The sequence below is a fragment of the Nocardia arizonensis genome, from assembly GCF_001310275.1.
Lineage (GTDB): Bacteria > Actinomycetota > Actinomycetes > Mycobacteriales > Mycobacteriaceae > Nocardia > Nocardia arizonensis.
Map to the genome: position 1 here is coordinate 1 of NZ_LGYZ01000084.1, position 56618 is coordinate 56618.

General features: G+C 68.7%; 55 protein-coding genes and 1 pseudogene (1 of these 56 running past the window's edge). 34 read left to right on the forward strand and 22 right to left on the reverse strand.

The window, feature by feature from the left end:
• Positions 1 to 1133: 1133 nt before the first annotated feature.
• The 6 genes and pseudogenes from APZ21_RS18870 to recN form a co-directional block, all read left to right on the forward strand.
• Positions 1134 to 2084 (forward strand): annotated as a pseudogene (locus tag APZ21_RS18870) (tetratricopeptide repeat protein); the annotation flags it as partial.
• Between the two features lie 183 nt (positions 2085 to 2267).
• The gene (locus APZ21_RS18875; RefSeq protein WP_054814666.1) at positions 2268 to 3167 is read left to right on the forward strand and encodes an HAD-IIA family hydrolase; all 900 of its coding nucleotides are present in this window, start codon (positions 2268 to 2270) and stop codon (positions 3165 to 3167) included.
• A 13-nt stretch (positions 3168 to 3180) separates the two neighbouring features.
• Positions 3181 to 3441 (forward strand): hypothetical protein, encoded by a 261-nt coding sequence (locus APZ21_RS18880; protein ID WP_054814667.1) that lies wholly within the window; start codon positions 3181 to 3183, stop codon positions 3439 to 3441.
• 1 nt (position 3442) lies between these two features.
• The gene (locus tag APZ21_RS18885; protein WP_054814668.1) at positions 3443 to 4264 is read left to right on the forward strand and encodes a TlyA family RNA methyltransferase; all 822 of its coding nucleotides are present in this window, start codon (positions 3443 to 3445) and stop codon (positions 4262 to 4264) included.
• Positions 4261 to 5253 carry an NAD kinase gene (locus APZ21_RS18890; protein WP_054814792.1) on the forward strand — a complete coding sequence of 331 codons (993 nt, stop codon included), beginning with the start codon at positions 4261 to 4263 and terminating at the stop codon, positions 5251 to 5253. The genes APZ21_RS18885 and APZ21_RS18890 overlap by 4 nt, the downstream gene beginning before the upstream one ends.
• Positions 5231 to 7000, forward strand: coding sequence for a DNA repair protein RecN (gene recN / locus APZ21_RS18895; protein WP_054814669.1), 1770 nt, complete (start codon positions 5231 to 5233; stop codon positions 6998 to 7000). The genes APZ21_RS18890 and recN overlap by 23 nt, the downstream gene beginning before the upstream one ends.
• Positions 7001 to 7061: 61 nt before the next feature.
• Here recN and APZ21_RS18900 read toward each other — a convergent pair whose 3' ends face one another.
• Positions 7062 to 7481: an SRPBCC family protein gene (locus APZ21_RS18900; RefSeq protein ID WP_054814670.1), complete on the reverse strand. Its 420-nt coding sequence runs from the start codon at positions 7479 to 7481 to the stop codon at positions 7062 to 7064.
• A 456-nt stretch (positions 7482 to 7937) separates the two neighbouring features.
• The gene (locus APZ21_RS18905) at positions 7938 to 8312 is read right to left on the reverse strand and encodes an SHOCT domain-containing protein (RefSeq protein WP_054814671.1); all 375 of its coding nucleotides are present in this window, start codon (positions 8310 to 8312) and stop codon (positions 7938 to 7940) included.
• A gap of 330 nt (positions 8313 to 8642) precedes the next feature.
• Between APZ21_RS18905 and steA the strand changes: the two genes are divergently transcribed.
• From steA to der, 11 genes are all read left to right on the forward strand, one after another.
• Complete coding sequence (gene steA / locus APZ21_RS18910) at positions 8643 to 9857, forward strand: putative cytokinetic ring protein SteA (protein ID WP_054814672.1); 1215 nt, start codon at positions 8643 to 8645, stop codon at positions 9855 to 9857.
• Positions 9858 to 9887: 30 nt separating this feature from the next.
• A complete protein-coding gene (locus tag APZ21_RS18915; protein WP_054814673.1) occupies positions 9888 to 10832 on the forward strand; it encodes a copper transporter in 945 nt (314 codons plus the stop codon).
• A gap of 91 nt (positions 10833 to 10923) precedes the next feature.
• Complete coding sequence (locus APZ21_RS18920) at positions 10924 to 12645, forward strand: CTP synthase (protein ID WP_054814674.1); 1722 nt, start codon at positions 10924 to 10926, stop codon at positions 12643 to 12645.
• A 189-nt stretch (positions 12646 to 12834) separates the two neighbouring features.
• Positions 12835 to 13488: an NUDIX domain-containing protein gene (locus tag APZ21_RS18925; protein ID WP_054814793.1), complete on the forward strand. Its 654-nt coding sequence runs from the start codon at positions 12835 to 12837 to the stop codon at positions 13486 to 13488.
• Positions 13489 to 13501: 13 nt separating this feature from the next.
• Positions 13502 to 14464, forward strand: coding sequence for a site-specific tyrosine recombinase XerD (gene xerD / locus APZ21_RS18930; RefSeq protein WP_054814675.1), 963 nt, complete (start codon positions 13502 to 13504; stop codon positions 14462 to 14464).
• 441 nt (positions 14465 to 14905) lie between these two features.
• A complete protein-coding gene (locus APZ21_RS18940) occupies positions 14906 to 15784 on the forward strand; it encodes a ParA family protein (RefSeq protein ID WP_054814794.1) in 879 nt (292 codons plus the stop codon).
• Positions 15781 to 16695, forward strand: a complete 915-nt coding sequence (locus APZ21_RS18945) for a segregation and condensation protein A (RefSeq protein ID WP_082393258.1) — start codon at positions 15781 to 15783, stop codon at positions 16693 to 16695. The genes APZ21_RS18940 and APZ21_RS18945 overlap by 4 nt, the downstream gene beginning before the upstream one ends.
• Before the next feature lie 77 nt (positions 16696 to 16772).
• Positions 16773 to 17438 (forward strand): SMC-Scp complex subunit ScpB, encoded by a 666-nt coding sequence (gene scpB / locus APZ21_RS18950; RefSeq protein ID WP_054814796.1) that lies wholly within the window; start codon positions 16773 to 16775, stop codon positions 17436 to 17438.
• A gap of 8 nt (positions 17439 to 17446) precedes the next feature.
• Positions 17447 to 18490, forward strand: a complete 1044-nt coding sequence (locus tag APZ21_RS18955; protein WP_082393259.1) for a pseudouridine synthase — start codon at positions 17447 to 17449, stop codon at positions 18488 to 18490.
• A 71-nt stretch (positions 18491 to 18561) separates the two neighbouring features.
• Positions 18562 to 19239, forward strand: coding sequence for a (d)CMP kinase (cmk, locus tag APZ21_RS18960; protein ID WP_054814677.1), 678 nt, complete (start codon positions 18562 to 18564; stop codon positions 19237 to 19239).
• Positions 19236 to 20654, forward strand: a complete 1419-nt coding sequence (gene der, locus APZ21_RS18965) for a ribosome biogenesis GTPase Der (protein ID WP_054814678.1) — start codon at positions 19236 to 19238, stop codon at positions 20652 to 20654. The genes cmk and der overlap by 4 nt, the downstream gene beginning before the upstream one ends.
• Positions 20655 to 20681: 27 nt before the next feature.
• Here der and APZ21_RS18970 read toward each other — a convergent pair whose 3' ends face one another.
• Entirely contained in the window at positions 20682 to 21410 is a 729-nt protein-coding gene (locus APZ21_RS18970) for an AfsR/SARP family transcriptional regulator (protein ID WP_063125164.1), read from the reverse strand.
• 149 nt (positions 21411 to 21559) lie between these two features.
• Here APZ21_RS18970 and APZ21_RS18975 point away from each other — a divergent pair, with 149 nt between their 5' ends.
• Positions 21560 to 21781, forward strand: coding sequence for a DUF397 domain-containing protein (locus tag APZ21_RS18975; protein WP_054814680.1), 222 nt, complete (start codon positions 21560 to 21562; stop codon positions 21779 to 21781).
• Positions 21782 to 21851: 70 nt separating this feature from the next.
• On the opposite strand, the gene APZ21_RS18980 is transcribed toward APZ21_RS18975, so the two are convergent.
• Entirely contained in the window at positions 21852 to 22748 is an 897-nt protein-coding gene (locus APZ21_RS18980; protein WP_054814798.1) for a helix-turn-helix domain-containing protein, read from the reverse strand.
• A 695-nt stretch (positions 22749 to 23443) separates the two neighbouring features.
• On the opposite strand from APZ21_RS18980, the gene APZ21_RS18985 reads away from it, so the two are divergent.
• From APZ21_RS18985 to APZ21_RS18995, 3 genes are read left to right on the forward strand one after another with little or no spacing between them, the layout of a single operon-like run.
• The gene (locus APZ21_RS18985) at positions 23444 to 24205 is read left to right on the forward strand and encodes an MmyB family transcriptional regulator (protein WP_054814681.1); all 762 of its coding nucleotides are present in this window, start codon (positions 23444 to 23446) and stop codon (positions 24203 to 24205) included.
• 47 nt (positions 24206 to 24252) lie between these two features.
• Positions 24253 to 25485 (forward strand): cytochrome P450, encoded by a 1233-nt coding sequence (locus APZ21_RS18990; RefSeq protein WP_054814682.1) that lies wholly within the window; start codon positions 24253 to 24255, stop codon positions 25483 to 25485.
• A complete protein-coding gene (locus tag APZ21_RS18995) occupies positions 25482 to 26063 on the forward strand; it encodes a TetR/AcrR family transcriptional regulator (protein ID WP_054814799.1) in 582 nt (193 codons plus the stop codon). Before APZ21_RS18990 ends, APZ21_RS18995 begins: the two co-directional genes overlap by 4 nt.
• Positions 26064 to 26171: 108 nt before the next feature.
• Here APZ21_RS18995 and APZ21_RS19000 read toward each other — a convergent pair whose 3' ends face one another.
• Complete coding sequence (locus APZ21_RS19000; protein ID WP_054814683.1) at positions 26172 to 26864, reverse strand: TetR/AcrR family transcriptional regulator; 693 nt, start codon at positions 26862 to 26864, stop codon at positions 26172 to 26174.
• Positions 26861 to 27769, reverse strand: coding sequence for a fumarylacetoacetate hydrolase family protein (locus APZ21_RS19005; RefSeq protein WP_054814684.1), 909 nt, complete (start codon positions 27767 to 27769; stop codon positions 26861 to 26863). The genes APZ21_RS19000 and APZ21_RS19005 overlap by 4 nt, the downstream gene beginning before the upstream one ends.
• Positions 27770 to 27816: 47 nt before the next feature.
• Between APZ21_RS19005 and APZ21_RS19010 the strand changes: the two genes are divergently transcribed.
• On the forward strand, positions 27817 to 28605 hold the full coding sequence (locus tag APZ21_RS19010; protein WP_239476708.1) for an MBL fold metallo-hydrolase: 789 nt from the start codon (positions 27817 to 27819) through the stop codon (positions 28603 to 28605).
• A 139-nt stretch (positions 28606 to 28744) separates the two neighbouring features.
• On the opposite strand, the gene APZ21_RS19015 is transcribed toward APZ21_RS19010, so the two are convergent.
• A complete protein-coding gene (locus tag APZ21_RS19015) occupies positions 28745 to 29392 on the reverse strand; it encodes a CPBP family intramembrane glutamic endopeptidase (RefSeq protein WP_239476709.1) in 648 nt (215 codons plus the stop codon).
• 44 nt (positions 29393 to 29436) lie between these two features.
• Positions 29437 to 30333, reverse strand: a complete 897-nt coding sequence (locus tag APZ21_RS19020) for an NAD(P)H-binding protein (protein ID WP_054814685.1) — start codon at positions 30331 to 30333, stop codon at positions 29437 to 29439.
• Positions 30334 to 30631: 298 nt separating this feature from the next.
• Between APZ21_RS19020 and APZ21_RS19025 the strand changes: the two genes are divergently transcribed.
• The 3 genes from APZ21_RS19025 to APZ21_RS19035 all read left to right on the forward strand — a co-directional run bounded on the left by APZ21_RS19025 (position 30632) and on the right by APZ21_RS19035 (position 32721).
• The gene (locus APZ21_RS19025; protein ID WP_054814686.1) at positions 30632 to 31288 is read left to right on the forward strand and encodes an SRPBCC family protein; all 657 of its coding nucleotides are present in this window, start codon (positions 30632 to 30634) and stop codon (positions 31286 to 31288) included.
• Positions 31288 to 31707 (forward strand): ArsR/SmtB family transcription factor, encoded by a 420-nt coding sequence (locus APZ21_RS19030; protein WP_054814687.1) that lies wholly within the window; start codon positions 31288 to 31290, stop codon positions 31705 to 31707. Before APZ21_RS19025 ends, APZ21_RS19030 begins: the two co-directional genes overlap by 1 nt.
• Positions 31708 to 31782: 75 nt before the next feature.
• A complete protein-coding gene (locus APZ21_RS19035; RefSeq protein ID WP_054814688.1) occupies positions 31783 to 32721 on the forward strand; it encodes a homocysteine S-methyltransferase family protein in 939 nt (312 codons plus the stop codon).
• Positions 32722 to 32777: 56 nt separating this feature from the next.
• Here APZ21_RS19035 and mftC read toward each other — a convergent pair whose 3' ends face one another.
• From mftC to mftA, 3 genes are read right to left on the reverse strand one after another with little or no spacing between them, the layout of a single operon-like run.
• Positions 32778 to 33968, reverse strand: coding sequence for a mycofactocin radical SAM maturase (gene mftC / locus APZ21_RS19040; protein ID WP_054814689.1), 1191 nt, complete (start codon positions 33966 to 33968; stop codon positions 32778 to 32780).
• A 17-nt stretch (positions 33969 to 33985) separates the two neighbouring features.
• Complete coding sequence (gene mftB, locus APZ21_RS19045) at positions 33986 to 34276, reverse strand: mycofactocin biosynthesis chaperone MftB (RefSeq protein ID WP_054814690.1); 291 nt, start codon at positions 34274 to 34276, stop codon at positions 33986 to 33988.
• Complete coding sequence (gene mftA, locus APZ21_RS19050) at positions 34266 to 34361, reverse strand: mycofactocin precursor MftA (protein WP_054814691.1); 96 nt, start codon at positions 34359 to 34361, stop codon at positions 34266 to 34268. The genes mftB and mftA overlap by 11 nt, the downstream gene beginning before the upstream one ends.
• A 228-nt stretch (positions 34362 to 34589) precedes the next feature.
• Between mftA and APZ21_RS19055 the strand changes: the two genes are divergently transcribed.
• Positions 34590 to 35261 carry a hemerythrin domain-containing protein gene (locus APZ21_RS19055; RefSeq protein WP_054814692.1) on the forward strand — a complete coding sequence of 224 codons (672 nt, stop codon included), beginning with the start codon at positions 34590 to 34592 and terminating at the stop codon, positions 35259 to 35261.
• A 15-nt stretch (positions 35262 to 35276) separates the two neighbouring features.
• Here APZ21_RS19055 and APZ21_RS19060 read toward each other — a convergent pair whose 3' ends face one another.
• The 6 genes from APZ21_RS19060 to APZ21_RS19085 all read right to left on the reverse strand — a co-directional run bounded on the left by APZ21_RS19060 (position 35277) and on the right by APZ21_RS19085 (position 42146).
• Positions 35277 to 37379, reverse strand: coding sequence for an acyltransferase family protein (locus APZ21_RS19060; RefSeq protein WP_239476710.1), 2103 nt, complete (start codon positions 37377 to 37379; stop codon positions 35277 to 35279).
• 324 nt (positions 37380 to 37703) lie between these two features.
• Complete coding sequence (locus APZ21_RS19065) at positions 37704 to 38666, reverse strand: alpha/beta hydrolase (RefSeq protein WP_054814693.1); 963 nt, start codon at positions 38664 to 38666, stop codon at positions 37704 to 37706.
• A gap of 125 nt (positions 38667 to 38791) precedes the next feature.
• Positions 38792 to 39850, reverse strand: coding sequence for an alpha/beta hydrolase (locus tag APZ21_RS19070; RefSeq protein ID WP_054814694.1), 1059 nt, complete (start codon positions 39848 to 39850; stop codon positions 38792 to 38794).
• A gap of 92 nt (positions 39851 to 39942) precedes the next feature.
• Positions 39943 to 40335, reverse strand: a complete 393-nt coding sequence (locus APZ21_RS19075; RefSeq protein ID WP_054814695.1) for a DUF397 domain-containing protein — start codon at positions 40333 to 40335, stop codon at positions 39943 to 39945.
• Between the two features lie 39 nt (positions 40336 to 40374).
• Complete coding sequence (locus APZ21_RS19080; protein ID WP_054814696.1) at positions 40375 to 41223, reverse strand: SAM-dependent methyltransferase; 849 nt, start codon at positions 41221 to 41223, stop codon at positions 40375 to 40377.
• 38 nt (positions 41224 to 41261) lie between these two features.
• On the reverse strand, positions 41262 to 42146 hold the full coding sequence (locus tag APZ21_RS19085) for a Scr1 family TA system antitoxin-like transcriptional regulator (protein WP_054814697.1): 885 nt from the start codon (positions 42144 to 42146) through the stop codon (positions 41262 to 41264).
• 210 nt (positions 42147 to 42356) lie between these two features.
• Here APZ21_RS19085 and APZ21_RS19090 point away from each other — a divergent pair, with 210 nt between their 5' ends.
• The 3 genes from APZ21_RS19090 to APZ21_RS19100 all read left to right on the forward strand — a co-directional run bounded on the left by APZ21_RS19090 (position 42357) and on the right by APZ21_RS19100 (position 44297).
• Positions 42357 to 42830 carry a hypothetical protein gene (locus APZ21_RS19090; RefSeq protein ID WP_063125165.1) on the forward strand — a complete coding sequence of 158 codons (474 nt, stop codon included), beginning with the start codon at positions 42357 to 42359 and terminating at the stop codon, positions 42828 to 42830.
• Entirely contained in the window at positions 42827 to 43366 is a 540-nt protein-coding gene (locus tag APZ21_RS19095; RefSeq protein WP_054814699.1) for a hypothetical protein, read from the forward strand. Before APZ21_RS19090 ends, APZ21_RS19095 begins: the two co-directional genes overlap by 4 nt.
• 139 nt (positions 43367 to 43505) lie before the next feature.
• On the forward strand, positions 43506 to 44297 hold the full coding sequence (locus APZ21_RS19100) for an FkbM family methyltransferase (protein ID WP_054814700.1): 792 nt from the start codon (positions 43506 to 43508) through the stop codon (positions 44295 to 44297).
• 53 nt (positions 44298 to 44350) lie between these two features.
• Here APZ21_RS19100 and APZ21_RS19105 read toward each other — a convergent pair whose 3' ends face one another.
• The 3 genes from APZ21_RS19105 to APZ21_RS19115 all read right to left on the reverse strand — a co-directional run bounded on the left by APZ21_RS19105 (position 44351) and on the right by APZ21_RS19115 (position 47291).
• Positions 44351 to 45130: a peptidoglycan recognition protein family protein gene (locus tag APZ21_RS19105; RefSeq protein WP_082393262.1), complete on the reverse strand. Its 780-nt coding sequence runs from the start codon at positions 45128 to 45130 to the stop codon at positions 44351 to 44353.
• 420 nt (positions 45131 to 45550) lie between these two features.
• Positions 45551 to 45748, reverse strand: a complete 198-nt coding sequence (locus APZ21_RS19110; protein ID WP_054814701.1) for a hypothetical protein — start codon at positions 45746 to 45748, stop codon at positions 45551 to 45553.
• A gap of 322 nt (positions 45749 to 46070) precedes the next feature.
• Positions 46071 to 47291: an oxygenase MpaB family protein gene (locus APZ21_RS19115; protein WP_054814702.1), complete on the reverse strand. Its 1221-nt coding sequence runs from the start codon at positions 47289 to 47291 to the stop codon at positions 46071 to 46073.
• A 330-nt stretch (positions 47292 to 47621) separates the two neighbouring features.
• Between APZ21_RS19115 and APZ21_RS19120 the strand changes: the two genes are divergently transcribed.
• Positions 47622 to 48029 (forward strand): plasmid stabilization protein, encoded by a 408-nt coding sequence (locus tag APZ21_RS19120; RefSeq protein ID WP_443093698.1) that lies wholly within the window; start codon positions 47622 to 47624, stop codon positions 48027 to 48029.
• 136 nt (positions 48030 to 48165) lie between these two features.
• On the opposite strand, the gene proS is transcribed toward APZ21_RS19120, so the two are convergent.
• A complete protein-coding gene (proS, locus tag APZ21_RS19125; protein WP_054814703.1) occupies positions 48166 to 49590 on the reverse strand; it encodes a proline--tRNA ligase in 1425 nt (474 codons plus the stop codon).
• 202 nt (positions 49591 to 49792) lie between these two features.
• Here proS and APZ21_RS34170 point away from each other — a divergent pair, with 202 nt between their 5' ends.
• The 4 genes from APZ21_RS34170 (at position 49793) to APZ21_RS19150 (ending at position 54563) form a co-directional block, all read left to right on the forward strand.
• Positions 49793 to 50311 carry a hypothetical protein gene (locus tag APZ21_RS34170; protein WP_156371186.1) on the forward strand — a complete coding sequence of 173 codons (519 nt, stop codon included), beginning with the start codon at positions 49793 to 49795 and terminating at the stop codon, positions 50309 to 50311.
• Positions 50312 to 50826: 515 nt separating this feature from the next.
• The gene (locus APZ21_RS19140) at positions 50827 to 51384 is read left to right on the forward strand and encodes a hypothetical protein (protein ID WP_156371187.1); all 558 of its coding nucleotides are present in this window, start codon (positions 50827 to 50829) and stop codon (positions 51382 to 51384) included.
• A 905-nt stretch (positions 51385 to 52289) separates the two neighbouring features.
• The gene (locus APZ21_RS19145) at positions 52290 to 53756 is read left to right on the forward strand and encodes an MDR family MFS transporter (RefSeq protein WP_054814707.1); all 1467 of its coding nucleotides are present in this window, start codon (positions 52290 to 52292) and stop codon (positions 53754 to 53756) included.
• A gap of 180 nt (positions 53757 to 53936) precedes the next feature.
• The gene (locus APZ21_RS19150) at positions 53937 to 54563 is read left to right on the forward strand and encodes a VOC family protein (protein WP_054814708.1); all 627 of its coding nucleotides are present in this window, start codon (positions 53937 to 53939) and stop codon (positions 54561 to 54563) included.
• Between the two features lie 6 nt (positions 54564 to 54569).
• Here APZ21_RS19150 and APZ21_RS19155 read toward each other — a convergent pair whose 3' ends face one another.
• Positions 54570 to 56618, reverse strand: partial view of an ATP-binding protein gene (locus APZ21_RS19155; RefSeq protein ID WP_054814709.1) — the 3' portion only. The gene runs 1176 nt beyond the window's last position; the window shows 2049 of its 3225 coding nt (coding positions 1177-3225); its start codon lies off the right edge, out of view; it ends in the stop codon at positions 54570 to 54572.

A 56618-nucleotide genomic window follows, 5' to 3' on the forward strand; every position in this document is an offset into this window, starting at 1 on the left:
CTACCGGCGTTTGGGGCGTATTTCCGCCCGCACCACGCAGCCGCGTCCATCCCCCGTCGTCCGCGCGTGCTTCAATTTGGGGGTTTACATATGCTGGGCCGGCTCGGCCTTTGGAGAACGAGAAAGGGATCACCGTGTCGGAACACAACGACGGTCGGAAGTCCTTCCGACGCGGCGAGGGCTCCGATGGCCCCTCGCGCGGCGAAGGAGCCGACGAGGGACGCGGTCGCGACCGCGGGCCCGGTCGTTCCGGTTCGTACGGCGACCGCGGCTCCGATGACCGCCGCGGTTCCAGCGAGCGCGGTGACTCCGGGCGCGGTGGTTCCGGGCGCGAGGGCGGCTCGGGCACGCGCGGCGGCTTCCGGCGCGGCGACGATTCCGGTGAGCGTCACGATGATTTGCGCGGTTCCGGTTCCGGCTCGCGCGGTGGGTTCAAACGCGGCGGCTCAGGGGATCGCCCCGGCTTCGATCGCGCCACCGGTCAGGGCGGCGGCTTCCGCCGTGGTGACTCGGGTGAGCGCGGCGGATACGGCGAGTCGGGCCAGGGCGGTTTCCGCCGCGGCGGCGACGACCGCGGCGAACAGCGTGGCTTCAAGCGCGCCGACAGCGAGCGCGGCGGGTCGAGATCCTTCGATCGCGGTTCCGACCGTGGCACTTCGGATCGGGGCGGCTATGGTCGTGGCGATCGGGATTCGGGTTCGCGCGGTGGCTCCGACCGGAGCGGTTTCGGACAGGGGAGTCGGGATTCCGGTTCGGGAGGCGGCTTCGATCGCGGTGGCTACGGCCGTGGCGATCGCGATTCCGGTTCACGGAGTGATTTTGATCGCGGTGGTTCGGATCGGGGTGGCTACGGTCGCGGTGATCGCGATTCCGGTTCACGTGGCGGCTCAGATCGCGGTGGTTCGGGTGGCTACGGCCCTCGTGATCGCGATTCCGGTACGCGCGGTGGTTCGGATCGGGGTGGCTACGGCCGGGGTGATCGCGATTCCGGTTCACGGGGCGGTTCGGATCGGGGTGGTTCGGATCGGGGTGGCTACGGTCGCGGTGATCGCGATTCCGGTTCACGGGGCGGTTCGGATCGCGGTGGTTCCGATCGTGGCGGCTACGGTCGCGGTGATCAGGATTCCGGTTCGCGCGGCGGTTTCGACCGGGGTTCGGACCGCGGCGGATTCAAGCGCGGCGATTCCGGTGAACGCGGCGGATTCAAGCGCGGCGGTTCCGGCGAACGCGGGGGCTTCGATCGCGACTCGGGTCAGGGCGGCTTCCAACGTGAGGGCGGCTTCCAACGTGGCGGTTCGGACGACCGTCGTTCCGATCGTCGCGGCGGTGATCAGCACGGCGGGGACCGCCGCCGGGGCGGTGAGGGCGCGAAGACGGGCCGTTCGCTGGATCGGCGTCCGCCGCGTCCCGAGGAGCCGGATCTGCCCGACGATATCCAGGCATCCGATCTGGATTCGGCGATCCGGCGCGATCTGCTGAGTCTGGACAAGGGCAATGCCGAGACGGTCGCCCGCCATCTGGTCATGGCCGTGCGGCTCATCGAGGACGATCCCGAACTGGCCTTGGCGCACGCCCGAGCAGCGCGGCAGCGGGCAGGACGTATCGCCGTGGTCCGCGAGACCGCCGGAGTGACGGCCTATCACGCGGGCGAATGGGCCGAGGCGCTGTCGGAACTGCGTACCGCGCGTCGGATGTCGGGCGGCCACGGACTGCTGGCCGTCATGGCGGACTGCGAACGCGGGCTCGGGCGGCCCGAGCGGGCCATCGAACTCGGTCGCAGCGACGAAGCTCGCGAGTTGAGTGGTGACGAGGCTGCCGAGCTGCGGATCGTCGTCGCGGGCGCGCGCATGGACCTCGGGCAGTTCGATCAGGCGGTCGTCACCTTGCAGACACCGGATCTTGACCCCGAGCGCACCGGTCAGGCCGCGGCGCGGCTGTTCTACGCCTACGCGGACGCGCTGGTGGCGGCGGGTCGCACGGCCGAGGGCCTGGAATGGTTCCTCAATTCCGCCTCCGCGGACCTCGACGGCGAGACCGATGCAGAGGAGCGCGCCGCCGAACTCACCGGAGGCACCCCTGAGTAGCGGGTCTTCGTATTCGGGCGGAGGCCCGCGATCGCATGTCGGAGCGTTGGCGTAGGGTGCGGGGAATCCCACGGCGGACGTCGGGGTGTCGGATCGGTGGCGGGGGCGGATTCGGGCTCGTCGTACCAACCGGCGCGGATGCGGACGGCCCGGGGCCGATCGGCGACACGGAGTGAGAGCGGTGTGACACGACTACGGGATCGCTACGCGGCCCTGCTGCTGGACCTGGACGGAACCCTGTACCGGGGGCCCGACGTGATCGAGGGCGCGCCCGTCGCGCTCGTCGACGACCGGGCGCGGCAGCGGCTGGTGTATGTCACCAACAATGCGAGCCGGGGGCCGGACAAGGTCGCCGGACATCTGAGCGAACTCGGATTCCGTGCGGGCGTCGAGGATGTGGTCACCAGTGCGCAGGCCGCCGCGCGCCTGCTCGCCGAGCGTCTGTCGCCGGGCGCGTCGGTGCTGGTGGTCGGCACCGACGATCTGGTCGCCGAAGTGGACGCGGTGGGTTTGAAGCCGCTGCGCCGCTTCGACGGCACGGTGCCTGCCGCTGTCGTGCAGGGGCATTCACCGCTGACCGGATGGCCGGATCTCGCCGAGGCCGCCTACGCGCTGCGCGCGGGCGCGCTGTGGGTGGCGGCCAATACCGATCGCACACTGCCCAACGAGCGTGGATTCGCGCCCGGCAACGGCGCGATGGTCGCGGCGCTGCGGGCGGCCACCGATCTCGAACCTGTTGTGGCCGGTAAGCCGTTCGCGCCGCTGCTCGAGGACGCGCTCGTGCGCGCGGGGACCCGCGCCGCCCTGGTGGTGGGCGACCGGCTCGACACCGATATCGAAGGCGCGCACGGGGTGGGACTCGATTCGCTGCTGGTCCTCACCGGGGTCAGCACCGTCGAGGATCTGCGCGCGGCGCCCGCCGAGCGGATCCCGACCTTCGTCGCGGATTCGCTCGACGCGCTCAACCACCCGCCGATCGACGCGGCCGCCGACGGTGACGTGGGTGCGGCGCTGGTCGAGCTGCTCGGCCGCAATCCGGGGCGGGCGGTGACGGTACGCGCGTCCCGTTCGGAAATCCGATAGCGTTGTCGACACGATGAGTACTCCGACACCCCGCCCGAACGGCACCGGGATCCCGCTGCCCGGTCGGCATCTGCCCGGGGCGCAGGACCGCCCGGAGCCAGCCGACCCGGTCGCCGTCCGCGCCGAGATCGATGCGCTGCTCGCCGAACTCGGCGCGCGTGCGGTCGACCCGGACGCGGCCGAGGCGGGCACCGACATCACGCGGCGTGCGCACATCCTGGAGCAGGCGCACGATGTCCTGGTCCAGGCCCTGGCCACGGTGGACAAGATCTGAGGTGGCCAGGCGTGCGCGCGTGGACGCCGAACTGGTTCGCCGAGGATTGGCGCGATCGCGGGAGCACGCGGTCGAGTTGATCGACGCCGGGCGGGTACTGATCGCCGGGACGGTGGCCGTGAAACCGGCGACCGCGGTGGAGACGAGTACCCCGCTGGTGGTGCGCGCCGAACCCGACGAGGTCTCCTGGGCCTCGCGCGGCGCGCACAAACTGCTGGGTGCGCTCGAGGCGTTCGAACCGCTCGGGGTTCGGGTGTCGGGGCGGCGGTGTCTGGACGCGGGCGCTTCGACGGGCGGATTCACCGATGTCCTGCTGTCGAAGGGCGCCGCCGAGGTGGTCGCGGTCGACGTCGGTTACGGGCAGTTGGTCTGGCGGCTGCGCAACGACGAACGGGTCCGGGTGTTCGATCGCACCAATGTGCGCGGTCTGACACCCGAAACCATCGGCGGGCCTGTCGAACTCGTCGTCGGTGATCTGTCGTTCATCTCACTGGGACTGGTGTTGCCCGCGCTGGCCGCCTGCTGCGCGCCGGGCGCGGATCTGCTGCCGATGGTGAAGCCGCAGTTCGAGGTCGGCAAGGAGCGCGTGGGATCCGGTGGGGTGGTGCGGGATCCGGGGCTGCGCGCCGAGGCGGTGCGCGAGGTCGCGCGCGCGGCCGCCGAACACGGATTGCGTACGCTCGGTGCGGTGGCGAGTCCGTTGCCCGGACCGTCCGGCAACGTCGAATACTTTCTGTGGTTGCGCAACGACGGGCCGTTCGACTACGACGGCGATCAGGTCGCGGCCCTGGTCGAACGCGCGGTTGAGGAGGGTCCACGGTGAACGCGCCCATACGCGGGAGTGGCCGGGAAATCCTGCTGGTGTCGCATCCGGGGCGGGCCGAGATCATCGAGACCGCCCATCGGGTCGCGAAGATCTTCGCCGACGCGGGCATCGGATTGCGCGTGCTGGCCGACGAAGCCGACAGCACCCGGTTCGAATTCGAGGATCCCACCGCGAGCCTGCTCGCGGTCGCCGAACCCGGCGGCTATCCGGCTCGGGTCGTCCCGCACGATCCCGATGCCGCGAGCGGGTGCGAGATGGTGCTCGCGCTCGGCGGTGACGGCACCTTACTGCGGGCCGCGGAACTGGCCCGCCACGCCGGAGTTCCGGTGCTCGGCATCAACCTGGGGCGTATCGGATTTCTCACCGAGGCCGAGGCCGAACATCTGGACGAGGCATTGGCGCAGGTGGTGCGGGGTGACTACCGCGTCGAGGATCGTATGACCATCGATGTGTCGGTGCGCGTCGACGACGAGGTCGTCGAATCCGGTTGGGCGCTCAACGAGGCCAGTATCGAGAACGCCGCGCGCATGGGCGTACTGGAGGTGGTGCTAGAGGTGGACGGCAGGCCGGTCTCCTCCTTCGGCTGCGACGGTATCCTCATCGCCACCCCGACCGGGTCCACCGCCTACGCGTTCTCCGCCGGCGGTCCGGTGGTGTGGCCGGAACTCGAGGCGCTGCTGGTGATTCCGAGCAATGCGCACGCTCTGTTCGCGCGCCCCCTGGTTACCAGTCCCGAGTCCCGGATCGCGGTGGAATCGGTCGCCACGGGCCACGATGCGATAGTTTTCCTGGATGGCAGGCGCACCCTGGCCCTTCCGCGCGGCGGACGCGTGGAAGCGGTGCGCGGCTCCCGGCCGGTGCGCTGGGTGCGGTTGGATTCCGCGCCGTTCGCGGATCGGATGGTGCGCAAGTTCCAACTGCCCGTGACCGGCTGGCGCGGCCGACGGCGAACGGAGAGCACACGTGCTGACAGAGATCAGGATTGACGGACTCGGCGTCATATCCACCGCCACCGCGCAATTCCACGAGGGGCTGACGGTGCTGACCGGTGAGACCGGCGCGGGCAAGACCATGGTGGTCACCAGTCTGCATCTGCTCAGCGGTGCGCGCGCCGACGCGGGCCGGGTCCGGCTCGGCGCGGCGCGGGCGGTGGTGGAGGGTCGGTTCACCGTCGAGGACGTGAACGAGGCCGCGCGCACCGAGGTCGCCGGGGTGCTGGAATCCGCGGCGGCACAGGCCGATGACGACGGCAGCATCATCGCGGTGCGGACCGTGGGCAGTGACGGACGCTCGCGCGCGCATCTCGGTGGCCGCGGCGTCCCGGCCTCGGTGCTCGCCGAGTTCAGTGCGCCGCTGTTGACGGTGCACGGCCAAAACGATCAGCTGCGGCTGCAACGGTCCGAACAACAACTCAAGGCGTTGGACCAATTCGCCTCCGATACTGTCGGGCCGCTGTTGCGCAAATACCGGGCGGCGCGCAAATCCTGGCTCGAGGCGCGGTCGGAACTGCTCGAACGCACCGCGCGCAGCAGGGAACTCGCGCTGGAGGCCGACCGGCTGACCCATTCGCTCAACGAGATCGACGCCATCGCACCCGAACCCGGTGAGGATGCGCGCATCGTCGCCGAGGTGCGGCGGTTGAGCGATCTCGATTCGCTGCGCGAGGCGGCGGCGGGCGCCCACGACGCGCTGGCCGGCCAGGCTGACGCGCCCGTGGACGGTTCGGGCGCACTGGAACTGCTCGGCGCGGCGCGCGCCCGCATCGAGTCGGCGGACGATCCGGCGCTGGCGGCGCTGGCCCCACGACTCGGGGAGGCCATTGCCGTCGTGGTCGATCTGAGCACCGAACTCAGCGGATATCTGTCGGATCTGCCGTCGGATCCCAGCGCGCTGGACTCGCTGCTGACCAGGCAGGCCGAACTCAAGAGTCTGACCCGCAAGTACGCCCCCGATATCGACGGCGTGATCGCCTGGGCCGACGAGTCACGCGCCCGGCTGCGGTCTCTCGATGTCTCCGAGGAGGCACTGGCCGAACTGGCCGCCGAGGTGGATGCCGCCGCGGGCAAGGTGGCCGATACCGCGCGCAAGCTGACCGCGGCCCGCACGAAAGCCGCCGGTAGGCTGGCCGCGGCGGTCAGTGCCGAACTCGGCGGACTCGCGATGGGGAAGGCGCGGCTCGAGGTCGAGGTGCGGCCGGTTCAGGCCGGGCCGCAGGATTCGGCGCCGCTGGAGATCGGCGGTGCGAATCTGCACGCCGGATCCTCGGGGGTGGACGAGGTGGAATTCCGGCTCTCGGCGCATTCGGGAGCGCAGTCGCTGCCGTTGAGCAAGAGCGCCTCCGGCGGTGAGCTGTCACGGGTCATGCTGGCGCTCGAAGTGGTGCTCGCCGGTTCCGAGCACGGGGCGACGATGGTCTTCGATGAGGTCGACGCGGGTGTCGGCGGACGCGCGGCGGTCGAGATCGGACGCCGTCTGGCCCGCTTGGCGCGCACCCACCAGGTGATCGTGGTGACCCACCTGCCGCAGGTGGCGGCCTTCGCCGACACACATCTGGTGGTGCACAAGTCCGATGACGGCGACGGCACGGTGAACAGCGGCGTGCGGACGCTGACCGATGAGGAGCGGGTCGTCGAATTGGCCCGCATGCTGGCCGGTTTGGACGATACCGAGACCGGTCGCGCGCACGCGGAGGAATTGCTCGAGACCGCACGCGCGGAGCGGGCGCCCGCCTAGCCCGCGCGGAACGCGCGAACCCCCGCGCGGCTGGCGCGGGGGTTCGGCGGAGACGCTCGGATCAGGCCAGCGCCTTCTGGGCGCCCTTGATGAACTGATTGATCAGCGCCTTCAGGCCCATTTCGAGTACCTTGGCGGGCACCGGCAGGCTCGGCTCGGATTCCATGGTGTAGGCGACGCGGGTGCCGTTCGGCACATCGCTGAAGGTGATGATGCCGACGTGGCGTTTGACGGGCGCGCCCTTGATGATCTTGTATTCCATCCGTTCGTTCGGGATCAGCGCGGTGGTCTCCTCGAGCAGGCCGACTCCGCCCTTGCCGATGAGGTACTGCGCGCCGACACCGTTCGGAGTCGGCGACCCCGGCCGCTTGAGCGTGAAATCGACCGGCACGTATGGGTTGATCCCGTCGCGTTCGGTGAAGAACTTGTATACGGCCTCGCGGGGGGCCGGGATGACGACATCAACGGTACTGCTGGCCATGCTGTCTCCTCTTCGAGCTGTCTGTGACAGGAAGTGTATAGCCGGCCTGCCCACCGCCCGCGCTCCGATGTAGTCCGTATCACAGCGGTGCGGGCAGCTGCGCGGACCCGCTGTCGCGGACTTCGAATGTGCCGGGGCCGGCGCTACGCGGGAGACAACGGCGCTACGCGCGGCAGGTTTGCGGAGTCGGACGCCTTCGCCTGTGCCGCGCGACCGTACGCCACGATTTGCCGCTGCTCATGAGTTCGCGCACACGGTTGACGGTGCGGCGGAGTCGGCGGCCTGGCGCGAACGGGCGCGTCGATCGACCTCGACGCGGGCGCGCGCCTGGGGACATGTCCTGGGCGGCGTCGATATGTCGGAACCGGCGGCGGCGACCGCGGTCCGATTCGGCATGCGGAGGTCCGGTTCCGGTGGGGGGTGTTCGTCACCCCGCCGGAACCGGACCGTACCCGGCTATCGCAGTGCGGTGCGCTTGATCTGCTCGAATTCCTCCGCGGTGATCGTGCCGTCGTCGAGCAGCTTCTTGCCGGTGGCGATCTGCGCGGCCGGATCGGAGCCCGCGACCTTGCGAATGTAGTCGTTCTGAGCTTGCTGGAGCTGCAAGGTGTCCGCCGCGCGGCGCTCGGCCATGCCCTTACCGCGCACGATCAGATACACCAGCGCGGTGATGACCGGGAATATCAGCAGCAGGACCACCCAGGCAGCCTTCGCCCATCCCGATGTCCCGTGATCTCGGAACAGGTCCATCAGGATGGAGAACATCACCATCAGGTAGGCGATGAAGAAGAAGCTCACCACGATGAACCAGATAATGTCCCAGAAGTCCATGTCGTCCGCCCTTTCCGAGGCTGCGGCGCGGTAGCCGCCCTGGCACAACTCTGGCGTTCGCGGATCCGTATTCCCTCACACGATGCGGGTGATTCCCGGTCCCGCGGCGAATAGGGTCCGTTCCATTTCACTCCCGTACTGTCCGCGAGGCGGCGTCGAATTTCGCGTGATGGGCGCGATTCATCCACGCTGATTGGTAGCTGAACCGGCGAACTCCGCCTGGAACCGGTGAGTCGGGACATGTTTGCGGAAAGTGTCACCGTGCCGAATGTTACGGATGGTTCGGCGCGCCTTCGGCGATGACCGCTGGTTTCCCGCCATCATCGGGTCATGAAGATGCCCGCGTTGCTGTCGAGACACGCCGAAACGTTGCCTGGGCGGACCGGGACAGCCCGTGTCGACCGGAACACTAGACGTTTGCTGAGAAAGGTCGGGGCCGGGGATATCGTCGTCATGGACGAGATGGACCTCGACCGGATGACCGCCGATCGGCTCGTGGAAGCCGGTGTCGTCGCGGTGATCAACACCTCGCCCTCGATATCGGGACGCTATCCCAACCTCGGTCCTGAAGTGCTCGTGGCCAACGGCGTGCTGCTGCTGGATACGGTGAGCTCGGATGCGTTCAGCAAGATCAAGGACGGTGCGAAGGTCCGCATCGCCGACGGCGTCGTCTACGCCGACAAGATCGTCAAGAAGGAGCCCGAGGTCCTGGTCGAGGGCATCGAACTGACCGCGGAGACCGTCGCGGAGCGGATGCTCGAGGCCCGCAACGGCCTGGCCGACCATCTGGAGGCATTCGCGGGCAACACCATCGAGTTCATCCGCACCGAGAGCGCGCTGCTCATCGACGGCATCGGGGTGCCCGACCTCGATCTGTGCATGCGGGGACGGCATGTGGTCGTGGTGGCCGACGGCTGCGACCATCTCGACGATCTCAAGCGGCTCAAACCGTTCATCAAGGAATACGCGCCGATCATGGTCGGGGTCGGTCGGGGCGCGGACACCCTCCTGAAGCAGGGCTACCGCCCGGATCTGATCGTGGGCGACCCGGAGGAGATCACCACCGCGACCCTGCGTTGCGGCGCCGAGGTGATCCTGCCCGCCGACACCGACGGCCACGCCAAAGGGCTGGAACGCATCCAGGACCTCGGCATCGGCGCGACCACCTTCCCGTCCTCCGGTTCACCCGCTGATCTGGCCCTGCTGCTGGCCCACCACCACGGCGCGGCCCTCATCGTCACCGCGGGTGCGGCCGCCTCACTGGACGACTTCTTCGACCGCGGCCGCCGCGACAGCAATCCGGCCACCTTCCTGACCCGGCTCAAGATCGGCACCACGCTGATGGACGCCAAGGCCGTGGCCACCCTCTACCGCAATCGCATGTCGGCCGTCGCCGTCGCGCTGGTGGTGCTGGCGGCGCTCGTCGCGGTGATAGTGGTGCTGCTTGCCTCCAATACCGGCGGCGAGGTTCTGGACTGGTCGATCGACACCTGGAACCGCTGTGCGCTGTGGGTGCGGGGTCTAGCGGGCGCGGGAAACGACTAGCGGGCCGGTCCGCCCGAGCGTAGGAGCAGCATGATCTCGTTTCGTCAGCACACCATCTCGATCGTCGCGATCTTCCTCGCCCTCGCGGTCGGGGTGGTCCTCGGTTCCCAGACGTTGGCGGCGGACATGGTGTCGGGACTGCGCACCGAGCGGACTGATCTGCGCGGACGGGTCGATGAACTGTCCGCCCGCAATGCCCGCCTCGGCGGGGAACTGGACGCCGCCGACGGATTCATCGCGGGCTCGGCCGGGCGAATCCTCGCGGGCGTCCTCGCCCAGCGCAGTGTCATGGTGTTCACCACCCCCGACGCCGAGCCCGCCGATGTCGAGGCGCTGTCGCGGGCGCTCGAGACCGCGGGCGCGGCGGTGACCGGGCGCATCGCGCTCACCGAGGCGTTTCTCGACGCGGGCGAGGGTGACCGGCTGCGCACGACGTTGACCAATGTCATACCCGCGGGGGCGCAGCTGCGGACCGGTGCGGTGGATCCGGGCAGTATGGCGGGCGATCTGCTCGGCCTCACCCTCCTGCTCGATCCGGCGAGCGCGCAACCGCGCAGCACTCCCCCCGAACTCGGATTGGTGCTCGAGACCCTGCGCGGCGGCGGCTTCCTCGCCTACGGTGACGGCGCGGTCGCGCCCGCGCAGTTGGCGGTGGTGATCACCGGCGCGGGCGCCGAGGCGGGCCGGGATTCCCAGGGGGCGAATATCGCGCGATTCGCCGGCGCGCTGCGGGCGCGGGGTGCGGGCACGGTACTCGCGGGTCGCGCGGGCGCGGCCGAGGGGCCGGGGCCGATCGCGGTCGTCCGCTCGGACGCGCCACTGGCGGGCGCGGTCACGACCGTCGACAATCTGGATCGGGAGATCGGCCGGGTGACCGCGGTGCTCGGCCTGACCGAACAGCTCAACGGCGGCGCGGGCCGCTACGGAACCGCGGACAAGGCGAGCGCGCTGACCGTCGCGGCGTTACCCAGGTGACAGCTGACCCGGTTCGGCTATAACAGCGATCCTTCGGCAAACCTGTGTGGCATTCCTTTCGGCGAGGGTGCTCGTGTTACCGTGAAGACCCGTGGGTCAATCACGGATTCAGGCGCGAACTGCCACGAAACACATCTTCGTCAGCGGTGGCGTCGCCTCCTCATTGGGTAAGGGCCTGACCGCTTCCAGTCTCGGTCAGCTGCTGACGGCGCGCGGACTGCGCGTCACCATGCAGAAGCTCGATCCCTATCTCAACGTCGATCCCGGCACGATGAATCCGTTCCAGCACGGCGAGGTGTTCGTGACCGAGGACGGCGCCGAGACCGATCTCGACGTCGGCCACTACGAGCGGTTCCTGGATCGCGACCTGTCCCGCGACGCGAATGTCACCACGGGCCAGATCTATTCGTCGGTCATCGCCAAGGAACGGCGCGGTGAGTACCTCGGCGACACCGTCCAGGTGATTCCGCACATCACCGACGAGATCAAGGACCGCATCCTCGCGATGCGGGGTCCCGATCTCCAGGGGCAGGTGCCCGATGTGGTGATCACCGAGATCGGCGGCACGGTCGGCGATATCGAGTCCCAGCCCTTCCTCGAGGCGGCGCGCCAGATCCGCCACGATGTCGGTCGGGACAATGTCTTCTTCCTGCACGTGTCGCTGGTGCCGTATCTGGCGCCATCGGGTGAGCTGAAGACCAAGCCGACCCAGCATTCGGTCGCGGCGCTGCGCAATATCGGTATCCAGCCCGACGCGCTGATCCTGCGCTGTGACCGCGAGGTGCCCCAAGCCCTCAAGAGCAAGATCGCGCTCATGTGCGACGTCGAGGTCGACGCGTGCATCTCCACGCCGGACGCGCCGTCGATCTACGACATTCCCAAGGTGCTGCACCGCGAGGGTCTCGACGCCTACGTGGTGCGCAGGCTCGGGCTGCCCTTCCGCGACGTGGACTGGACCGTCTGGGGCGATCTGCTCGATCGCGTGCACTCCCCGCGCGAGACCGTCGAGGTGGCACTGGTCGGCAAGTACGTCGATCTGCCCGATGCCTATCTCTCGGTCACCGAGGCGCTGCGGGCGGGCGGATTCGCCTACCGGGCCAAGGTGCAGATCCGGTGGGTCCCCTCGGACGAATGCGAGACCGAGGCGGGTGCCACGGCCGCGCTGCGCGATGTGGACGCGGTGCTCATTCCGGGCGGATTCGGTATCCGCGGCATCGAGGGCAAGGTCGGCGCGATCCGGTACGCCCGCAAGCGCGGAATTCCGCTGTTGGGTCTGTGCCTCGGATTGCAGTGCGTGGTGATCGAGGCCGCGCGTTCGGTCGGACTCGCCGAGGCCAATTCGGCGGAATTCGAACCGGATACGCCGTATCCGGTGATCTCGACCATGGCCGATCAGGAACAGATCGTCGCGGGTGAGGCCGATCTCGGCGGCACCATGCGGCTCGGCGCCTATCCGGCCAGGCTGGTCAAGGGCTCGGTGGTCGCGGCGGCCTACGGCAGTGAGAACGTCTCCGAACGGCACCGGCACCGCTACGAGGTCAACAACGCCTACCGCGACAAGATCGCCGCGAGCGGACTGCGTTTCAGCGGCACATCGCCGGACGGACATCTGGTCGAATTCGTGGAGTATCCGGCCGAGGCGCATCCGTTCCTGGTCGCCACCCAGGCCCATCCCGAACTCAAGAGCCGTCCGACGCGACCGCATCCGCTGTTCGCGGCCCTGATCTCGGCGGCGCTGAAATACAAACTGGCCGAACGCTTGCCGGTCGACCTCCCGGATGAGGAGTTGGCCGCGGCCGATCGGAATTCCTGACCGGGACTACGGCGGACACGCGGGCGGGCCGATGGGTCCGCCCGCGTCGTGTCGGTCCCGGATGCCGCGCTCGTGTCCGAACCCGTGCGCATGCGCGGTGCGGGCAGCGGGTATAGCGTGCTCGAGTGCGACAGGAGTCGGTGTGGTGAACAAGGTGTGCTCGGGCGCGCGCGGGAGGGAGTTGCGATCGTGACGGACAACGAATCGGCGTCGGGACGCCATGGGTTCGACATCGTGTCGAGCCGGATCGTCTACAGCGGAGCCATTCTGGCTCTGCGGCTGGACCAGGTGGTGATGCCGGGGGGAGCGGTGGTCGAGCGCGAGGTGATCGAGCACCACGGCGCGGTCGCGGTGGCCGCGCTGGACCACGACGACGAACTGATCCTCATCGACCAGTACCGCCACCCGGTCGGCCGCAGGCTGCTGGAATTGCCCGCTGGTCTGCTCGACATCGAGGGGGAGGATCCGCTGACGGCGGCGAAACGCGAACTCGCCGAGGAGGCCGGACTCGGCGCGCGCGACTGGTCGGTGCTGGTGGACGTGGCGCTCTCGCCCGGTTTCACCGACGAGGCGCTGCGGGTATATCTGGCGCGCGACCTGTACGAGGTGACGCGGCCGGAGCCGGAGCACGAGGAGGCCGATATCCGCACGGTGCGCATGCCGGTGGCGGCGGCGGTGCGCGCGGCGCTGGCGGGTGAGATCGTCAACGCGACCGCGGTGGCCGGCGTGCTCGCACTCTCGGCGGCCCGCGCCGAGGACATCGCGCCGCGGCGGGCCGACGCGCCGTGGCCCGGACAGCCCACCGCGTTCCTGAACCGTCGGGCGCGGCGGTCCGGGGACTGACGGGCAGGCCGAGGTGCTCGCGCGCGAAATCGATGCCTACCTCGACCATCTCACGGTCGAGCGCGGCGCCGCGCGCAACACCCTCGGCGCCTACCGCCGGGACCTGGAGCGATACCGGGTGTTCCTGACCGAACGCGGCGTCACCGAACTCGGGCCGGTCACCGAGACCGATGTCGCCGAATTCACCGTGGCGCTGCGCGCGGGCAGCGCCGAACACCCGCCGCTGGCGGCGAGTTCGGTCGCTCGCGCGCTGATCGCGGTGCGCGGACTGCATCGCTTCGCGGCGGCCGAGGGCATCACCGACACCGATGTCGCGCACGGGGTGAAACCGCCCGCGCCGGGCAGGCGTCTGCCCAAAGCGCTGCCCTACGACCAGGTGCTGCGGTTGCTCGAGGCGGCAGGCGGTATTCCGGCCGCGGATTCGGACGCCGCGCTGGTCTGCGACGGCGGCGCGCGCGGACTGCGCGATCGCGCGCTGCTGGAACTGCTGTACTCGACGGGGGCGCGGATCTCGGAAATGGTCGGTCTCGACGTGGACGATATCGATACCGCCGAGCGCGCGGTCACCCTGCACGGCAAGGGCGGCAAGCAGCGCATGGTGCCCATCGGCAGGCCCGCCCTCGCCGCCGTGGACGCCTATCTGGTGCGCGGGCGTCCGACGCTGGCCGCCGGCGGACGGGGCGGACGGGACAACGGCGGCGCGCTGTTTCTCAACGCGCGCGGCGGGCGGTTGTCGCGTCAGAGTGCCTGGCAGGTATTGCAGACCGCCGCCGAACGCGCCGGGATCGGCGCGGCGGTGTCGCCGCACACTCTTCGACACTCCTTCGCTACGCATTTGCTGGATGGCGGTGCCGATGTCCGTGTCGTCCAGGAACTCCTCGGCCACGCCTCGGTGACGACCACCCAGATCTACACCTTGGTCACCGCGGGTACGCTGCGTGAGGTGTGGGCCACGGCACATCCGAGAGCGCGATGAGACCGATGGCGCCCGCGGGCGGCACGCTCGGCGGTAGCCGACAGTGCGGCACGGTTTCTCGGTGCCCGCCCAGAGGGTATCGTCCGGTGCGAGACTCTCCGGTCGCTCGTTCGTCGCAGGCGGCGAGTGGGCGCGGGACGGCGTGGAGGGGGTGCCCGCGGTGATGTCGATCGGCGGTGGCGCGCGCCCGAAGCGCGGTGTCGCGTGTCCGAACGTGGATCTCGCGCTCTCGAGCGGTAGCGTCTATCGAGAGCTGGACCGTACGAAAGCGAGGTCGGGCCTGATCGGTCTCGCTAGGCTCGGCGAGGCGACGGGCAGAAGCATAAGGAGCAGCGGATCGTGACGACAGCCGGTGCGGCGCAGGAGCCGCCGAGGGGTGCTGGGGCGCAGCCGCTTTCGGGCCCCCGCTCGGAACCGTACTCGGAGGCCGCGGCGGAGACGCTGTGGGGCACCGGGATCGAACCTGTGCCGGACAGTCCGGAACTCGGCCCGACCGGTCGTCCGCTTCGCCTCGTACCCGATCCGCCGCCGGTGTCCGCGCAGGACGAAGCGGCGCTGATCGTCGCCATGTGCAACCAGAAGGGCGGGGTCGGCAAGACCACCTCGACCATCAACCTCGGCGCCGCACTGGCCGAATACGGCCGCAAGGTGCTGCTGGTCGATCTCGACCCGCAGGGCGCGCTGTCGGCGGGGCTCGGCGTCGCCCACCACGATCTCGCACTGACCGTGCACAATCTGCTGATCGGCTCGCGCACCGCCATCGACGACGTGCTCATGCCGACGCGGGTGGAGAATCTGGATCTGCTGCCGAGCAATATCGATCTGTCGGCCGCGGAGATCCAGTTGGTCAACGAGGTCGGCCGCGAGCAGACCCTCGGGCGCGCGCTGGAACCGGTGCGTCACCGCTACGACTACATCCTCATCGATTGCCAGCCCTCGCTCGGTCTGCTCACCGTGAACGCGCTGGCCTGCTCCGACGGCGTGATCATTCCGATGGAGTGCGAGTATTTCTCGCTGCGCGGTCTGGCGCTGCTCAACGACACCGTGGAGAAGGTGCGCGACCGGCTGAATCCGCGACTGAGCCTCTACGGCATCGTGGTCACCATGTTCGATGCCAGGCTGCTGCATTCACGTCAGGTCATGGCGCGCGTGGTCGAGGTGTTCGGCGACCTGGTGTACGACACCGCCATCGCGCGCACCGTCCGCTTCCCCGACGCAAGCGTGGCCGGTGAGCCCATCACCACGTGGGCGCCGAAATCCGGTGGGGCCGAAGCATATCGAGCGATGGCACGGGAAGTCATCCACCGGTCGGGCCGGTGATCGACCCGACGACTCCGGCGCAACAGACGACAACCGCTGAATCGCACGGCCCCGACGAACCGCCATCCGAGCCCGCGGCGCCCGCCACCGGCTTCCATCTTCGGCTCAGCAATTTCCAGGGTCCGTTCGACCTGCTGCTGAGCCTGATCAGCTCGCGCAAACTGGACGTGACCGAGGTCGCGCTGCATCAGGTCACCGACGAATTCATCGCCTACACCAAGGAGTTGACCGCGGCGGGGCTGGGGGAATCGGGCCTGCGGGCGGACAAGATCCTTGACCAGACCACCGAATTCCTCGTGGTGGCCGCGACCCTGCTCGATCTGAAGGCGGCGCGGCTGCTGCCATCGGGCGAGATGACCGACTCCGAGGATCTGGAATTGCTCGAGGCGCGCGACCTGCTGTTCGCGCGACTGCTCCAGTACCGGGCGTTCAAGCAGGTCGCCGAACTGCTCGGCGAGTTGGAGGCCGTGGCGCTGCGCCGTTATCCGCGCGCGGTCGGGCTGGAGGAGCGCTTCGCGGGCCTGATGCCGGAGGTTACCCTTGGAGTGGACCCGGCGGGATTCGCGCAGATCGCCGCCGTGGCCTTTCGCCCGCGTCCCGCGCCCCGGGTCGGACTCGACCACCTGCACGCGCACGCGATATCGGTGGCCGAGGAGGCGGCGCGGGTGTTGGAGCGGCTCAAACAGCGCGGGCCCGGCGGCTGGACGACCTTCGCCGAACTGGTCGCCGACTGCGAGGTCGCGGTGCAGATCGTGGCGCGCTTCCTGGCGTTGCTCGAGTTGTATCGCGGCAAGACCATCGAATTCGACCAGCCGGACCCGCTGGGGCCGCTGGCGGTGAGCTGGACCGGCGAGCTCGACCCGAACGCCGAGCAGGGTGCGACCGTGACGATCGAGGAGGACTACGGGTGAACGAGCCCAGCGAACACGCGGCGGACGAGGATGCCGCCGACTCGCCGCGGGAGATCTCGAACACAGCCGCCCCGCGGGTGGCCGCGGCCGAATCCCCTGACGGGCAGTCCACCCCCGCCCCGCTCGATGAGGACGAATTCCGCGCGGCGCTGGAGGCGATGCTGCTGGTCGTCGACGTCCCCGCGCCTGCGGAACAGCTCGCCGCCGCCCTGGACGACACCGTGGAACGGGTGGAGCAGGCGTTGCGCGAGATGTCGGCGGCGCTGACCGCCCGGGGCAGCGGCATCGACCTGCGTTTCGTCGGCGACGGGTGGCGCTTCTATACTCGCAGCGAGTACGCGCCCTATGTGGAACGGGTGCTGCTCGACGGCGCACGGACCAAATTGACCCGGGCGGCGTTGGAGACCTTGGCGGTGGTGGCCTACCGCCAACCGGTGACCCGCACCAGGGTCAGCGCGGTGCGCGGCGTGAACGTCGACGGCGTGATGCGTACCCTGCTCGCGCGCGGCCTGATCGCCGAGGCCGGGGTCGATACGGAAACGAACGGCACGCAGTACCGCACGACCGAGTTGTTCCTGGAGCGGATCGGGCTGGCGTCGCTGACCGATCTGCCACCGCTGGCGCCCCTGCTTCCGGGCGTCGACCTGATCGATGAGATCAACGAGAGCCTGGAGACCGATCCGCGGTACACCAGGCTGAGGAAACCCGCCGAATCCGACCTGGATCTCGGCGCCGAGGATTGACGGGACAGATGAATACCTCCGCTCGCCGAGATGGCACACCGGATCGTAGAAAGCGCGGCGACCAGCCCGCCCGGGGCGGCGCGAACCGCGCGGCCGGTTCCCGCGGCGCTCGCGCCGCCCAGCGCGGGACGGCCGAACGCGGCGCATCCGACGCCGAACAGCGCGGCGCCCGCCCGGCCCAGCCCGCCCGCAAGGCCAAGAACCCCAAACCGCAGCGCCAGGTGAGCGCGCCGCCGGTGCTGAGCAATGCCAAACCCGCCCGTCGGCAGCATGTCGAGACCGACGAGGGCGGCGCGCATCCGAAGATGCCCTGGGGCGAGGGTGAACGGTTGCAGAAGGTACTCGCCAAGGCGGGGGTCGCCTCGCGCCGTGCCGCCGAGGAGATGATCGCGCGGGGCCGTGTCGAGGTCGACGGATTGGTCGTGCGCGAGCAGGGGCTGCGCATCGACCCGCAGCGCGCGGTGGTCCGCGTCGACGGCGTTCGGGTCGTGGTGCGCGAGGAACTGGTGCATCTGGCGCTCAACAAGCCCAAGGGCTGGCAGTCCACCATGGCCGACGATCTTGGCCGTCCCTGCGTCGGCGACATCGTGGCCGAACGCGTCGCGGCCGGTCAGCGGCTGTTCCATGTCGGGCGGCTTGACGCCGATACCGAGGGACTGCTGCTGCTCACCAACGACGGCGATCTCGCGCACCGGCTCATGCATCCCTCCTTCGAGGTCGCCAAGACCTATCTGGCGACGGTGCACGGCGAGGTCGACAACAAATTCATCGGGAAGCGGCTGCGCGCGGGCGTCGAACTCGAGGACGGCCCGGCCAAGGTCGACCGTTTCCAGGTGCTCGAACTCGGGGAGGGACGCTCCCTGGTGAAACTGGTGTTGCACGAGGGACGCAAGCACATCGTCCGGCGACTGCTCGACGCGGTCGGACATCCGGTGAACCGGCTGGTGCGCACCAATATCGGTCCCGTGGCCCTGGGCGATCAGCGCCCCGGCACACTGCGGGTGCTCGGACGTGACGAAGTGGGCAAACTCTACGAGGCGGTGTCGTTGTGAACAGTGTGGAGGTTCCGGTGCAGCGTGGTGCGGCAGGGAAGCTTTCGGGCACTGAATCCTTGGTCGTCGCGATGGACGGACCGTCCGGGACGGGGAAGTCGAGCGTCTCGCGACTGCTCGCCGATCGCCTCGGCGCCCGCTATCTCGATACCGGCGCGATGTACCGGGCCGCGACCCTGCGGGTGCTTCGCGCGGGTATCGACCTCGCCGACGCCGCGTCGATCGGCGCCGCGGTCAAGGAATTGCCGCTGACCATCGGCACCGATCCGTACCACGAACTCATCGCGCTCGACGGCGAGGACGTCTCCGGCGAGATCCGCGGCGACGCGGTGACCAAGGCGGTCTCGGCGGTCTCGGCGGTGGCCGAGGTGCGGGAACTGCTGGTCGCGCTGCAACGCGAGATCGCCTTCAGCGCCCAGCGGATCGTGGTCGAGGGCCGCGATATCGGCACCGTCGTGCTGCCCGACGCCGACGCCAAGATCTATCTGACCGCCTCGGCCGAAGCCAGGGCGCAGCGGCGCAATCAGCAGAACATCGCCGAGGGGCGCGGGGACGATTACGCCGCGGTCCTGGCCGACGTGCAGCGTCGCGACACCCTCGACTCCACCCGTAAGGTCTCCCCGCTGCGCCCGGCCGAGGACGCGGTCATGGTCGACACCAGCGAGATGACCAAGGACGAGGTCATCGATGAGCTGTACCGGGTGGTCGCGCACCGGATCGCGACGAGTTCGGCCGGTGGCGCCCGATGAACGAGGACGTACTCGCGGGCGACGGCGTCTGGAGCGACGAATCCGACTGGGAGATCGCCGAATTCGAGGCCGACCGGGAGGACGACGAATCGCTCGCCATGCCGACCCTCGCGGTGGTCGGGCGGCCGAACGTCGGCAAGTCGACCCTGGTGAACCGCATCCTCGGCCGCCGCGAAGCGGTGGTCGAGGACATACCGGGCGTGACCCGCGACCGGATCTCCTACGAGGCCGACTGGGCCGGGCGCAAGTTCTGGGTGCAGGACACCGGCGGCTGGGAGCCAGACGCCAAGGGTCTGCAACAGCATGTCGCGCGACAGGCCGAATTGGCCATGGAGACCGCCGACGCCATCCTGCTCGTGGTGGACGCCACCGTCGGGGCCACCGCCACCGACGAAGCCGCGGTGCGCAAACTGCGGCGCTCGAAGATCCCGGTCATCCTGGTCGCGAACAAGGTCGACGACCAGCGGATCGAGGCCGATGCCGCGAGTCTGTGGTCGCTGGGGTTGGGCGAGCCGCGCATGATCAGCGCCACCCACGGGCGCGGTACCGGCGACCTGCTCGACGATGCGCTCGCGGCACTGCCCGAGACGCCGCGCGAGGGCGGCGGCGGTGGCGGCGGTCCGCGGCGTGTCTCGCTGGTCGGCAAGCCGAATGTGGGCAAATCCAGTCTGCTGAACAAACTCTCCGGCGACGAGCGGTCGGTGGTGCACGATGTCGCGGGCACCACCGTGGACCCGGTGGACTCGCTGGTCGAATTGGACGGCAAGATCTGGAAATTCGTCGACACCGCCGGTTTGCGCCGCAAGGTCTCCACCGCCAGCGGCACCGAGTTCTACGCCTCGCTGCGCACCAAGTCCGCGCTCGAGGCGAGTGAGGTGGCGATCATGCTGATCGACGCCTCCCAGCCGATCACCGAACAGGATCTGCGGGTCATCAGCCTGGTCGCCGACTCGGGTCGCGCGCTGGTGCTGGCGTTCAACAAATGGGATCTGGTCGACGAGGACCGGCGCCTGGTGCTCGAGAAGGAGGTGGATCGGGAGCTGGTCCGGGTGCCGTGGGCACAGCGGGTCAATATCTCGGCCCACACCGGTCGCGCGGTGCAGAAACTGGTGCCCGCCATGGAGTCCGCGCTGGAGTCCTGGGACAAGCGCATTCCGACGGGCCGGTTGAACAACTGGCTCAAGGAGGTCATCGCGGCCACCCCACCGCCCCTGCGCGGCGGCAGGCTGCCGCGGGTGCTGTTCGCCACTCAGGCCGGAACGCGCCCGCCGACCTTCGTGCTGTTCAGCACCGGATTCCTGGAGGCAGGCTATCGCCGATTCCTCGAACGCCGGTTGCGCGAGGAATTCGGATTCGACGGCTCCCCGGTTCGCATATCGGTGCGCGTACGGGAAAAGCGCGACCGGAGGAAGTAGTCGCCGCGCGCCCTGTGGCCGCTCCGGTCACAGGGCCGCGCCGAGTCCGTCGGCCCAATTCTCCCGCGCGCGCCGTGCGCTTCTGGTCCGGGCCGCGAGGGTGGCGGGGGCGAGGTCGGCGCCGTGCAGCGCGGCCAGATACACCTCGGCGATCGACATATCGCCCGGGAATTCGCGGAACAGCCGCTCCAGACGCGGCAGCAACTCCTGGGACCGGCCGCGGTCGACCTCGATGCGAGCGAATCTGATTTCCACGGCCCGCAATTCTCCGGCGAGTTCGCGCCGATATCGGTCGATTCGACGGCCGTCCAGATCGGCGAGCGGAACTCCGCGCACCGATTGCAGTGCCGCGGCGAGGAATTCCCTGGCCTCGGGATCCCCGAGTTGGGCGGCGCGTTCGGCCAATGTACGGAATTGGTGCAGGTCGACCCATTCCGGTGGCACTTCGAGCCGGTACGTGCCGTCGCCGTCGATCAGTGCGCCGCCGAGTCCGATCGGCCGCAAATGATCGCGGCGCAGACTGTCGGCGACCAGGCGCACCGCGGATTCCGGGTCGCGTGGTGCGATATCCCATATCCAGTCGATGAGTTCGGCGACACAGACCGATTGCCCCATCGCCGCCAGCAATGCGGTGAGCAGGCGGCGTTGGAGCACGTCGCCGAGCCGGGCGGAGGTGCCGTGGACTTCGGCCTCGACAACGCCGAGCAAACGGAATTGCACGACCGACCGGAGGGGCGTGCGCTCACCGCTCGCCATGGAATTCGTCCTCACTGTAGGAAATCTGTCTGTCGCACCGCGGGATCCGATCCGATTGCACACCTGCCGATGTCATGACGCCCGCCCTGCTCGGGCGCTTTCCTGGATAGCGGAGCGGGTAATCGGTCCCCGCGATCGAGGGAGATGTAATGAGCGACAACATATTTATCGAGGGGGACTTCAACGCGAAGTTCGCAAAGAGTAGCTTCAGTGACGGCGGAGGTGAGTGTGTCGAGGTCGCCTTCATCGGCGGCGGAGTCGCGGTGCGCGATTCGAAGAATCGGTCCGGCCCCGTGCTGCGGTTCACGTCGTCGGAATGGCGGGCATTCCTCGCCGCGGTGCGCGGCGGCGAATTCGATGCGGGCGTGTAGTGCCTTCGGGGCGGTGCCGCAGCGGGATCGCTGCGGCACCGCCATCCCGAGTATTCCCGGTCCGCCCGGGTCATCGGTCCGAGGAGCGGCGTAGGTCGGCGGCGATCTCGCCGAGGAAGGCGCGAGCCTCGTCGTCGAAGAGGGCCATTCGCCGCAGCAGATTCCAGCGCTCGCGGTACAGGTCGATCTCCTCGGGCGCGCGCACGGTGCGGTTGGCGTCGACCATGTCGATCGAGACGAGCGGATCGGGTCCGTCGTAGATGACGAAACTGTGGGGGATCGTGGTGATCGCCTCGACATCGGAGGCGATGATGCCGATCGAGACGGTTTCCAGGGTGCTCACCGAGGCGATCCGGTCCAACTGGGCGAACATGATGTGGCGCGGCCCGGGCCGCGCTCGCAGCGCCGTCTCGCCGATGAGGAATTCGAAGCGTCGTTGCGGGTCGTAGAGCGCGGGCTGGCGGTCCAGCCGGGCCGCGACCGCGGCGGCGAGTTCGTCCGGGCCGTAGGGCAACTGGAAGCAGGCGAAGACGCGGCGCGCGTAGTCGGCGGTCTGCAACAGGCCGGGTACCAGGGTGGGCTGGAAGTTGTACACGGTCGTCGCGGTGGATTCGTGGGCGCGGTAGTCGTCCTGTAGGTGCTCGCGGGTCGCAAGGGCCGTGCGCCACGTGCTGACCTCCGAATGCGCCGATTCGGTGAGATGGCGTAGGAGGCGCTCGGTTTCGGCGGATGCGCCGACCTCTCGGCTCCATGCCGTCACCTGGGGTAGCGACGGCACCGCGTGACCGGTTTCGATGCGCGAGAGGGTGGATTGGCTGATGCCGACCCGGGTCGCCAGATCGCGACCGGAGATGCCCGCGAGATCGCGCAGCCGACGGAGCTCGGCGGCGAGTCGGGTGCGCGGCGCGGCCGCTGCTGGGGGCGATCCGGTTGCGCCGTCTTTCCCCGCTCGATTCGTTTGACCCATTGCGAGCCGAATTGAACCATCGTGATTCCCGGTGGTCAAGCCGAGATTCGCTGCGTGTTGGCGGCGTTCCGGCGGAGGAGTGAGACGGTGCGGGTATTCACCGGCTCGCCGACCGCGGATCGGCGTCGCCGCATTCGCGGGTCGACTCGAATCGAAATGCGTCCTATTCGATTCCTGGCTGGTCGCGAAGGTCGGCCGACCTTCGGCCACCCGGGTTTGCGGACACCGGTCTTCCATAATGCGAATGCCGGTGCCGCCGCCGCGTTTTCCGGCGACGCCGCACCTGGAGCGCGCCGAAATGGTCGTTGTGCGAGCGATTCCTGAAGCCGCCAGACGGCGACACGGTGAGATAGCTAACATATTGCTGATGGTTGGTTCCCTGGCCGTTGCGTAGTGGATGTGAGAAGCTGGGTCGAGTTGAAATGTGATTGCTCCAAAGGGAAGTCGCGCCGTGCGACCGCTGCCGGCGATCGACCGGGAGGGGTTGGTATCGCGATTGCCGGCGCGGTGCGGTGAGTGTCCGGCGATCGAAATCCTTTCGGCTGAAAATACTTCGACAAATGCCGGTGGGTCGGTCGATGGCGGGTTAAGGTGCGATGAAGATCACATTCGAGAATCGGATAACTACCGGTTCCGGGCCGTGGGGCTCGGAGGCATCGGAGGGATGACGAGTGGTCGATACAGCCGGCGGGCATATGGCAGGGGTTCTCGTGCTACCGCCCACATTCGGAGAACTGCTCAGACGACTACGGCAGAGCCGGGGCGTCTCGCGCGAGAAACTTGCCGTCGGCGCCGGAATGAGCGTCAGTTATCTCACCCACCTCGAGCGCGGTGAGCGGGGCAGGCCGACGCGCACGGTGGTGGAGGGACTCATCCGGCATCTGGATCGGATCACCGCACTGTCCTGGCCGGATCGCCGACATCTGTTCGACCTCGCGGGTATCCGGGAGGTCGGAGCGCCCGACGTCGCGCAATTGCGGGCCGAGATCACCGCCGATATGCGCCGGGGTCTGGCGCTGCACCTGCCGCACCCGGCCTCCTACTTCGACGCGCGATGGAATCTGCTGGCCGCGAACAGTGCGGTGGCCGCGGCGTTTCCTGGATTGCGCGAAGGCGCCAATATCCTGCACTGGCTGTTCGGCGACGACATCGCGCGCCGCGTCGTGGTCGACTGGGATCGGGTCGCCGCGCTGTCGGTGGCGGGACTGCGCGGTCGAATCGGGCGATTGCAGGCCGGTGAGCATTTCGCCGATCTGCTCGCGGAGCTGGGTCGCTATACGGAGTTCCTGGCGTTGTGGCAGCGCGGTGAGGTGACCTATTTTCGCGAGCGTCCCGTCCTGCGGCTGCGCGACCCGGACACCGGCGTCGGTCGCGCCCTCGATGTGCGGATCTACGACGTGGACAGCGGGAGCCATCCGGGTTGGGTGCACTTCTTCGGCACGAGTCCGGCCGGTTGATAGAACCTGTTCTAGACAATATGGGTATTTTGTCTTAGCCTCGAATCATGCAGGCAGAGTTGTCTCGGGACCCCGCCGCGGAGCCGCGGTTCGAATTGCGCAGCGCCGACACCTGGGCGGACCCGTGGCCGATGTATCGCGCACTGCGCGACCACGATCCGGTCCATCGCGTCATACCCCCGGGCCGTGCGGACGAGGATTACTACGTCCTGTCGCGCTACCGCGATGTGCACGCCGCCGCGCGCGATGTCACCACCTTCTCCTCGCGGTGGGGTCTGACCGTCGACTACACCGACCTCGACGACATCGGTCTGCCGCGACCGCGCCCTTTCGTCTTCACCGATCCGCCGGACCACACCGTTTTCCGCAAACAGGTCATGAAGGGATTCACCCCGCGGCAGGTGCGCTCGGTGCGACCGCGGGTCCGGGCCTTCGTGGTGGAACGGCTCGAGCGGTTGCGGGCGGCGGGCGGCGGCGATATCGCCGCCGAGCTGTTCAAACCGCTGCCGAGCATGGTGGTCGCGCACTACCTCGGCGTGCCCGAACAGGACAGGGCGCGATTCGACGAGTGGACCGATCTCATCATGGCCGCCTCGGCGGGCGGCAACCCCGTCGGCGCCCAGGACGCGGTCGCCGAACTGATGCAGTACTTCACCCGGCTCATCGAGACGCGCCGCGCCGCCCCCGGCGACGACACCATCTCGCATCTGGTGGCCTCCGGCATGGGCGCCGACGGCGACTACGCGGGCATCATCTCCATCCTCGGCTTCGCCTTCACGATGATCACCGGCGGTAACGACACCACCACCGGCAACCTGGGCGGTGCGGCGCAACTGCTCACCCGCTATCGGCACCAGCGTCGCCTGCTGATCGAGAATCCCGCGCTCATTCCCGACGCGGTCGAGGAATTCCTGCGGCTCACCTCCCCGGTACAGGGACTCGCGCGCACCACGACCCGCGATGTCGAGGTCGCGGGCACGACGATCCCCGAGGGTCGCCGCGTCCTGCTGCTCTACGCCTCGGCCAACCGCGACGAACGCGAATACGGGCCGCGGGCGGGCGAACTCGACGTGCGACGCGCGCCCAAGGGCATACTGACCTTCAGCCACGGCAACCACCACTGCCTCGGCGCGGCCGCCGCGCGAATGGTGGCCTGTGTCACGCTCGAGGAACTGCTCGCCCGCTGCCCGGATTTCACCGTCGATCTCGATGGCGTGCGCTACGCGCCGGGCAGCTACGTGCGGTGGCCGGATCGGGTGCCGTTCCGGGTGTCGGCATGACCGACTGGCTGCGCCCCGCCCGCGCGGATATCGCCGCCGAACAGATCCTCGACGCCGCGGCGGAGCTGTTCGTCCGTCGCGGGGTGACCAATACCGGGATGGGGGAGGTGGCGCGGGCGGCCGGATGTTCGCGAGCCACGTTGTACCGGTACTTTCCCAACAGGCACGCTTTGCGGATCGCCTTCGTGCACCGCGAGGCGCGCCGGGTCGCCGCCGCGGTCGCGGCCGAGATCGCGGGTGTTCACGATCCGGCCGGGCGGATAGTGACCGCCATGCTCGCCTCGCTGCGTATCGTGCGCGCCGATCCCACGCTCATCGCCTGGTTCACCGCGCGCGATGCCGGACTGGCCAACGAGATCGGACAGGGCTCCGATGTCATCGAGGCCATCGCCGCGGGTCTGCTGCCCGAAGCGGTCGCCGACGACGCGGGCCGATTGCGCTCGGCGCGCTGGGCGGCCCGCGTCATCCTGTCGTTGCTCACCGTGCCGGGACTCGACGCCGAGGACGAACGGGCGATGCTCGAGCAGTTCGTCGCGCCCGTGGTCCTCGGCGGGTTCGACACGTCCGCCCGTGGGTGACCCAGCCGCCGCCCCGCATGTCGTGACCGACCTGGCCGCCGAGACCGTGCCCGGGTGACCGGCGGATATCCCCGCGCCGCCACGGCGCACCGGTGAGAAACCGGTAGCTCACCGCGCGACCCCGCTCGCGCCGGGAGCCGAACGGGTGGCCAGTGCCGTGATGCCGCCTTCGAGGAAGGGGATCAGCGCCGCGTAGCGTTCGCGGTAGTCGCCCGTGCGCAGCCGGCCGTGGGTGATGTGGTCCAGCCGCAGATTATCGGCGAAGGTGTGCATGGCGGCGGCGACCAGATGCGTATACGCGTCGTAGAGCGTCGCGTCCGGCGCGGCGGGGAACAGTTGGCGCAGGCCGTCGATGAACTGCCCTGCGATGGCGTTGAATTCGTCGGCCACCAGCAGCAGGACCGGTTGCCGCGAACTCGAGTTCTGGGCGAGCAGGCGCAGATAGTCGCGGGCGCCGTCGTCGCCGTCGGCGAGTTCGAGCAGCGGCAGGGTGAACGCCTCGATGAGGGCGCGCAGCCTGCTCGCGCGGGAACCGCGGCGCGGCAGTGCCGCCAGCAGTTCGCGGCGGCGGTTGTTCAGCGGCACCGCGCGGCGCAGCAGCACATCGCGGAACAGCGCCTCCTTGCCCCCGAAGTGATCGCTGACCGCGGCGACCCTTGTACCCGCGTGATCGGTGATGTCGCGGACCCCGACGCCGTCGAAACCGTGATCGGCGAACAGCGATTCCGCGGAGTCGAGCAGTCGGGCGCGTACGCGCGCCCGGTTGACGGCGCGCGGTCCGTATGGCGCGTCGGCCTTCATCGACCCATGATGCGATGTTCCACATCGCCGATGCCGTCGAGGGTCAGGGTGAGGGTGTCGCCGGGTGCGAGCCAGTGTCCGGTCTCCATACCGCTGCCGCCCGGGAGTGTGCCGGTGGCGAACAGTTCGCCCGGCAGCAACTGCTCGCTGGTGCTGGCATGGGCCAGCGCCTCGCCGATGGTCCACTGCATACCCGCGGTGGTGACCGTGCTGACGGTCTCGCCGTTGATCCGCACCGAGCCGGTGAGTTCGCCGACCTTCGGCAGTATCTCTTCGGCGGTCACCGCGGTCGCCGACATCGAGCTCGCGAAGTGTTTGGCCTTCTGCGGTCCAAGTCCGCTGGTCATCTCGGCGGTCTGCACGTCGCGCGCGCTGAGATCATTGACCAGCACGAAGGCGCCGATGGCGGCCAGCGCCTGTTCGGGTGTCGCGTCCAGCAGCGGGGCGGCCAGGACGAAGCCGAGCTCGAGTTCGAAGTCGAGCGCCTCGGTGTAGCTCGGCGGCGTGATCGGCGTGCCGGTGGGTACGAAGGTCAGGTGGTTGGACATGTAGTAGATGGGCTGTCGGTAGAACAGCGGGCGCGGCTTGTAGAGCGGGAAGTCACGGCGGGTGAGCCGTTCGACGACGGCGGCGGTGCGCGCGAGTCCGGGGTGGAAGCGGGCCATCATGCCGCGGCCTGCATCGATATTGTGTTGTTCGAACAGCAAGAAATCTCGGAACGAGAGCGGCTGGAACGGCAGCAGCGCGTCGGTGCCGCGCAGATGACGACGGGCGATCTCGCGCAGCCGGTCGGGGGCGAAATTCGAGCCGCCGAGTGCGGTGATGTCGTCGTGTGCGACCCACTGCTCGTCGTCGAGGCGCTCGGTGATCAACTCGTCCCCGACGAGTACGCGGCGCAGTTTCATTCGGCCTCCAATTTCTCGGAACAACTGTTCCGAATATAGCAGTGCCGATGCTAAGTTCGGAACAACTGTTCCGGGAATGGGAGTTGGGTATGCGGTACTACCAGGTCGCCGACAATGTGTTCTGCGTCGAGGGCACCGACGTCAATATGGTGCTCGCCCGCGACGGGGGCGCGCTGACCCTGATCGACGCGGGTTGGATCGGCGACGCGGGTGTCCTCGAGGAATCGGTGCGCGCGCTGGGCCACAGACCCGAGGACATCGCCGCGGTGCTGCTCAGCCACGCGCATCGGGACCACATCGGCGCGATCTCGCATCTGCACGCGCGCTACGGCATTCCGGCTTACACCTCCGCTGCGGAGGTCGGCCACGCGCGCGGCGAATATCACGAATCCGCCACCCCCCTCGACGTGATCAGCCGCGCCTGGCGGCCGAGGACCGCGGCGTGGGCGTTGCGCATCGCGGCGGCGGGCGGACTGCGCGACAACAGCGCACCGCATATCCAGCCCTTCCCCTCCGACGGCCCGCTCGACCTGCCCGGCTCGCCCATTCCTATCGCAAGCCACGGTCACACCTCCGGGCACAGCGGCTTCCACCTGCCACTCGCGGGCGTGGTCGCGACCGGTGACGCGCTGGTCACCGCCCATCCGACCAGCCCTATCAGCGGACCGCAGATCCTGCCCGACTTCTTCAACCACTCCACCCCCGCCACCGTCGACGGACTCGCGGGCTTCGAGGACGTCGACGCCGAGCTGGTGGTCCCGGGGCACGGCCCGCTGTGGGACGGAGGCGTCCGGCGTGCCGTCGAACTCGCCCGAGAACGCGCGACCGGTCGGTGACCTGATATTTCGTCTCCAACCCGACGGACGCCCGGCATAGCATGGGGATGCTCCGCTCTGCCATCGCGACCGGCGCGCCGACGTCGAGGGCGGCCGCGCGGCGGCGGATCTCGAACGATCTCGCGAATAGCCGGGTGGCTCAGCGGCTTTCGTCGAGGAACAGCGGCGGCAGATAGTGGATCATCAGCGTCGACCAGGTCAGATGGATGAGTATCGGCGCGCGGACACCGCCGGTGCGGCGGCGTTCGAGGCCGAGCAGCGGACCCATCACCGCCGCGGCGAGGACAAGCGCGGGATTGCGGGTCGCCGCGGTGCTCACGACGTAGATCGCGCTCGACACCGGAATCGGATGCGGGCCCGCGGCGGCGTACACCGCGCCTCGGAAGAACACCTCCTCGGCGGCGCCATTGGCCAGTGCGGTGAGCAGCACCGGCGGCGTCGGCGCGCGGTCGGCGTAGCGCAATACCCCGGCGATCGCCTTGCGCAGGAAAGGGATCCGGCGCGCGACGAGGGCGCAGCCGTAGAAGACACCGAAGGCGGCGACCCCGGTCGCGATCGGCGCGAGCACCGGCTCGCGCCGATGCTCGTCGGTGCGCGGAGTCGTGGCCAGCCCGCCGATGGTCCAGGTGGCCGCGGTCGCCGCGGTCAGCGCGTAGAAGTCCGTACCTGCCGGGCGCGTGGACAGGGACGCGCCGAGCAGTGCGGTGCCCGCGAGGGCGATTCCCGCGACCCGGATACGATGCCCGGTCGCGCTCTCGCGGCGGGCGTGGGCCGCACGCTGCGTCACGAGGCGTGTCGCACGCTGGGTCATGAGGCGTGTCGCACGCTGGGTCATGAGGCGTGCCGCACGCCGGCGCGCTCGCCGAGTGCGCGCAGTACCGCCTCGTCGTATCCGATCGGCTCGAAGGGCAGGAATTCGCGGATGGAGTCGTCGCGGACCACGACCTCGTTGACCATGGAATCCACCAGCGACCGGCCCGTGGTGAGGTCGACGTCGGTGACCAGCGCCAGCCACATCGACGACAGTCGCGGCGAGAGCAGCGGAACCGGCACGATCGCGGGCTTGCGGCCCTCGATACGCGCCACCCGGCGCAGCATGTCGATGTATTCCAGCACGTCCGGGCCGCCGATCTCGAAGGTGCGCCCGGCCGTCCGCGGAATGGCGAGTACGCCGACCAGATAGCGGATGACGTCGTCGACCGCGATGGGCTGGGTCCGGGTGCGCACCCAGCGCGGGGTGACCATCGCGGGCAGATGTTCCACGAGCTGGCGGGTGATCTCCCAGGATATGCCGCCGTCACCGACGATGATGCCCGCCCGCAGCGTGGTCACGGCGACCCCGGACGCGCCGAGCAGACCCTCCACTTCGCGGCGGCTGCGCAGATGTTCGGACAGGTCGTCGCGGTCGTCACCGAGTCCGCCCAGGTAGATGATCCTGGCGACCCCCGCCTCGGCCGCCGCCGCGCCGAAGTTCTCCGCCGCCGCGGCGTCCCTGCGGCGGAAGTCGGCGGTGGCCAGGGAGTGGACCAGATAGTAGGCGCTGTCGCATCCCTCCAGTGCGGCCCGCAGCGAGGCGCGGTCGGCGACATCACCCCGCACCGGCGTGCCCGCGCCGTGGTAGCGGCCGGGATGTCTGGTCATGGCGCGCACCTGGTATCCGGCCTCCTCGAGCGCCGGGCACAGTCGCCTGCCGATGAAACCGGTCGAGCCCGCGACGAGCACTGTCATCTCGCATCCTCTCCGGGTGGCGCGCCTGCGACCCGCTGCCATCGGAGACGGCGCGCGATGGTCTCTTCATGATCTCGTTGGTACCCGCGTAGACCATCTGTACACGGCTGTCGGCCGCATTTGTTCCGCGCTCGCCGTCGACGGTCCCGCTCGACATCGTTCGCCCCGGTCCGCGTGGTATCGGCATCGTGGTCGATCGTCGAGCCCCGCCGCCGCGACCGTTGGGTTCGTGGTGTCGGCGGCGGGATCGCCGCGAGTGTGTAATATAAGTTGAAACTTATATAGGGAGGTTGTTGCCATGGTCTTACTGACCGATCCGGCGGCCGTCGCGGGACTGGTGGCTCGGGAGGTCCGTTCGGGAGAGCGCGACGGCGCGCCGACCAGGATCGCGATCGCGCGGCGCACCTACGCCACCGATCGGGCGGATCTGTGGAGTGCGCTCACCGATGCCGAACGGCTGCCGCGCTGGTTCCTGCCGGTCACCGGCGAGTTGCGCGTCGGCGGGCGTTACCAGCTCGAAGGCAATGCGGGCGGCCTCGTCGAACGGTGCGACGAGCCGGAGAGTTTCGCGGTGACCTGGGAGATGGGTCCGCAGATGTCCTGGCTCGAGGTGACCCTGACGCCCGACGGCGACGGCACGCGGCTGGAACTGGTGCACGAGGCGATGGTCGATCCCGACTTCGCGACGCGGTTCGGGCCCGGTGCGGTCGGCGTCGGTTGGGATCTGGCCCTTGTGGGACTCGGCCTGTACCTGAGCAGCGGAGAAGCCGTGGACCAGAGCGCGGCGATGGAATTCCCGACCACGCCCGAAGGTATCGCCTTCGTGCGCGGCGTCGCCGAGAGCTGGGCAGCGGCGGCGGCGGCCGACGGCGACGACCCGATAGCGGCGTACACCGCGGCCGAGAACACCATCGTGTTCTATACGACGGTGCCGGAGGAGGATTCCGAATCCTGATGGACGTCGCGGCGGCCGTGATCTTCGAGGCGCTCGGCGACCCGGTGCGCCGCGGCATCCTCGAGATCGTGGCCCGGGAGGAAAGTTCGGCGGGCGCGATCCTCGACGCGGTGCGCGCCACGGCCGCGATATCCCAGCCCGCCGTCTCCCAGCATCTGAGGGTGCTGCGCGAGGCCGGACTCGTGACGGTCCGGGCCGAGGGCACCCGCCGCATCTACGCCGTCGACCCGGCGGGCGTCGAGGCGGCGCGCGCGTGGCTGGTTCGGCTGCTGCATCCCATCGAGCAGTTCGCTCAGCCGCTGGATGCACTGGCCACCGAGGTCGCGCGCGGGCGCCGCGATCGGCGGGTCGCGGGCGAACAGGGGATCGGGAGGCGGCGCGCGCACGAGGATGGTGCGCCATCCCGCCGATCGGGGTAGTGCGGTCGGTGAACCGCACGGGGGCCGACGCCGTTTCTATCGAGACGCCCCTACCGACCGGAGACGGAGACCCAGATGACCGCCGCCCGCCCGACCCCGCCCTGGCCCGAGGGCGCCATGCTGCTCACCGACGGTGGACTCGAGACCACCCTGGTCTTCCACGAGGGTCTCGACCTGCCGGATTTCGCGGCATTTCCCCTGGTGACAACGGCGCCGGGCCGCGCGGTACTGCGCCGCTACTATCGCGCCTACGCCGAGATCGCCCGGCGGCACGGACTCGGCATCGTCCTGGACACGCCCACCTGGCGAGCCTCGGCGGACTGGGGCGCGCGGCTGGGCTTCGACGCCGACGACCTGGCCGCGATCAATGGCGCGGCGGTCGCCCTGGTGGATGAGATCCGCGCCGAATCCGCGCCGGGCACACCGGTGTTCCGTTCGGGGAACGTCGGACCGCGCGGGGACGGCTACCAGGTCGGCGCGCGGATGACGGTGCGCGAGTCACGCGAATACCACCGGCCGCAGGTCGCCGCGTTCGCCGCGGCGGACGCGGATCTGGTCACGGTGCTGACCATGACCTACGCCGAGGAGGCCGTCGGCGTCGCCGAGGCCGCGCGTGCAGAATCCATGCCGGTCGCGGTCGGATTCACCGTGGAGATCGACGGTGCCCTGCCGTCCGGGCAGTCGCTCGCGGAGGCGATCGAACAGGTCGACGCGGCGACCGGGGGCTATCCGGTGCATTACGGCATCAACTGCGCGCATCCCGATCATTTCGCCTCGACACTGCGGTCGGAGCCGTGGGCCGAGCGAATCGGGCTGTTGCGCGCCAACGCCTCTCGGCTCAGCCACGCCGAATTGGACGAGGCCGCCGAACTCGACACCGGCGATCCCGCCGAATTGGGCGAACAGTACGCCGCACTGCGTCGACGTTTCCCGAATCTCGTTGTTCTGGGCGGCTGCTGCGGAACCGACGACCGGCACGTCGCCGCGATCGCGGCCGCCTGCGCGGGCGAATAAGTCGGGAAAACTTTGGGGGACCGGCTTATCGGTCGGTCCCCGGGTGGAACGCGGGGTCAGCGACCGAATCCGGCAAGCGGACTGGTGTCGCACGCGCGGTCGGGTGCCGTGAGGACCGGCGGTGTCGAGGGCAGGCCCAGCGACACCGTCGTGCGACGAGTGCCGGTGCGGGAGTGGTCCTTGTCCGGCAGCGGGCGATTCGCGCCCGCGCCGACCAGCGCCAATTCCGCGTTGCCGCGCACACATTCGGGATCGGGCCCGTCCAGCGGAAGTCCGGTGAAGAACTTCGCGGCCATGCAGCCGCCGCGGCAGGAGTCGAAGGCCGAACACGCGGTGCACGCGCCGCCGGTCTGGGGTTCGCGCAGGCTCGTGAACAATTCCGACTCGCGCCACACGGTCTCGAAGCCGCCCGGTGCGCGCACATTGCCCGCCAGGAACTGGTCGTGGATGGCGAACGGGCAGGCGTACACGTCGCCGACCGGGTCGATCAGGCATACCACCCGACCCGCGCCGCACAGATTCAGTCCCGGCAGCGGTGCCGAACCGAGCGCGTTGAGATGGAAGAACGAGTCACCGGTCAGCACGTTCTCGCCGTGCGCGATCAGCCAGTCGTAGATCTCGCGTTGCTGATCGATGGTGGGGTGCAGATCCTGCCAGACATCGGCCCCGCGCCCGGACGGTCGCAGGCGGGTGATGCGCAGCTGGGCATCGAAACGGTCGGCGATGGCCTTGAACTCGTCGAGCTGACCCACATTGTGGCGGGTCATGACGACCGAGATCTTGAAGCCGGTGAAGCCCGCGTCGGCCAGATTCTGCATGGCGCGGATGGCCGTGTCGAACGAACCGGCACCGCGGACGGCGTCGTTGACGTCCGCGGTGGCGCCGTCGATGGAGATCTGCACATCGACGTAATCAGTGGCGGCGAGTCTGCGCGCCTTGTCCGGGGTGAGGCGAACGCCGTTGGTCGAGAACTTCACTCCAACGCCGTGATCAACGGCGTAGTCGAGCAATTCCCAGAAGTCCGAGCGCACCGTGGGTTCGCCGCCGCCGATATTGACGTAGAACACCTGCATCCGCTGCAACTCGTCGATGACCGATTTGCATTCGGCGGTGGTCAATTCGCGGGGGTCGCGGCGACCGGAGGCCGACAGGCAATGGGTGCACTGGAGATTGCAGGCATAGGTCAGCTCCCAGGTCAGGCAGATGGGTGCGTCCAAGCCGTATTCGAAGTGCTCGACAAGTTTCATGGTGGATCCCGTTCGATTCAGGACGCGCGGCGCGGGTGGATGGTGCCCGATTCGCACAATCCGCGCAGGGCGCGCAGATACCGATCGTGGTCGGCGGCGGGGACGTCGGCGGCGGTCAGGGCGCTGAACGCGTCCGCATGGTGTTCCAGCGCGCGCACGACGGTCACCAGCCGGGGTGTCTTCAGAAACGACAGTCGTCGGGTCGCGTAGTCGTAGACCAGCGCGCCGAAGGGTTCGGGCCGCAGCGACACCGACCCCGCCAGGGTGTAGGGCAGGGTCGGGTCGAAGGCTGCGGGGTCAGTAGACACCGCACATTCCGTCGATCGAGACCTCCTCGACGAGGACGTCCTCGACCAGGTTGTCGTCGGTGTCGGTACGGGTCACATCACTCATGGCCAAACCTCGCCTTGCCGTGGGGCTAATGTGACCGCCAGCATAATGGCATCGAATGACAAAATGGAAGTGCCTGCGGCTGTATCGGGTGAAATCGCTGGTCAGCGATCTTGTTGTGGAATGCAAGCGATGGCCAAGCAACCCGTAAGCGACCCCGTGCACGCTGTTGTCCGATCGGGTGCAGTACCCGGACAACGGCCGCGAAGGCCGCGATTGGGAGGAGTCGTCATGAGCAGGATCACCGCAACCGCCGATGCCAGGGTGCGCCCCGATGTCACCGGCATGAAGATCGCGCACCGTGGCATGATCGCCGACACCGCGCGTTTCGCCGAGATCACCGCGGGCATCGCGGCCGGTTCGCCGTGCCCGCCCGCGCGGGCCGCCGCCATCGCGCGGTATCTCGACCTGCTGTGCGATTCCATCCACCACCACCACACCATCGAGGACGACGTGGTCTGGCCGGTACTCATCGCCTCGGCCGGATCGGCCATCAGTGTCGGCGAACTCGAGGACGACCACATCCACCTCGACTCGCTGCTCACCGCGCTGCGGGAGCGCTCGGCCGCCTTCGCCGCGAGCGAGGGCGACCGCCGCGCTTCCGCCGCCGCCCTCGCCGAGACGCTCACCGCGGCGCACGCGCTGCTGTCCGAGCACATCGCCGAGGAGGAGAACGTGGTGTTCCCGATCGTGGATCGCTATGTGAGCGTTGCCGATTGGACGCGCGTCGAGAACGCGGCGAAGAAGGGCGGCAAACTCTCCTTCGAGGTGCCGCGTGCCGTCCGTTACGCGACCGAGGCGGAACTGGCGAAGCTGCGCGCCGAGGTCGGACCGGTCCTGCGCGTACTGATCGGACTGATGGTGCGCTCCTTCGACAAGCGTGAGGCCGTGATCGCGGGCTAGGGGTTTCGGCGGCGGTCACCACCAGCCGGTGATCGCGCCGATCTGCCTGCCCAGCTCCGGGGCGAGCGAACGGGCGTAACTCGCGGTGAGGTGGTGTTCGTCACGGTAGATGAGGACATTGCCCTCGGCGACCCAGCAGTGGTCGGGGCGGCACAGCGAGTCCGACAGGTCGAGCGGGTAGACGTTCGGATAGCCGGAGGCGGCGTCCACCGCCGGATTCACGGGATCGAGCGCCATCGCCCGATCGACTCCGCAACTGAACGCCGTACCTCGGCCGCCGAGGCAGTCGACGGCGCGGTAGAGCACGCCGTCGCGGCGCAGCCGGGGGGTGTCGCGCATGGCGAGCACGTCGAGTCCGCGCTCCGACAGCGCCGCCCACACGTCGCGGAACTCCGGCGGCACCTCGTCGCCCGAGCCGTCGACCCGGTAGTAGGTGCCGAGGGTGAAGACCCAGTCCGGGGGTGAGGCGGCCAGACGCTCGATGACCTCGGTCGACCATTCGCGGCATTCCGGGAACGGCGAATGGGAGTAGGAGGGTTCATCGGACAGGGTAAGCGGGCACGCCTGCTTGAGGTAGGTGACGATCCTGATGCCGTATCGGCGGGCGAGCACCTCGAAGGCGGGTAGCCAGTGTTCGGAATGCGATCCGCCGACCAGGGCGATGGTGCGCGCGGCGGTGGGATCGCCGTACACGCAGGTGCGGACCTCCCGGTCGGGGGTGATGCAGCCGTCCAGGGTGGGCGCGGGCGCGTCGTTCCAGCCCTCGAGCACGGTGGGGCGCATGGGCGCGGAGGTATAGACCACGCCGGGGACCAGCGCGGCCGCGCCGGGATACTCGGCCACCTGGAGTACGGGCTGGGGCGCGGCCGGATGGACGGCCAGACTCGCCTGCCAGCCGACCGCCGCGCCGATGACCGCCGCACCCGTCACGCCGACCGCGGGTATCAGCAGGCGCTGCCGCAGCGCCCGTGCGATCCGCGAGCGCGCGGGGGAGCGTTGGCGCAGTGGCGATTCCACGAAACGCTGTGTCGCGACCGCGAGTACGAGTGCGATGGCGACGACCAGCGCGCCGTCGGCGAGCCCCGCCGACGCTTCGCCGTATTCGGCGAGATAGAAGATGAGAATGGGCCAATGCCACAGGTAGAAGGTGTAGGCGACGGTGCCGAGTCCGGTGCAGGGCGCGGTGGACAGTAGCCGATTCACCCAGGAGCGCTGTGCGGCAGCGGTATTCATTCCGGCCACGATCAACGCCACAGTGGACAGCACCGGATACAGCGCGGCCGGGCCGGGGAACTGGTTGGCGCCGTCGAAGAGGAGGCCGCAGCTCAGGACGCCGAGAATGCCGAGCATCGCCGCCAGTACGCGCAGCGGATTCGGCAGGCGCACCGCGGGCGCCAGGACCGCGGGCAGCGCGCCCGCGAGCAGTTCCCACATGCGCGCGCCGGTGTCGTAGTAGGTCCACGCCTGGTGGCGGCCGACGCCGTCGAGGGCGTACCAGAACGACAGCGCCGCGAGACCGGTCAACAGCAGTGCCAGCGCCGCTCGCTCGACGCGCGGCGGTATCCGACGGGTGATGCGCAGCCACACCGCGATCAGCAGCAGCATGACCAGGTAGAACTGTCCCTGCACCGACATCGACCACAGATGCTGCAAGGGGCTGACGGAGGGATTCGGTGCGAGATAATCCAATTCGGCGTCGGCGAGGAACCAGTTCTGCACGTACAGCGTCGAAGCCAGTGTCTGCGCGGAGATGTCGCCCCACTGCGTATAGGGCCGTATGGCGACGGTGGTCGCCGCCACCGCCGCCAGGACCACCACGAGCGCGGGCAGCAGTCGGCGCGCGGTCCGGCGCAGGGTCGCCGCGACGCCGACGACGGCGGCCCGCGCGCCGCGGCGCAGCAGCATGGCGGTGAAGAAGTAGCCCGACAGCACGAGGAAGACATCGACACCGCCGGACACCCGGCCCATCCAGACGTGGAACCCGACGACCAGCGCGATCGCGACACCGCGCAATCCGTCCAGGTCGTGGCGATATTCGGCGGCCGGTTCGCGGGTGCTCGCATCCGTCGGCGCCGCGGTGCGGACGACTCGGACGGCCGCGTCCGGTGACACCGGCACTGCGCTGCTCCTTTCGCGGTCCAACTGCGGTGCCGCCCGCGCCTTTTCGGCCACCGCCTGCGGTGCGGCGGCACCGATCTGCCCTCCCGGCGAACGTCGGACGAATGCCGGATGGTCGAACAGTAAAGATGCCGGAAACCGACCGTGAGGGCAAAATCACCGTGCACGGCCGTTCGGAGGCAATGCCGCGCCGAACAGTTACGCACCCCAGCCGCCGACATGCCGCCTCGGCCGCCGGTCCGATGAGCGAGATCGGTTGAGCAGGCACCGGACCCGCGCCGAGTCCTCGGCGGCCGGATGTGGAATCGGCAGCGGCCGCGCCGTTCAGGCGTCGGCGACCTCGGTGACGAAATCGGCGACCGCGTCCTCGAGCTGTCGCAGTCCGGGATCCTCGATCGGATAGTGTCCGGCGTTCTCCAACAGCACCGTGCGCACCGGAACGCGGGTGACCCGCGAGAGGAAGCGGTCGCTCAGGGCCAGCGGCGACCACCGGTCACGGGCGGGCTGGGTCAACAGGATCGGGCAACGGTCGAAGAGTTCGGGTTCCACCGCGGGCGTGTAGGTGGTGTAGGACGCCAGGAAGCGGGCCGAGGCCCAGTTGCCGCCCGAGGTCCGGTCCCGGGTCATCACCCGCAGCGCGGCCGGATTCTCGACCAGTGCCGACATCTTCGCGGCCAGGGTCATCGGATAGCGGAAACCCGCCGCGGGGGTCGCGGCCAGCAGATGCATGAGCGGTATGCCGAGGCGGGAGTGCACGATGTCGTGCGAGGTCCGGTCGCGGACCCGCTGATCGCGTTGGTCGAGGAAGGTCATGCCCACGATGCCGCGCACACTGTCCGGCGGCGCGGCGGCGGCGACGTGATAGGCGAGCATGCCACCGGCGCTGAGGCCGTACAGCACGATCGGGCGATCGTCGCGGGAGCGCTCGAAGGCGAGGTAGTCCACGACCAGGTCGACCCAGTCGGCGTAGGAGGGCACCGTGCGCGGGGCGAGGCGGGTGAGTCCGTAGCCGAGATTGTCCAACGCGACCGTCTCGAATCCGCGCCGGGCCAGCGGCGCGCCGAGGATGAGGCTCATCTGGCGGCCGTTGGTGCCGACGCCGTGATGCAGTACCACCTTGGCCTTCGCCTCGGGGTTGCGATACCGGTCCAGGTGCACGGTATTGCCGCGCCACTCCCAGAAATCCTCGACCGGGGCGGTCGTCTCGTCCAGACGCAATCGGGCGGGCAGGAAGCGCTGAAGAGCGCGCCAGTCCGATTGGTCGCGGTAGTACAGGGGCTTATCCACGGCGCTGTTGTCCTCTCCGCATCCGCAGGACCTCCGACAAAGGTCGACACTAGGTGTTCGCCATACGGATGCCGAACGTATCGCCGCCGTGCCGCGGTGGTCGATTCGGCAACGATTTCGCCGGCTCAGAACTCCGGTGCGGAGGCGCCGCGCGCCGTTGCCACCGTCTCGGCGAGCAGTGCGCCGATCTCGGTGACGGCGGGGGCGAAGGCGAGCACGTTGTTGAAGAAGCCGTGCATGTAGCCGTCGAAGCGGCGCAGTGTGACCGGTACGCCATCCGAGCGCAGCGTGTGCGCGTACGCCTCGCCCTCGTCGCGCAGCGGGTCGAAGCCTGCGGTCACGACGAGCGCGGGCGGATGGCCCGCGGTCGTCTCCGCCCGCAGGGGCGACACGTCGGGCCGGGCGCGGTCGAGTTCGGGCGGCAGGAAGCAGCGATCGAAGAAGTCGATATCGGCGCGGGGGAGTGCGACGCCGTCGGCGAACAGCGTGCGGGAGGGGGACGCGCCGGTCAGATCGGTGGGCGGGTAGATCAGCAGTTGGCACAGCGGCGTGGGTGCGCCGTCGCGGCGCAAACGGTGGCACACCAGCGCGGCCAGATAGCCACCCGCGCTGTCGCCGCCGATTCCGATGCGATCGGGCGCGGGACCGAATTCGCTCGCCCGCGCGAGGATGTCGCGGAAGGCGGCCTCGGCGTCGTCCACCGCGGCGGGATACCGGTGTTCGGGCGCGAGGCGGTATTCGACGGAGACGATGGTCAGCCGCGAGGCGGCGGCCAGTGCCCGGCAGCATCCGTCGTGGGTGTCGATATCGCCGAAAACCCATCCGCCGCCGTGGAAATAGACCAGTGCCGCGGTGGTATCGCCGGGATCGTAGACCCGGGCGCGCAGCGGACCGGAGGCGCCCGCGACGGTGATGTCGGTGACCGACATCGGTATCGGCCGTCCGGCCCCGATGGCCGCCATGCGCCGCGCACCGGCGCGCATTCGCGCGGGTGAGTGCACCGGATCCAATGGCGTGCGGGGCAGCGCGCGGGTGATCCGCGACAGCAGTTGGGCGTCGAGATCGAGTTCGAGTCCGTCGCGGCGCACCGCCGGACCCGCGAGCGCCCGCTTGACCGAACGCGGCAGACGCAGCAGTCCGCGCACCGCGGCTGCCGCCGCCCGGACACCCCGATCCTGTGCCACTCTCGCACCTCGCTCTCCACGACGCGTCGACCGGAGATCGCGTACCACGGTGGCCGTGGCGCCCGGCCCCGCCCCGGCCGGGCTCGGATGGCTCAGGCGGCGAGCGCGGCGCCGAGGGCGAACTCGTGGGCGAGGATACCCCGCCGGAAGGCGTCCATCTCGGCGTGATCGAACAGGAACTCCACCCCGGGCGCCGGGTGATCGGCGCCCGCGCGCATGGCGTACATACCGTCCGCGCGCCGGGTCACCGACAGGTGGTCGGTGACCGTGCGGCCCGCGCGCACCGCGTGCTGGAAATCGTCGAACTGATCGTCGGTGAGCACGATGAGTTGGTCGTGCGGGACGCACCCGGTGGGTTCGGGCAGTTTGTCGTCGCGTATGGCGGTGTAACCGTCGACGCGGGCGATCGTGACACAGTTCTGGCTGGGCGAGCTTGCCGAGGCTTTCTTGAATCCACCGAGGGTGAATTCCGGCAGCTGCTGCATGGTGTTTCCTTTCCGGCGGGGTGGAGCGAGCGGACCGGGCTAGCTGCCCTGATCCGCCGTTGTCGGCTTGCGGCCGATAGCTGCGAAGTTACAACGGCGTGCGGGATCCTGCGGATCGACGGTGCCCTGCTCGTCGGGTCGCCAATCGGGCGCGAAGACCACACCCGGGTCGACAAGGTCGAGGCCCTCGAAGAATCGGGTGAATTCCTCTCGGTTTCGCGGGGTGATGGGGTCGGCGGTCTGTTGGTAGAGGGTGTTCGCCTCGACCAGGCGATCGAGGATGGCGGGCGGCGCCTCGGACATGGAGGCGTGGCTGAGCGCGATGTAGCTGCCCTCGGGCAAACTATCGCGCAGCCTGGCGATGAGTTCGTGCGGCTTGTCTTCGTTGGACAGGAACGGCAGCACGCTGACGATGAGCAGCCCGATGGGGGCCGAGAAGTCCAGCAGTCGCCGGGTCTCGGGGTGGTCGAGGATGTGCCCGGGCACGCGCAGGTCGCCCTCGATGATGGCGGTGTTGTCGAGCGCGTTCTGGGCGGCCAGCAGGTCGTGGGCGCGGTCGACGGCCTCGAGATCGAGGTCGACGTAGACCACCCGTGCGTCCGGCACGCTCGCGCGCGCCACATCGTGGGTGTTTCCGCCGGTCGGCAGGCCCGAACCGATGTCGAGGAACTGCCGGATGCCCTGGGAGGTCATGAAATTCACGGCCCGGCGTAGGAAATTGCGGTTGTGGTGGGCCCATTCGTCGGCCCACGGGACCAGCTCGAACATGCGTTCGGCGAAGACCGCGTCGGAATCGAAGATCGGTTCGCTGGTGAGGTAGTAGTGGTAGATGCGCGCGCTGCTGGGCACGCGGGGGTCCGTCTCGCGTGGGACGAATTCCTCGGCCATTGAGAACTCCTGTGTCACTGGTGGTTACGGCGGGATGGTCAGCGGGTCTTGCGGCGGAAGGTGCGCGCGACATTCGCGCAGAACTCCCGGGAGTCGGCCGGACTGAGCGCGGCGGCGGTCAGGCGCGCCCACACCAGTTCCCGCGCGGCCAGGTCGGGTTTGTCATCGCTGTAGCGCAGGGCGCCTTGCGATTCGGTGACGACGATGTCGAGATCGCCCGCCGCGCCCGGCGACGGCACGCGGAACATGGCGAAGCGGTCCTCCATGCCCGCGCCGTGCACCCGCACCGAGAACGGCAGCACCTGGAGTTGGACATTGGGTTGCAGTGACAGTGTCTGAAGATGCTCGAGCTGTTCGAGCATCACCGACCGCGGTCCTTGTTCGCGGCGCAGACAGGATTCGGACAGGATCGCGTGGTAGATGAGCTGGGTGCTCGGTTTGTTCAGTACTTCCTGACGGGCCAGTCGGGCTTGGACCTCGTCGTCGACGGTGACGCCGGGGCGTTCGCCCGCGGCCTCGTGCAGGGCGTGGATGTAGGACCGGCACTGGACGAGTCCGGGAATGATCTCGGCCTCGGTGACCCGGATGAGCGAAGAGTGGTCCTCCAGATCGACCAATAGTCGCAGGTTCTCCGCGTACGCGGCCCGGACGCCGGTGTCCCAGTAGCCGCGCTTGTGATTGTCGCGGCGTAGTTCACGTAGGTTGTCCAGGTACTGCGGATCATCGAATCCCAGTCGTGCGGCGAGGAGTTCGAGATCTCCGACGGTGATCGCGCCCACGCCGTTGATCAGGCCGGCGATCCGGCTCTGCGTGGTCTCGATGAGTTTCGCGGCTTCGGCCTGACTCACTCCCGCCGTGGCGATCATGTGGGCGATCTCGCGTCCTAGCAGCAGTTTTCGTGCCGTGCGCAACGGTGCTCCCATGCGCTCAGCCTATCCCGGCGCCCTGATCGACAGGCCTCACTACTGCAATCCCTCTATGCGAAAAATGATAATCGAGCTATGATCCGTAATGTCGACGATATCACCACACGATGCGTGGAGTACACGGATCAGAGTGATTTCCCCTACTGGTCCAAGAGGTCTCGGGTGACAGCCAGCGTGCGAATAGAACCACCGCACCGTGCGAGCGCAATGCCGTGCCCACCGCGGCGTCGCAGGCCGACCGCCGACCTGGCGGCGGTGCTGCCGTTGCGCGAATCCTGTGAACAGCGATGCCGCCGCTACGGCAGGCTCGACCTGCCGGTGGAATACGACCGGGTGCGCGGGCGGATACTGCTCGACGGTGACGACGTGCGCATCTGTTCGGTGGTGATGCCCTCATGGCTCGGCGTGACCGTGGTGATGTCGGGCAGCGCGCCGTGCGGGCCGGTCGTCTACGACGCTCGCGCCCGGACGTGTGCGTTCCTCACCGGTTCACCACGGTGGTCGGATCACATGGTCCTCGACGCGGGCCCCGATCGAGGCGTCGGAATCGGCGGACTCTGCGTCCTGCCCTCGCCGGCGGACGAGTCCTCGGGTGTACGTCGGTGGCTCATTCCACCCCGGGACGGGTATGTTCCCCCCATGCATCTGGTATTGGCCGCGGTCCGACAGGCCCGTCGATGAGCGGATCCGTACTCGGTCGCCTACACGGCACCCGGGCGACGGACGGCGCCGTCAGCGGCCCCCTGCTGTCCCCCCGGGAGTTGATCGCGGCGATCGCCGGACATATCGAGGGCCTTTCCCCGATGGTGGCCTGGGCCCGTGAGCTGGGCGACCTGCACGCCAGCCTGCTGCCCGGCGATCCGGATCGCCGCCCCGAGGGCTTCGACCCCGCCGATGTGCACACCGAGACCGCCCGGATCATCGCCAAGATCGACACCTGGGCCGCCGCCCACCTGCCCCGCATACCGCACGCCCGCCTGCATTCGCACACTCTCGGGCAAGTCGTCAGCCATGTCGCCGAGACCTTCGCCACCGCGTGGTGGACGGTGCGCCACAGCGACGACGAGGAAGTCCGCCACCACGCCTGGACCCGGCTCGGCGAGATACGCGAGAGCTACGCCGCACTCGTCGCCGATCTCGAGGCGAAACGGGTGCGGTTGCCCGCCGCGCCGCAGTCGGACGCGCCCGTCTCCGTGAGTGCCCCCGTATCCCGCTGATCTCCCCGTTGCGCCGCCCTTCGTGATCTCGATCACCACGGTTGTACCCTGGGAATCGTACCCGGCTCTACCGTTTTCTTGCGTTGATCATCCGTCTGCACCGGTCCTCGCGGCCGGTATTCGAAGGGGGCAAGAGCGTATGCTGAACAATTCCCCGCACATCCAGAACCTGCGATTGGAGGACGGCAGAACAGTCGCCTGCACCAGTCCGGCCGAGGCGCGCATGTTGTGGAACGAGATGTCGACCGAAGGTTTCTACCGCCGTGCCGCGGCGCAATTGCGTACGGGAGACGTCGTGCTCGACATCGGCGCCAATATCGGCCTCAGCGCCATGATGTTCGCCGACACCTGCCCCGGCGCCACGGTTATCGCCGCCGAACCGGCCCCGCTGACCTTCGACTGTCTGTCCCGCAACGCGACCACCCATGTCGCGCGCTGTATTCCTCTGCGCACGGCGGTCGGCGCCGAGCCCGGCGTCCGACAGTTCACCTGGTATCCGCGGGCCTCGGCCAATTCCGGCTTCTACGCCGATCGCGAGGCCGACGACGAGGCGACCAAGATCTTCTTGCGCAACAGCGGATTGCAGGACGAGGCCATCGATCTGATCACCGAGGGTCTGCACGACGGCGAACGCATCGACGTCGAGGTCGTCACGGTCTCGGGACTGCTCGCCGCGCACGCCGCGCACAGCGAGGTCGGCGTGCTCAAGGTCGATGTCGAGCGAGCGGAGCTGGAAGTGCTGCACGGCATCTCCGAAACCGATTGGCCGCGAATCCGTTCGGTGGTCGCCGAGGTGCACGACACCGACGGCCGCCTCGCCGAATTCTGCGAACTGCTGTCCGCGCACGGCCTCACGGCCGAGACCCGCCAGGATCCGAGTCTGGCGGGCACCGAATTACACGAGGTGATCGCTGTTCGCGCGAATATCTGACCGCGCGGGCGAGGCCGCGTATCCCGCGGCGGGGCGGGATACGCGGGGCCGCGTCACAGCGGGGATGAACCGGATCGCTCCTCCAGCCGCGCCAGCCGGACCAGCGCGTCGGCGAGCGCGTCGACCACCGTGCGCCCGCCCAGTTGCGGCCAGCCGCCGTACTCGCCCCGGTCCCGCTGCGCGAGTCCGCACAGCTGTTCGCGAATGTCCTTGACATCACTGCCGATCGGACCGCAGAACCCCGCGACGAAGTCCTGGATCTGCCTGACCTCGGCTGCGCTCATCGGCGTATCCCTTCCCTCGATGAATATCTGTACATCGCGACGGAACGCGTTCATGTCGATGCCCGCGGGATCGATCTTTCCCTCCGTGCTGTACTCGCGGTGTGCGACGCAATCGCTCGCGTCACGGCCGATGCGCCGCAGGATGGCGGCGCATCCGCGCTTGTAGGCGTCGAGTTGTACCGCGGTCCAGTCGGTTCCGTCACCGCGCGAGACCGCTTCGATGCCGATCACGTGGTAGTTGGCGTTGTCGGTGGGCCATCCGGGCCAGCGGCCGCGGCCGGCGTGCCAGCACACCCCCGCCGCGATCACCCGGTACAGCCCGTTGCGCTCGAGCACCAGTTGCGCGAGCGGACCGGCCAGATCCGGGCGGCCGTACTGGACCACCTGCCAGTCGTTCGGACCACCGCCGCCGGTGTGATGACACAGGACTCCACGCAGATCGGCGAAGTCGCCGTGTCCGCGATCGCGCCAGCCGAGATGTTCGACGACATCGAGGCCGTCGGCGCGCAGCACATCGGCCAACCAGACCGGATCTCCTGTCCACGACATGAGTCCTCCTCGATCGATTCCGTTTATCGGCAACAAGATCGGGATGAGCGCACACGAACGAGCAGTAGGCGAGGAACAGTCACGAACCCCCGCAAGACCAGGGTGACGCAACGAGTCGCCGTGCGGGCGATTCCGGGTGAATTCACCGTTCGCAGCACCGCGTTCACCCTGGCGTAGCCATCGGGCGGGGTTCGATGTCCGTGGCGGCATTCGTGTCCACCGACCGGATGCTCCACCGAATAGTGCTGGTAATAGCAAGGTTTCAGCCGGAATGCGGACGAATCCCGAGGTCGATCGGGTGCGGGTGTGAGTCGTCGGGAAGGTGGGAGCATCGGTGGCCGCCCGCCCGCGGTGTCAACGAGTATGGACGCGGACGAAAGGCGTTCAGCCGCAATCGGCCAGCGGCTGCCGCGGAACGGCTCAGGCCCACAGGCCCGCGCAGGGCAGGCGCGGGAAATCCTCGTGTACGTCGTCGTCCACGGTGACCGACACCCTCGGGCCGGGGTGGCTCGCGGTCAGCATGCGGGCGACATCGTCGGCTTGCGACGAGGGGGCCGAATAGTCCAGGGTGAGGGCGCCCATGCGGATACGGATGTGCCGGACCTGCTGCGGTTGCATCGCTAGCCGGTCCCGACGCTCGCGCACGTATCGGTCATGGACATGTCCCTCGCATCGTCGCAGGGTGGGTTTCCGCGCCCTCGGCCGGATCGAGTGGCGTCGGCGCCGGCCGCGGGATGTATCTCGATGGTAGCAGAATTCAAAGTAACATATCCGGCGGAATCGCGTGCTCCACCCATTCATTTGATAGAAGAATCAAATAACATAGGGCGGTTGGGTGCGTGGGTGCCGGTAGCGGGACGGGTCCGTCGGCCTGGGTGGCTCGGGACAGCGCTGTCCCGAGCCACTGCCGCGACGACCGAGGACGGGCCCGGCGCGTCGCTCAGCGGTTGGCGTCAGGAATCTCGATGCTGATGGTGAAGCGGAGTTCGTTGAGATAGAGCAGGGCGAACCGACGGAGGAATTCGTCGAAGAGCCAGTAGGCCTCCTTCGCCAGCGGGACGACGGGCAGCAGACCTTCGCGCACGGCCACGAACGGCGGCCAACTGACCTCAAGCAGCGGACTCCACACCGGCTCGCGGCCGATATGGAGTGAGTCGGCGAGGCGTTCGCCGATCAGGTAGCGGGTGAAGGCCGACAGCACTCCGCGGCTCAGCACCGTCAGGTCGAGTTGGGCGCCGAGGTCGAGCAGGATATCGGCGAGTTTGATGCCCTCCGGGGTGGCGGTGAGGATGGGGTCGAGGGTCTGGCGCGCCTGGGCCTCGGCCTCGTCCCACGAGTTGGGGATGTATTCGTCGCGAATACCCAGCATGTGCGCGGCCACCTGCCACGAATGCAGGAAACTGGCGGACTCGTTGGCCGGGATCGGCACCTTCCAGGCGGTGAGGTGGCGCATCACGGTGGTGGGCAGGCTGTGCCAGGTGACCATCATGTCGTTCTGGCTGATCGGGATGCCCTCCTCGGCGACCTGCGACCACCCGGGCGATCTGGGTAGCAGGTGGCGAACGCCCGCGTGCGCGAGCCGGGTCTTGAGGCAGGTCACGATCATTTCGCCGTCGGGGCCGTATGCGTTGGCGGTGCCGATGTCGTAGCCGAGTTTGGCGGTCTTGGTGATGCGGTCCTTCATGTTCGCGCCGCCCTTGGAGTAGTAGACCGCGCGGGCCTCCTTGGGGATGACGGTGCTCATCATGCCGCTCGCCAGACCGTAGAGGACGCCGAGGTAGAGCCCGCGCTTCTGGTTGAATTCGATCGCGGTGGCGAGCTTGCCCTGGTCGGTCCACGACGGCATCTGGCGGGCATGCTCCATGAAGTCCCGCAGTTCCGGCGGCAGACCGTCCGGCAGTGGCTGGGCGTTCTTGGTCCAGGTACGCAGCTTGGCGTTGACGTCGGCGACGTTGTAGTTCTCGAGGACGTTCGCGACGATCGGATCGGCCTCGTCGTCCCACACTCCCATGGGGTCGGCGCCGTCCCCGTAGCCCGCCACCGAACCCTGCGGTGACCAGGTCCAGGGCTCGGCGCGTACCGGGGCGGCGACGGCGATCGCGCCGATCGCGCCCAACGCGCCCCCGACCTTCAATGCGTTGCGCCTACTGAGATTGTCCATGGCTTCTCTACTCCTCATTGAGCTCACCGCGCTGTCGTGCTCGCGCGACGCACCAAGCGCTGATGGCGACTCCGGTCCATTCATCTGACCAGAACAGTGATTAACTTATCAAGCGTTCAAGTCCGGCACATCGGCTTTGTGGAAAGTGGCCGAATCGGCGGAGGCCAATGCCAAATATTGTCTTCAAAAGTCAATGCTTCGCGTTTGAACTGCGTGTTCTGGTAACGGTCGGCGAAAGTCGGGTGAGGTCGAGTGGAGGGGGATTTCGCTCCTGGTCGCCCGAAATCTCCGTGAGCATCCCATTGCTTCTTGGTAACCCGTAGTCACATAATGAGCACGTGGGCGGATGTGGCCGCTGGATGTTTGGTCGCCTCGGCGTGGGTACCCGTGCTCGAGGAGGTGACCGACATGCCGAGACAGTGGACCGACAAGCAGGAACGGCAGTACGAGCACATCAAGGATTCGGCCGAGAAACGCGGGACGAGCGAGCGGCGGGCCGAGGAGATCGCGGCGCGCACCGTGAACAAGGAACGGGCGCGCGCCGGGCAGACCAGAACCGCCAGCCGCACCTCGGTCAAGGACATCTCGTCGGGACGGCGCGGTGGCCTGCGTTCGGGCAAGTCCGGCCCCAAGGGGCCGACCCGTGACCAGCTCTACAACGAGGCACGTCAACGCAATATCGAGGGCCGCTCCAAGATGTCGAAGGCCCAACTCGCCCACGCGCTCGGGCGCGACTGACGGGCGGCGAATCCCGCGAGCGCCGGTGACGGCGGGGCCGGTCGCCCGTGGTGCCGGTATGGAACCGCGGATCTGACAGGCGCCGGCCCGCCCGTGGACGGACATGATGCCGCACGGACGGACCGGGTGCGGCGGGTCAGTAGCTGCGCGCGACGATGGCGACCAGATCGTCGGAGGGGTCCTCGGCGGCGGGGATGCCGCCGTCGGGGGTTTGCAGGCACCGGACGCTGACGGCGTGCTCGTTGAGCGCACGCTCACCCTCCTCGCCGAGGGCCCGCCACGGCACCCGCGCGAATCCGGTCTTGGCCGCCTCCAGCGCCTCCGCGGTGTCGGCGGCGTCCACGGTGCGCTCCATCAGACGGGTGTGCGCGTCGGCGATCATGTCGGTGTGGATGTCGTCCAGTAGGGCCGGGACGGTGGCCGCGACCGTGTCCAGCGCCAGGGTCGACTTGCCCTGCGTGTCGCGGCGCACGACGGTGACCTGGCCGTTGGCCAGATCCCGCGGTCCGACCTCGATGCGCAGCGGGACGCCCTTGAGTTCCCATTCGGTGGCGCGGCGGCCGAAACTGCGCGAGGTCCGGTCGTCGAGGCGGACCCGCGTACCCGCCGCCCGCAGGTCCTCGGCCAGGCGCGCGGCCGCGCCGAGGGTGTCGGGATCGTCCTTGACCGCGATCACCACCGCCTGGATGTGGGCCACCCGCGGCGGAATGCGCAGTCCGGCGTCGTCGCCGTGGGACATGATCAGGCCGCCGATCATGCGGGTGCTCGACCCCCACGAGGTGGTCCAGCAGGTACGGGCCTGGCCCTCGGCGTCGGTATAGGTGATGTCGAAGGCATGCGCGAAGTTCTGGCCCAGTTCGTGACTGGTCGCGATCTGCAACGCCTTGCCGTCGCCCATCATGGCCTCGCAGGTCATGGTGTTGATTGCGCCCGCGAACCGCTCGCGCTCGGTCTTCACGCCGACCAGCACGGGAATCGCAAGCACGTGCTGGAGGAAGTCGCGGTAGACGTCGAGGTGGATACGCAGGGCGTAGGCGGCGGCGTCGGCGCGCGTGGCGTGCGCGGTGTGGCCCTCCTGCCAGAGGAATTCGGAGGTGCGCAGGAAAATGCGCGGGCGCATCTCCCAGCGCACGACATTGCCCCACTGGTTGAGCAGCATCGGCAGATCGCGGTGGGACTGGATCCATTTGGCCATCAGTTCGCCGAAAACGGTTTCACTGGTGGGGCGCACGACCACCGGCTCGGTGAGATCCTTGCCGCCCGCGTGCGTGACGACGGCCAGTTCCGGGCTGAAGCCCTCGACGTGCTTGGCCTCGCGTTCGAGGTAGGACTGCGGGATGAACAGTGGCATGTAGACGTTCTCCGCGCCGGTGGCCTTGATCCTGGCGTCGACCTCGGCCTGCATCCGCTCCCAGATGCCGTAGGCATACGGTCGGATGACCATCGTGCCGCGCACGGGTCCGTTCTCGGCCAGCTCCGCCTTCTCCAGTACGTCCTGGTACCAGCGAGGGAAATCCTCGGTCTGCGAGGCGAGCACGCTCGGTCGCTTCGTTGTCGTCACCGGTTCATGCTAACGAGAGCCCGAGGGCGGCTTCGCACCGCTGTCACCGCGCCCGGATGGCGGCGCGCGCGAGTCCCGGCTGCTCACCGCCGCCGACGAAGCCCATTTCCATCAAGGGTACCGACATCCCGATTCCGCCGAGTGTGCTGAATCTTCGGGGAACCCACCGATCCACGACATCCACCACGGATCGCTCTCGCGCATGTTCAGCCTGCGCGAGATCCAGGCGCTCGAGGCCAGGATCCACCGCTACTGCGCCGACAGCGTCGACCCGGTCGCATTGACCGTCTCGACTTCATCGCCGACATCGGCGCGCAGATACTCATGCGCACCGTCGGCTCGCTGCTCGGCAATTCCCGAACAGGACCACAAGCCATCCGCGACTTCGCCGAACGAGGTCGATGGGCTGCCGCGCTTCGAGCCGCCCGCGCCGCATGTCGCGCACTACGTCGTCACGTGCGATGTGGAGATCCACGGGCAGACTGTGCCCGGGCGCAGCTGCATGATGATGCTCATCGGCGCGGCCAACCGCGACGAACGGCGGTTCGCCCCCCGCGTGCCGGAACGCAAGGCATCTCGGACCGTTCGGAGGCGCTCGTTGTCCGTCGCCCCTTGGGCGCATCTGCGGCCCAAGGGTTTTCGCGCGGCGAGCGAGAATCTCCAACTTGACAAGCCGATCGATGACCAAGAGACTCGGACGTGTCGGGCGGACGTCGGGTAGCCGGTCCGAAACCAGCGGGGGAGTCGATCTTGGTTCGGTGTGACATGCAGCGCCGCAGGCTCAGAGGCGGCGGGCAATGTAGGGGTGAGGTGACGTAGTGGCGGCCGGAGGTTGGTTCAATCACTATGACGACCCCGACGAATTCTGGGACGACGAGCCTCGCGAGCAGCCCGTCAAGAGTCGGCAATCCGCTGCGGTCGCCCCTTTCACGCCCCCTTCGCGATTGTCCCGATCCCCGCGAATTGAGGAAGCAGATTCGGCGGGACTCCCTCATGTCGGCTCGAGATTCACGTCCATGGAGCAGAGAGTGATGCTACCAATATAATAGAAAGTCAGAAAATTGCGCAGAATGGAGGCTATCAAAGAGGTATCCCGAATAACAAGTGGCCGGCTGCGGTCAATTCCGCACCGTATGGCGCAGGGCTCGAGGGATTGAAGAACGCGATCGGTGATGGAACATCACTGGACGGTGATAAGTCCGATTGGGAGCTTGGTCCGGCTGCGACGGTCGCACAATGAGTAAGGGTCTCTTTTCCGTTGTCGCGGCTGGAGCGTTGGCCTTCGTGGTTGGGTGTTCCGCCGCTCCTTCGACACCTTCGGCGCCGATATCAACCGAGGCTCACGCGCAGCCGATGACGCAAGGGGAATTGTGCGACGCGTTGACAACCTTCTTCGGGGACAGGTTGCGGGTCGTGGACTTGCAGGCTCAGCCGTTGCTCGCTCAGGAGACACCGCTGTCACCGGGTGGCATTTGCACCATTGTGCAGGGACAAGAACGAGTTGGCCGATGGGAATCTCGGCTGGCGCCGAACCAGCTCGATCCGACCGAGGGTGTTTCCCGCTTCAAGCGGATGGCAGAGATCGGGCAGCCGGTTTGGGTGCGTGACGATCGAGCTGATGGCTTCGATATACGCTTCGCCACCCGGATCGATGAATGGAATGCGCGACTTTTTGTCTGGCCCTCGGGAATACGGACTACGGATGGCATCCTGGATATGGACGAGAAAAACAGATACCAAGCTGCCGAGTTCCTTGTCGAGTTGACTCGAAAGCTGGCCGCAATGCCTCGATAGTCGGCTGACCGGGGGTCGCGGTGGATTCTGTTCGGAATCGGATTACTTGGTCTGTACGGCGGGCCGGCTATGGCCTGGGAACCACCGATGAGGCCGTCGGTTTCGAGGGTAGTGACTTCCTGGGGTGAGGCCGAGGACGGTGAGGATCTCGGTGTTGTGTTGACCGAGGAGAGGGCCGGGGGCACGGTGGACGTGCGGGGACGGCGGAGAGCGGGCGGGGAAGGTGCCATCGCGGGCGGAACCGGCGACGGGGTTTGGCCGGGGGTTCGAAGGATCCGCGGAATTCGAGTTGGGGGAGTTCGCCCGGCGGTGTCGCTGGTCCGGGCCCGGATGGTAGAGAACGCGGCACAGGCGCGCCATTGGTCGTCGGTGCCGACCGCGATGGCGAACCAGCGGTCGGGCGGTCCGCGCCGGACCCGCACCGTCTCGGCGGTCGGATCCCGGTAGGTGACGACGAGTTCGGTCGCGCGCCACCACGCGCCGTGCGCCCGGCGCGAATTCGGGGAACAGCGGCCCGCGCGGCCGCGGATCCGGGCGGCACGGCTGCGACCAGCTGCGTCGATGGAAGCCCTGAAAGCTCGCGGCTGACCGTATCCGCAGCACAGGGCGCACATCGCTCGGTCGGGGCGGCCGAGACGATATCGATCCGGTCGGAGGTGATCAGCCTCACACCTGCTGGCGGCATATCGTGAAAGACTCGTCTGACCATTGGTTTTCATAGGTCCCTGCGGGCGTCGTTCGGAAAATCGGATGATTCGTGTCGGTGCCGCCCGCAATACTTGCCCGCGCCCGATGAGTTCGAGCGGCTGATCCCGTCTCAACCGCTGTGGGGGCCGGACGCGCTCCGGTGCCCGATCACCGGGTCGCCCATGCCGAGTCGACAAACCGTGAACCGGAGGTAACCGATGTCCGTCCATCCATCCTCACCCGCCTCGGGAGGACGGACACCGACCGTCATCCGGGTCCTGGTGCTCGCCACTTTCGTGGTAATCCTCAACGAGACCATCATGATCAACGCGATACCGCGGCTCATGGAGGATCTGAGGGTCACCGAGCGGGCCGCGCAGTGGGTGTCCACCGCGTTCATGTTGACGATGGCCGCCGTCATCCCCATCACCGGCTGGTTCCTCCAGCGGGTGTCCACCCGCACCGCCTACGCCCTGGCGATGGGCGTATTCCTCACCGGTACCGCGCTCTCGGCGCTCGCGCCGTCGTTCGGCGTGCTGCTGGTCGGGCGGGTCATCCAGGCGGGCGGCACCGCGGTCATGATGCCGCTGCTCATGACCACGCTGATGACGGTGGTGCCCGAACACGATCGCGGCCGGGTCATGGGCAATGTCACCCTTGCCATCTCGGTGGCCCCGGCCATGGGCCCGGTGATCTCCGGCGCGGTATTGCAGATCGGTTCGTGGCGTTGGCTGTTCGTGCTGGTGCTGCCCATCGCGGGTGTGGTCACCTGGTTGGGCCTGCGCAAACTCGAGAATGTCGGCGAACCGCAGCCGGGTTCGATCGACGTGCTGAGCGTGGCGCTGGCCGCGGTCGGTTTCGGCGGTCTGGTATTCGGTCTGAGCCGCTTCGAGAGCGGTAAATACACCGCACCGGCGGTGATCGCGGCCATCGGCGCGGCGCTGATCGCCGTCTTCGTCCTGCGGCAGGTGCGATTGCAGCGCAACGGCACCCCGCTGCTGGATCTGCGCGTGCTGCTGGCGGGCACCTACACCAAGGCACTGGTGCTCATGTCGGTCGCGTTCATGGCGATGCTCGGTTCCATGATCCTGCTCCCGCTGTACTTGCAGAATCTGCGCGGTCTGAGTCCGCTGGCTACCGGTCTGCTGGTCATGCCAGGCGGTCTGGCGATGGGTCTGCTCGGCCCGAGCATCGGCCGACTGTTCGACCGCTTCGGCGGCCGCTGGCTGGTGATCCCGGGGTCGATCGGCATCGCGGTCGCGCTGTTCGGATTCACCCGGATCTCGATGACCATGCCGTACTGGCAGTTGCTGCTGCTGCACATCGTCCTGATGGTGTCGCTGGCCACCACCTTCACGCCGGTGTTCACCCTCGGCCTCGGCGCGCTGCCGCAGCACCTGTACTCACACGGCAGTTCCATGCTCGGCACCCTCCAGCAGGTCGCCGCGGCGTTCGGCACCGCGCTGGTGGTCACGGTCATGTCGGCTCGCAGCACCTCCCTGCTGGCCGACGGCGTCGACGCGGTCACCGCGCACCTCGACGGCACCCGCCTGGCCTTCCTGGTCTCGGCGGTGATGGCGCTGGTCGTGATCGTCATGGCGGTTCTGCTGCCGAGCCGGGCCGCCGCCGAACCGGAGCCGGTTCAGGACGCCGACACCGTGGCACCCGAACTGATCAAGGGCTGAACCGACTCGACGCGGTACGGATCGCACGCGGCGCTCACCGACTTCCGGTGGGCGCCGCGAGTGCTGTGAGTACGGCTTTCGCCGCCGCGCGTCGCGCCTTCCGGGGGCGTGCGCGATCGGGCGGCGACCGGTCAGGAATCGAGAAGCATCGGAGGGCGGTCCGGTCATAGCGTATTCGGTATGAACATCACCACTGATCGGATCACCATCGAGAGTGTCGTCCTGGAGGCCGCGGACCCCGCGGCCGCCGCGAATTTCTACGCCGAGGCGTTCGGCCTCGGAGACCGGCTGCGGATACGCGGTTCGGATGCGCCGACCAGCGGATTCCGCGGCTTCGTGCTGTCGCTCGTGGTGTCGCAGCCGAGCACGGTCGACAGTCTGGTCGACAGTGCGATCGGGGCGGGGGCCACGACACTCAAGCCCGCCAAGAAGAGCTTCTGGGGCTACGGCGGTGTCGTGCAGGCTACGGACGGGACGATCTGGAAGATCGCCACTTCGGCGAAGAAGGACACCGGACCCGCGACCCGCGAGATCGATGATTTCGTGGTGCTGCTCGGGGTCGACAGCGTCAAGGCCACCAAGCAGTTCTACGTGGAGCGCGGTCTGACGGTGGCGAAGAGTTTCGGTGGCAAATACGCCGAATTCGACGCCGCGTCCTCGCCGGTGAAACTCGCCCTGTATGGCCGTCGGGCCGCCGCCAAGGACGCGGGTGTGCCCGCCGAGGGCAGCGGATCGCATCGGATGGTTCTCAGCGGCAGCATCGGCGGATTCACCGACCCGGACGGCTTCGCGTGGGAACGGGCCTGAGGGCGCTCAGGAGTCGTCGGTGAAGGGCCACCGGGTCAGGCGGTCGCGGGCACGGATCTCGTACGGTCGCGCGCCCAGGACGCGGGCACGGTGCATGGCGGTCACGACCTCGTCCCGGGCGCCGGGGCGGCCGAGGATGGCGCGGGCGGTGCCGCGGTAGAGGCCGGATGGGCCCAGACAGACCAGGCCGGGCCACTGCACGATCAGTGTCTCGCCCCATCCCTGGGTGAGCGGTTCCAGTCCGGCGGCCGACGCCACGACGCGCTCGCGCAGCGGCGGCGCGTGCTGTCCGATGGCGAGTAGCGCCTCGATGAGCAGCGGCACCCGCACGACGACCCGGGGGCCGTGCAGCCGCCCGGGCAGCGCCGTGATCGTCTCGACGAGCCGGATCGCCCGTTCGTGATCGCCGGTCTCGGCCGCGGCCATGGCGACGACGATGCCGAAATCCTCGTCGAAGTCCGCGGCCATGCGATCGGCCTCGGCCAGTACCTCGCCGAGGCGGCCGCGATGCCACAGCTCGATGGACGTGGACGTGAGCAGGGAGGCGTCGGCCAGCAGCCGCGCAGGCCCGTCGATCGCGCCAAGTTCGTCGGCGAACCGGCCCATGAGCGCGCGCGAGCGGTCGTAGTCCCCGCGCAGGACCGCCAGCATGACCTGCCACCACAGTTGGGTGGCGGCGAGGTCGGTGCCGCCGTCGGCGGCGAGTTCGGCGAATTCGGCGGACAGTCGCCGCACCAGCCGCAGATCGCCCCCTTCCAGCGCGCACACGCGACGCAGGTGCACGGCCGTCGCGCGGGCCTCGCGATCGTGGCCGGCGAGTTCCTGGAGTTCTTCGGCGATCTTGTTGCGGGCGGCCACGGTGGTCGGGTCCCAGGTGCACACGAACTCGGCGAGCAGCACCTGCGGCCACGACCGGGCGCCGGGCGCGCTGCGCGACCGCGCGTCGGCGAGGGCGTCCAGATCGCCCGCCGCACCGTGCACCGCGCGATCGACGGCCTCGATCGCCTCCACCTCGGCGATCAGGTCGGTGTCGAGGTCGAGCCGGTGGGCCAGGACCTGCGCCCGCAGCGCCGGTGAACCCGATTGCACCACACCGTAGCCGGAGAAGTAGCCGCCGACCCCGCGCGGTGCGGCGAGCAGGGCGGTGCGGGCCAGACCGGCCCAATCGCCGCGTTCCCCGCAGAGCCGTCCGGCGCGGGCGAAGTGTTCGGCGGCCGGATCGTAGGCGCCGAGACGGTTGTGGGCCTGTCCCGCGATCGAATCGAGTTCGATCATCAGCTGCGCGTCGCTCGGGTTCGCGTGGCGCAGACCGCGGTCGGCGAATCGGGCGCAGTCGGTGGCCGCGCCGCGGCGCAGTGCCTCGGCGGCCGCGGCCAGGCAGGTGCGGGCCGCGGTGGCGTCGAGTGTGTCCAGTGCGGCGGCGCTGCGGTGTAATGCCTGCTCGGCCACGGCATCCGGGCGAGATCGGGCCAGCGCGTCGGCAATGCGCCGGTGCAGGTCGGCCTTGCGGAGCGCGCCGATCCCGTCCAGGATCGCTTCGCGCACGAGATCGTGGGTGAACGCGATGGCGCTGTCGCGCACCGAAACCATGTGGGCGGCGCGGAGTTCGGCGAGACGGTCGTCGAAGCCCGCCGCCGCGTCGGCGACGGCGGCAGGTCCGACGGAGGTGCTCGGCCCGATCACCGCGAGCAGTTCGGCGAGTGCGCGGGCGGGCGCGGAGACCGAATCCAGTTTCGCGGCGGTGATTTCGGCGGCCGCTCCCGCTCCCGTCACCGACTTGCCCGCGCGTGCCAGATCGCACAGTTGGGTCGCGAGGAACGGGCTGCCCTGACTCCGCGCCACGATCGCCGTCCGCGTCTCACGGTGCCCGCCCGGCAATTCCGCGTCGACCAGCGCGCCAACGGCGGCGTCGGTGAGCGGCGGCAGATCGACCGCGATATGCGAGCCCGCCGACCGGAGCAACCGCGCCGCGGCGTCCACCTCCTCCGACAGCGCTTCCGGGCGCACGGTGAGCAGCAGCAGGACCGGGTGGGCGCGCAGCACCCGCATGGCGGC

Excerpts from the sequence above, each read along its gene's own strand:
- APZ21_RS18980 (WP_054814798.1), bottom strand. The coding sequence starts at position 22,748 with ATGGGTCAAACGAATCGAGCGGGGAAAGACGGCGCAACCGGATCGCCC.
- APZ21_RS19115 (WP_054814702.1), bottom strand. The coding sequence starts at position 47,291 with ATGGACAATCTCAGTAGGCGCAACGCATTGAAGGTCGGGGGCGCGTTG.
- APZ21_RS19100 (WP_054814700.1), top strand. The coding sequence starts at position 43,506 with ATGCTGAACAATTCCCCGCACATCCAGAACCTGCGATTGGAGGACGGC.
- APZ21_RS19120 (WP_443093698.1), top strand. The coding sequence starts at position 47,622 with ATGAGCACGTGGGCGGATGTGGCCGCTGGATGTTTGGTCGCCTCGGCG.
- APZ21_RS18990 (WP_054814682.1), top strand. The coding sequence starts at position 24,253 with ATGCAGGCAGAGTTGTCTCGGGACCCCGCCGCGGAGCCGCGGTTCGAA.
- APZ21_RS18905 (WP_054814671.1), bottom strand. The coding sequence starts at position 8,312 with ATGGACTTCTGGGACATTATCTGGTTCATCGTGGTGAGCTTCTTCTTC.
- APZ21_RS19005 (WP_054814684.1), bottom strand. The coding sequence starts at position 27,769 with ATGAAACTGCGCCGCGTACTCGTCGGGGACGAGTTGATCACCGAGCGC.
- APZ21_RS19085 (WP_054814697.1), bottom strand. The coding sequence starts at position 42,146 with ATGGGAGCACCGTTGCGCACGGCACGAAAACTGCTGCTAGGACGCGAG.
- APZ21_RS19145 (WP_054814707.1), top strand. The coding sequence starts at position 52,290 with ATGTCCGTCCATCCATCCTCACCCGCCTCGGGAGGACGGACACCGACC.
- APZ21_RS19090 (WP_063125165.1), top strand. The coding sequence starts at position 42,357 with ATGCCGTGCCCACCGCGGCGTCGCAGGCCGACCGCCGACCTGGCGGCG.
- APZ21_RS19095 (WP_054814699.1), top strand. The coding sequence starts at position 42,827 with ATGAGCGGATCCGTACTCGGTCGCCTACACGGCACCCGGGCGACGGAC.
- APZ21_RS34170 (WP_156371186.1), top strand. The coding sequence starts at position 49,793 with ATGTTCAGCCTGCGCGAGATCCAGGCGCTCGAGGCCAGGATCCACCGC.
- APZ21_RS19140 (WP_156371187.1), top strand. The coding sequence starts at position 50,827 with ATGAGTAAGGGTCTCTTTTCCGTTGTCGCGGCTGGAGCGTTGGCCTTC.
- APZ21_RS18995 (WP_054814799.1), top strand. The coding sequence starts at position 25,482 with ATGACCGACTGGCTGCGCCCCGCCCGCGCGGATATCGCCGCCGAACAG.
- APZ21_RS19030 (WP_054814687.1), top strand. The coding sequence starts at position 31,288 with ATGGACGTCGCGGCGGCCGTGATCTTCGAGGCGCTCGGCGACCCGGTG.
- APZ21_RS18955 (WP_082393259.1), top strand. The coding sequence starts at position 17,447 with ATGAATACCTCCGCTCGCCGAGATGGCACACCGGATCGTAGAAAGCGC.
- APZ21_RS18985 (WP_054814681.1), top strand. The coding sequence starts at position 23,444 with ATGGCAGGGGTTCTCGTGCTACCGCCCACATTCGGAGAACTGCTCAGA.
- APZ21_RS19010 (WP_239476708.1), top strand. The coding sequence starts at position 27,817 with ATGCTAAGTTCGGAACAACTGTTCCGGGAATGGGAGTTGGGTATGCGG.
- APZ21_RS18970 (WP_063125164.1), bottom strand. The coding sequence starts at position 21,410 with ATGGCGAGCGGTGAGCGCACGCCCCTCCGGTCGGTCGTGCAATTCCGT.
- mftC (WP_054814689.1), bottom strand. The coding sequence starts at position 33,968 with ATGAAACTTGTCGAGCACTTCGAATACGGCTTGGACGCACCCATCTGC.
- der (WP_054814678.1), top strand. The coding sequence starts at position 19,236 with ATGAACGAGGACGTACTCGCGGGCGACGGCGTCTGGAGCGACGAATCC.
- steA (WP_054814672.1), top strand. The coding sequence starts at position 8,643 with ATGAAGATGCCCGCGTTGCTGTCGAGACACGCCGAAACGTTGCCTGGG.
- APZ21_RS19110 (WP_054814701.1), bottom strand. The coding sequence starts at position 45,748 with ATGCAACCGCAGCAGGTCCGGCACATCCGTATCCGCATGGGCGCCCTC.
- APZ21_RS19020 (WP_054814685.1), bottom strand. The coding sequence starts at position 30,333 with ATGACAGTGCTCGTCGCGGGCTCGACCGGTTTCATCGGCAGGCGACTG.
- APZ21_RS18975 (WP_054814680.1), top strand. The coding sequence starts at position 21,560 with ATGAGCGACAACATATTTATCGAGGGGGACTTCAACGCGAAGTTCGCA.
- APZ21_RS18900 (WP_054814670.1), bottom strand. The coding sequence starts at position 7,481 with ATGGCCAGCAGTACCGTTGATGTCGTCATCCCGGCCCCCCGCGAGGCC.
- APZ21_RS19035 (WP_054814688.1), top strand. The coding sequence starts at position 31,783 with ATGACCGCCGCCCGCCCGACCCCGCCCTGGCCCGAGGGCGCCATGCTG.
- APZ21_RS19080 (WP_054814696.1), bottom strand. The coding sequence starts at position 41,223 with ATGGCCGAGGAATTCGTCCCACGCGAGACGGACCCCCGCGTGCCCAGC.
- APZ21_RS18880 (WP_054814667.1), top strand. The coding sequence starts at position 3,181 with ATGAGTACTCCGACACCCCGCCCGAACGGCACCGGGATCCCGCTGCCC.
- APZ21_RS19000 (WP_054814683.1), bottom strand. The coding sequence starts at position 26,864 with ATGAAGGCCGACGCGCCATACGGACCGCGCGCCGTCAACCGGGCGCGC.
- APZ21_RS19105 (WP_082393262.1), bottom strand. The coding sequence starts at position 45,130 with ATGTCGTGGACAGGAGATCCGGTCTGGTTGGCCGATGTGCTGCGCGCC.
- APZ21_RS19055 (WP_054814692.1), top strand. The coding sequence starts at position 34,590 with ATGAGCAGGATCACCGCAACCGCCGATGCCAGGGTGCGCCCCGATGTC.
- APZ21_RS19075 (WP_054814695.1), bottom strand. The coding sequence starts at position 40,335 with ATGCAGCAGCTGCCGGAATTCACCCTCGGTGGATTCAAGAAAGCCTCG.
- APZ21_RS19025 (WP_054814686.1), top strand. The coding sequence starts at position 30,632 with ATGGTCTTACTGACCGATCCGGCGGCCGTCGCGGGACTGGTGGCTCGG.
- cmk (WP_054814677.1), top strand. The coding sequence starts at position 18,562 with ATGGACGGACCGTCCGGGACGGGGAAGTCGAGCGTCTCGCGACTGCTC.
- APZ21_RS18915 (WP_054814673.1), top strand. The coding sequence starts at position 9,888 with ATGATCTCGTTTCGTCAGCACACCATCTCGATCGTCGCGATCTTCCTC.
- APZ21_RS19150 (WP_054814708.1), top strand. The coding sequence starts at position 53,937 with ATGAACATCACCACTGATCGGATCACCATCGAGAGTGTCGTCCTGGAG.
- mftA (WP_054814691.1), bottom strand. The coding sequence starts at position 34,361 with ATGAGTGATGTGACCCGTACCGACACCGACGACAACCTGGTCGAGGAC.